The organism is Polynucleobacter sp. es-GGE-1 (assembly GCF_018882005.1).
Lineage (GTDB): Bacteria > Pseudomonadota > Gammaproteobacteria > Burkholderiales > Burkholderiaceae > Polynucleobacter.
This window is the reverse complement of the sequence record NZ_JACVPE010000007.1, coordinates 115,343-173,013: the sequence shown is the minus strand read 5'-3', so window position 1 is coordinate 173,013 and position 57,671 is coordinate 115,343. Positions and strand designations below refer to the sequence as shown.

At 45.9% G+C, this 57,671-nt stretch carries 55 protein-coding genes (2 of these 55 running past the window's edge); 21 read left to right on the top strand and 34 right to left on the bottom strand.

Annotation, left to right across the window (positions count from 1 at the left end):
- From sdhA to ICN35_RS07235, 4 genes are all read right to left on the bottom strand, one after another.
- A protein-coding gene (gene sdhA / locus ICN35_RS07250; protein ID WP_216125827.1) for a succinate dehydrogenase flavoprotein subunit crosses the window boundary here: on the bottom strand, positions 1 to 1,211 show its 5' portion. 568 nt of this gene lie to the left of the window's left edge; only the first 1,211 of its 1,779 coding nucleotides appear in the window; its start codon is at positions 1,209 to 1,211; its stop codon lies off the left edge, out of view.
- 4 nt (positions 1,212 to 1,215) lie between these two features.
- A complete protein-coding gene (gene sdhD, locus ICN35_RS07245; RefSeq protein WP_216125824.1) occupies positions 1,216 to 1,581 on the bottom strand; it encodes a succinate dehydrogenase, hydrophobic membrane anchor protein in 366 nt (121 codons plus the stop codon).
- 24 nt (positions 1,582 to 1,605) lie between these two features.
- Positions 1,606 to 2,025 (bottom strand): succinate dehydrogenase, cytochrome b556 subunit, encoded by a 420-nt coding sequence (sdhC, locus tag ICN35_RS07240; protein ID WP_215294833.1) that lies wholly within the window; start codon positions 2,023 to 2,025, stop codon positions 1,606 to 1,608.
- A 132-nt stretch (positions 2,026 to 2,157) separates the two neighbouring features.
- Positions 2,158 to 2,895 (bottom strand): GntR family transcriptional regulator, encoded by a 738-nt coding sequence (locus ICN35_RS07235; RefSeq protein ID WP_215318106.1) that lies wholly within the window; start codon positions 2,893 to 2,895, stop codon positions 2,158 to 2,160.
- 156 nt (positions 2,896 to 3,051) lie between these two features.
- On the opposite strand from ICN35_RS07235, the gene ICN35_RS07230 reads away from it, so the two are divergent.
- Together ICN35_RS07230 and ICN35_RS07225 are read left to right on the top strand one after the other, a co-directional pair.
- Entirely contained in the window at positions 3,052 to 4,041 is a 990-nt protein-coding gene (locus ICN35_RS07230) for a malate dehydrogenase (RefSeq protein WP_216125821.1), read from the top strand.
- A 17-nt stretch (positions 4,042 to 4,058) separates the two neighbouring features.
- Entirely contained in the window at positions 4,059 to 4,433 is a 375-nt protein-coding gene (locus ICN35_RS07225) for a hypothetical protein (RefSeq protein WP_215294839.1), read from the top strand.
- Between the two features lie 84 nt (positions 4,434 to 4,517).
- Here ICN35_RS07225 and ICN35_RS07220 read toward each other — a convergent pair whose 3' ends face one another.
- Both ICN35_RS07220 and yaaA read right to left on the bottom strand, forming a co-directional pair.
- Entirely contained in the window at positions 4,518 to 5,729 is a 1,212-nt protein-coding gene (locus ICN35_RS07220) for a DUF2863 family protein (RefSeq protein ID WP_216125818.1), read from the bottom strand.
- Entirely contained in the window at positions 5,729 to 6,505 is a 777-nt protein-coding gene (yaaA, locus tag ICN35_RS07215) for a peroxide stress protein YaaA (protein ID WP_216125815.1), read from the bottom strand. The genes ICN35_RS07220 and yaaA overlap by 1 nt, the downstream gene beginning before the upstream one ends.
- Positions 6,506 to 6,603: 98 nt before the next feature.
- On the opposite strand from yaaA, the gene ICN35_RS07210 reads away from it, so the two are divergent.
- The 13 genes from ICN35_RS07210 to ICN35_RS07150 all read left to right on the top strand — a co-directional run bounded on the left by ICN35_RS07210 (position 6,604) and on the right by ICN35_RS07150 (position 18,460).
- Positions 6,604 to 7,812 carry a pyridoxal phosphate-dependent aminotransferase gene (locus ICN35_RS07210; RefSeq protein ID WP_216125812.1) on the top strand — a complete coding sequence of 403 codons (1,209 nt, stop codon included), beginning with the start codon at positions 6,604 to 6,606 and terminating at the stop codon, positions 7,810 to 7,812.
- A gap of 17 nt (positions 7,813 to 7,829) precedes the next feature.
- On the top strand, positions 7,830 to 8,570 hold the full coding sequence (locus tag ICN35_RS07205; protein WP_216125809.1) for a glutathione binding-like protein: 741 nt from the start codon (positions 7,830 to 7,832) through the stop codon (positions 8,568 to 8,570).
- 1 nt (position 8,571) lies between these two features.
- Entirely contained in the window at positions 8,572 to 9,426 is an 855-nt protein-coding gene (locus ICN35_RS07200; protein ID WP_216125807.1) for a 3-hydroxybutyryl-CoA dehydrogenase, read from the top strand.
- 54 nt (positions 9,427 to 9,480) lie between these two features.
- Positions 9,481 to 9,972: a DUF3429 domain-containing protein gene (locus tag ICN35_RS07195; RefSeq protein ID WP_323482114.1), complete on the top strand. Its 492-nt coding sequence runs from the start codon at positions 9,481 to 9,483 to the stop codon at positions 9,970 to 9,972.
- Between the two features lie 4 nt (positions 9,973 to 9,976).
- Entirely contained in the window at positions 9,977 to 11,290 is a 1,314-nt protein-coding gene (locus ICN35_RS07190; RefSeq protein WP_216125804.1) for a replication-associated recombination protein A, read from the top strand.
- A 21-nt stretch (positions 11,291 to 11,311) separates the two neighbouring features.
- Entirely contained in the window at positions 11,312 to 11,941 is a 630-nt protein-coding gene (locus ICN35_RS07185) for a 2-hydroxychromene-2-carboxylate isomerase (RefSeq protein ID WP_216125802.1), read from the top strand.
- Positions 11,942 to 12,013: 72 nt separating this feature from the next.
- Positions 12,014 to 12,589, top strand: a complete 576-nt coding sequence (locus ICN35_RS07180; RefSeq protein ID WP_216125800.1) for a peptidylprolyl isomerase — start codon at positions 12,014 to 12,016, stop codon at positions 12,587 to 12,589.
- Positions 12,590 to 12,603: 14 nt separating this feature from the next.
- The gene (locus ICN35_RS07175; RefSeq protein WP_216125798.1) at positions 12,604 to 14,427 is read left to right on the top strand and encodes a bifunctional chorismate-binding protein/class IV aminotransferase; all 1,824 of its coding nucleotides are present in this window, start codon (positions 12,604 to 12,606) and stop codon (positions 14,425 to 14,427) included.
- A 9-nt stretch (positions 14,428 to 14,436) separates the two neighbouring features.
- Positions 14,437 to 14,991 carry an NUDIX hydrolase gene (locus ICN35_RS07170; protein WP_215294852.1) on the top strand — a complete coding sequence of 185 codons (555 nt, stop codon included), beginning with the start codon at positions 14,437 to 14,439 and terminating at the stop codon, positions 14,989 to 14,991.
- Between the two features lie 9 nt (positions 14,992 to 15,000).
- Complete coding sequence (aat, locus tag ICN35_RS07165) at positions 15,001 to 15,738, top strand: leucyl/phenylalanyl-tRNA--protein transferase (protein ID WP_216125796.1); 738 nt, start codon at positions 15,001 to 15,003, stop codon at positions 15,736 to 15,738.
- On the top strand, positions 15,735 to 16,481 hold the full coding sequence (locus tag ICN35_RS07160; protein WP_216125780.1) for an arginyltransferase: 747 nt from the start codon (positions 15,735 to 15,737) through the stop codon (positions 16,479 to 16,481). The genes aat and ICN35_RS07160 overlap by 4 nt, the downstream gene beginning before the upstream one ends.
- A gap of 9 nt (positions 16,482 to 16,490) precedes the next feature.
- Positions 16,491 to 17,525: a quinone-dependent dihydroorotate dehydrogenase gene (locus tag ICN35_RS07155; protein WP_216125771.1), complete on the top strand. Its 1,035-nt coding sequence runs from the start codon at positions 16,491 to 16,493 to the stop codon at positions 17,523 to 17,525.
- 110 nt (positions 17,526 to 17,635) lie between these two features.
- Entirely contained in the window at positions 17,636 to 18,460 is an 825-nt protein-coding gene (locus ICN35_RS07150; RefSeq protein WP_215294857.1) for an IclR family transcriptional regulator, read from the top strand.
- A gap of 10 nt (positions 18,461 to 18,470) precedes the next feature.
- Here ICN35_RS07150 and ICN35_RS07145 read toward each other — a convergent pair whose 3' ends face one another.
- Together ICN35_RS07145 and ICN35_RS07140 are read right to left on the bottom strand one after the other, a co-directional pair.
- On the bottom strand, positions 18,471 to 19,517 hold the full coding sequence (locus ICN35_RS07145) for a serine hydrolase (RefSeq protein WP_255535747.1): 1,047 nt from the start codon (positions 19,515 to 19,517) through the stop codon (positions 18,471 to 18,473).
- 84 nt (positions 19,518 to 19,601) lie between these two features.
- Positions 19,602 to 20,489 carry a DMT family transporter gene (locus tag ICN35_RS07140; RefSeq protein WP_216125768.1) on the bottom strand — a complete coding sequence of 296 codons (888 nt, stop codon included), beginning with the start codon at positions 20,487 to 20,489 and terminating at the stop codon, positions 19,602 to 19,604.
- 208 nt (positions 20,490 to 20,697) lie between these two features.
- Between ICN35_RS07140 and ICN35_RS07135 the strand changes: the two genes are divergently transcribed.
- On the top strand, positions 20,698 to 21,252 hold the full coding sequence (locus ICN35_RS07135; protein WP_216125766.1) for a phasin family protein: 555 nt from the start codon (positions 20,698 to 20,700) through the stop codon (positions 21,250 to 21,252).
- Between the two features lie 38 nt (positions 21,253 to 21,290).
- Here ICN35_RS07135 and ICN35_RS07130 read toward each other — a convergent pair whose 3' ends face one another.
- The 19 genes from ICN35_RS07130 to ICN35_RS07040 all read right to left on the bottom strand — a co-directional run bounded on the left by ICN35_RS07130 (position 21,291) and on the right by ICN35_RS07040 (position 40,574).
- Positions 21,291 to 22,001: an ABC transporter ATP-binding protein gene (locus ICN35_RS07130; RefSeq protein WP_216125763.1), complete on the bottom strand. Its 711-nt coding sequence runs from the start codon at positions 21,999 to 22,001 to the stop codon at positions 21,291 to 21,293.
- The gene (locus ICN35_RS07125; RefSeq protein WP_216125748.1) at positions 21,998 to 22,753 is read right to left on the bottom strand and encodes an ABC transporter ATP-binding protein; all 756 of its coding nucleotides are present in this window, start codon (positions 22,751 to 22,753) and stop codon (positions 21,998 to 22,000) included. The genes ICN35_RS07130 and ICN35_RS07125 overlap by 4 nt, the downstream gene beginning before the upstream one ends.
- A complete protein-coding gene (locus ICN35_RS07120; protein WP_216125745.1) occupies positions 22,746 to 23,720 on the bottom strand; it encodes a branched-chain amino acid ABC transporter permease in 975 nt (324 codons plus the stop codon). Before ICN35_RS07120 ends, ICN35_RS07125 begins: the two co-directional genes overlap by 8 nt.
- Positions 23,713 to 24,597 carry a branched-chain amino acid ABC transporter permease gene (locus ICN35_RS07115; protein WP_215320870.1) on the bottom strand — a complete coding sequence of 295 codons (885 nt, stop codon included), beginning with the start codon at positions 24,595 to 24,597 and terminating at the stop codon, positions 23,713 to 23,715. Before ICN35_RS07115 ends, ICN35_RS07120 begins: the two co-directional genes overlap by 8 nt.
- A gap of 83 nt (positions 24,598 to 24,680) precedes the next feature.
- On the bottom strand, positions 24,681 to 25,865 hold the full coding sequence (locus tag ICN35_RS07110) for an ABC transporter substrate-binding protein (RefSeq protein WP_255535746.1): 1,185 nt from the start codon (positions 25,863 to 25,865) through the stop codon (positions 24,681 to 24,683).
- Between the two features lie 19 nt (positions 25,866 to 25,884).
- Positions 25,885 to 26,694 carry an enoyl-CoA hydratase/isomerase family protein gene (locus ICN35_RS07105; protein ID WP_216125742.1) on the bottom strand — a complete coding sequence of 270 codons (810 nt, stop codon included), beginning with the start codon at positions 26,692 to 26,694 and terminating at the stop codon, positions 25,885 to 25,887.
- 21 nt (positions 26,695 to 26,715) lie between these two features.
- Complete coding sequence (locus ICN35_RS07100; protein WP_216125739.1) at positions 26,716 to 28,251, bottom strand: AMP-binding protein; 1,536 nt, start codon at positions 28,249 to 28,251, stop codon at positions 26,716 to 26,718.
- Positions 28,252 to 28,267: 16 nt separating this feature from the next.
- Positions 28,268 to 28,738 (bottom strand): (2Fe-2S)-binding protein, encoded by a 471-nt coding sequence (locus ICN35_RS07095; RefSeq protein ID WP_216125735.1) that lies wholly within the window; start codon positions 28,736 to 28,738, stop codon positions 28,268 to 28,270.
- Positions 28,735 to 29,574 carry a xanthine dehydrogenase family protein subunit M gene (locus ICN35_RS07090; protein ID WP_216125732.1) on the bottom strand — a complete coding sequence of 280 codons (840 nt, stop codon included), beginning with the start codon at positions 29,572 to 29,574 and terminating at the stop codon, positions 28,735 to 28,737. The genes ICN35_RS07095 and ICN35_RS07090 overlap by 4 nt, the downstream gene beginning before the upstream one ends.
- A complete protein-coding gene (locus tag ICN35_RS07085) occupies positions 29,571 to 32,555 on the bottom strand; it encodes a molybdopterin cofactor-binding domain-containing protein (protein ID WP_216860831.1) in 2,985 nt (994 codons plus the stop codon). Before ICN35_RS07085 ends, ICN35_RS07090 begins: the two co-directional genes overlap by 4 nt.
- Before the next feature lie 126 nt (positions 32,556 to 32,681).
- The gene (locus ICN35_RS07080; RefSeq protein ID WP_216125729.1) at positions 32,682 to 33,542 is read right to left on the bottom strand and encodes an AraC family transcriptional regulator; all 861 of its coding nucleotides are present in this window, start codon (positions 33,540 to 33,542) and stop codon (positions 32,682 to 32,684) included.
- A gap of 83 nt (positions 33,543 to 33,625) precedes the next feature.
- Positions 33,626 to 34,609 carry a tripartite tricarboxylate transporter substrate binding protein gene (locus tag ICN35_RS07075; protein ID WP_216125726.1) on the bottom strand — a complete coding sequence of 328 codons (984 nt, stop codon included), beginning with the start codon at positions 34,607 to 34,609 and terminating at the stop codon, positions 33,626 to 33,628.
- A gap of 1 nt (position 34,610) precedes the next feature.
- Positions 34,611 to 35,291 (bottom strand): RraA family protein, encoded by a 681-nt coding sequence (locus ICN35_RS07070; protein ID WP_216125723.1) that lies wholly within the window; start codon positions 35,289 to 35,291, stop codon positions 34,611 to 34,613.
- A gap of 8 nt (positions 35,292 to 35,299) precedes the next feature.
- Positions 35,300 to 36,319, bottom strand: a complete 1,020-nt coding sequence (locus ICN35_RS07065; protein ID WP_216125719.1) for an amidohydrolase family protein — start codon at positions 36,317 to 36,319, stop codon at positions 35,300 to 35,302.
- Between the two features lie 31 nt (positions 36,320 to 36,350).
- Positions 36,351 to 37,019, bottom strand: coding sequence for a transporter substrate-binding domain-containing protein (locus ICN35_RS07060; protein WP_216125716.1), 669 nt, complete (start codon positions 37,017 to 37,019; stop codon positions 36,351 to 36,353).
- Between the two features lie 125 nt (positions 37,020 to 37,144).
- Positions 37,145 to 38,110: a tripartite tricarboxylate transporter substrate binding protein gene (locus ICN35_RS07055; RefSeq protein ID WP_255535745.1), complete on the bottom strand. Its 966-nt coding sequence runs from the start codon at positions 38,108 to 38,110 to the stop codon at positions 37,145 to 37,147.
- A gap of 5 nt (positions 38,111 to 38,115) precedes the next feature.
- Positions 38,116 to 39,066 carry a tripartite tricarboxylate transporter substrate binding protein gene (locus ICN35_RS07050; protein ID WP_216125711.1) on the bottom strand — a complete coding sequence of 317 codons (951 nt, stop codon included), beginning with the start codon at positions 39,064 to 39,066 and terminating at the stop codon, positions 38,116 to 38,118.
- The gene (locus ICN35_RS07045) at positions 39,063 to 39,728 is read right to left on the bottom strand and encodes an RraA family protein (protein WP_216125708.1); all 666 of its coding nucleotides are present in this window, start codon (positions 39,726 to 39,728) and stop codon (positions 39,063 to 39,065) included. The genes ICN35_RS07050 and ICN35_RS07045 overlap by 4 nt, the downstream gene beginning before the upstream one ends.
- A gap of 21 nt (positions 39,729 to 39,749) precedes the next feature.
- Positions 39,750 to 40,574 carry a tripartite tricarboxylate transporter substrate binding protein gene (locus ICN35_RS07040; protein WP_255535758.1) on the bottom strand — a complete coding sequence of 275 codons (825 nt, stop codon included), beginning with the start codon at positions 40,572 to 40,574 and terminating at the stop codon, positions 39,750 to 39,752.
- 264 nt (positions 40,575 to 40,838) lie between these two features.
- Between ICN35_RS07040 and ICN35_RS07035 the strand changes: the two genes are divergently transcribed.
- A complete protein-coding gene (locus tag ICN35_RS07035) occupies positions 40,839 to 41,213 on the top strand; it encodes a hypothetical protein (RefSeq protein ID WP_216860830.1) in 375 nt (124 codons plus the stop codon).
- 84 nt (positions 41,214 to 41,297) lie between these two features.
- On the opposite strand, the gene lpdA is transcribed toward ICN35_RS07035, so the two are convergent.
- From lpdA to aceE, 3 genes are read right to left on the bottom strand one after another with little or no spacing between them, the layout of a single operon-like run.
- Positions 41,298 to 43,082: a dihydrolipoyl dehydrogenase gene (gene lpdA / locus ICN35_RS07030; RefSeq protein ID WP_216125705.1), complete on the bottom strand. Its 1,785-nt coding sequence runs from the start codon at positions 43,080 to 43,082 to the stop codon at positions 41,298 to 41,300.
- Positions 43,083 to 43,091: 9 nt separating this feature from the next.
- The gene (gene aceF / locus ICN35_RS07025; RefSeq protein ID WP_216125703.1) at positions 43,092 to 44,717 is read right to left on the bottom strand and encodes a dihydrolipoyllysine-residue acetyltransferase; all 1,626 of its coding nucleotides are present in this window, start codon (positions 44,715 to 44,717) and stop codon (positions 43,092 to 43,094) included.
- A 14-nt stretch (positions 44,718 to 44,731) separates the two neighbouring features.
- On the bottom strand, positions 44,732 to 47,428 hold the full coding sequence (gene aceE, locus ICN35_RS07020; RefSeq protein WP_216125701.1) for a pyruvate dehydrogenase (acetyl-transferring), homodimeric type: 2,697 nt from the start codon (positions 47,426 to 47,428) through the stop codon (positions 44,732 to 44,734).
- 223 nt (positions 47,429 to 47,651) lie between these two features.
- Here aceE and ICN35_RS07015 point away from each other — a divergent pair, with 223 nt between their 5' ends.
- The 4 genes from ICN35_RS07015 to ICN35_RS07000 are packed head-to-tail and all read left to right on the top strand — an operon-like array spanning position 47,652 to position 53,884.
- Positions 47,652 to 50,168: a PAS domain-containing sensor histidine kinase gene (locus tag ICN35_RS07015; protein ID WP_216125688.1), complete on the top strand. Its 2,517-nt coding sequence runs from the start codon at positions 47,652 to 47,654 to the stop codon at positions 50,166 to 50,168.
- 36 nt (positions 50,169 to 50,204) lie between these two features.
- Positions 50,205 to 50,852, top strand: a complete 648-nt coding sequence (locus ICN35_RS07010; protein ID WP_215294883.1) for a response regulator transcription factor — start codon at positions 50,205 to 50,207, stop codon at positions 50,850 to 50,852.
- Positions 50,853 to 50,884: 32 nt separating this feature from the next.
- Positions 50,885 to 51,739, top strand: coding sequence for a bifunctional methylenetetrahydrofolate dehydrogenase/methenyltetrahydrofolate cyclohydrolase FolD (folD, locus tag ICN35_RS07005; protein ID WP_216125679.1), 855 nt, complete (start codon positions 50,885 to 50,887; stop codon positions 51,737 to 51,739).
- An 18-nt stretch (positions 51,740 to 51,757) separates the two neighbouring features.
- Complete coding sequence (locus ICN35_RS07000) at positions 51,758 to 53,884, top strand: M3 family metallopeptidase (protein WP_216125677.1); 2,127 nt, start codon at positions 51,758 to 51,760, stop codon at positions 53,882 to 53,884.
- A 76-nt stretch (positions 53,885 to 53,960) separates the two neighbouring features.
- On the opposite strand, the gene ICN35_RS06995 is transcribed toward ICN35_RS07000, so the two are convergent.
- The 4 genes from ICN35_RS06995 to ntrC form a co-directional block, all read right to left on the bottom strand.
- Positions 53,961 to 55,268 carry an alpha/beta fold hydrolase gene (locus tag ICN35_RS06995; RefSeq protein ID WP_216125674.1) on the bottom strand — a complete coding sequence of 436 codons (1,308 nt, stop codon included), beginning with the start codon at positions 55,266 to 55,268 and terminating at the stop codon, positions 53,961 to 53,963.
- Between the two features lie 75 nt (positions 55,269 to 55,343).
- Positions 55,344 to 55,973 (bottom strand): glutathione S-transferase, encoded by a 630-nt coding sequence (locus ICN35_RS06990; protein ID WP_255535757.1) that lies wholly within the window; start codon positions 55,971 to 55,973, stop codon positions 55,344 to 55,346.
- A 49-nt stretch (positions 55,974 to 56,022) separates the two neighbouring features.
- Positions 56,023 to 56,871, bottom strand: a complete 849-nt coding sequence (xth, locus tag ICN35_RS06985) for an exodeoxyribonuclease III (protein ID WP_216860829.1) — start codon at positions 56,869 to 56,871, stop codon at positions 56,023 to 56,025.
- Positions 56,864 to 57,671: the 3' portion of a nitrogen regulation protein NR(I) gene (ntrC, locus tag ICN35_RS06980; RefSeq protein ID WP_215294892.1), read on the bottom strand. Its footprint extends 644 nt past the window's final position; 808 of the gene's 1,452 nt are visible here — the last part of the coding sequence; its start codon lies beyond the right edge, outside the window; the stop codon is at positions 56,864 to 56,866. Before ntrC ends, xth begins: the two co-directional genes overlap by 8 nt.

Below are 57,671 nucleotides of genomic sequence, written 5' to 3'. Positions count from 1 at the left end.
AAGCGGTTTGCGCCGTGCACAGAAACGCATGAACACTCGCCAATGGCATACAAACCATGAACGACTTCATTGTGTTTGCCATTTGCTGGAACAACCACTTGACCATTGATATTGGTTGGAATGCCACCCATCTGGTAATGAATCGTTGGCACAACAGGGATTGGCTCTTTAGTGACGTCAACGTTTGCGAAGTTCATACCGATTTCATAAACCGAAGGTAAACGCTTCATGATGGTCTCGGCACCAATGTGCGTCAAATCCAGCACAACATAGTCACCATTAGGACCGCAACCGCGCCCCTCTTTGATTTCTTGATCCATACACCGAGATACGAAATCGCGCGGAGCCAAATCCTTATAGGTTGGCGCATAACGTTCCATGAAACGCTCGCCATCTTTATTACGCAAGATGCCACCTTCACCGCGGCAACCTTCAGTTAACAATACACCTGCCCCAGCTACACCTGTTGGGTGGAATTGCCAGAACTCCATATCTTCCAATGGGATACCTGCGCGAGCTGCAAGTCCCATACCGTCACCGGTATTAATAAAGGCATTAGTCGATGCATCCCAGATACGACCTGCACCACCAGTAGCCAACATCACAATCTTGGCTTCCAAGATGTATACCTGACCTGTTTCCATTTCAAGGGCAGTAACACCAACCACATCACCCTCGTCATCACGGATCAAGTCGAGCGCCAACCACTCTACGAAGAAGTTCGTTTTAGCGCGGACGTTACGTTGATACAAGGTATGCAACATGGCGTGACCAGTGCGGTCAGCGGCAGCACAAGCACGTTGTACTGGTTTCTCGCCGTAGTTTGCGGTGTGACCGCCGAATGGACGCTGATAAATCGTGCCATCTGGATTGCGATCGAAAGGCATACCGAAATGCTCTAACTCATAAACCACTTTTGGCGCTTCACGGCACATGAACTCGATCACGTCCTGGTCACCTAACCAGTCAGATCCTTTGATGGTGTCATAAAAGTGATAGTGCCAATTGTCTTCACTCATGTTACCCAATGAAGCACCAATACCACCTTGCGCAGCTACTGTATGTGAACGGGTTGGGAAGACTTTAGTTAATACCGCCACATTGAGGCCGGCTTCCGCTAACTGTAATGAAGCACGCATACCCGAGCCACCCGCCCCAATAATGACCGCATCAAAACGGCGGTGTGGCAATGATTTTTGAATCGCAGTCATCGAATTACACTTTCCACAAAATTTGAACGGCATAAGCCGCACAGGCTACGAGATACAGAACGGTCAACACTTGCAGTGTCAAACGAATACTGACGGGCTTGATGTAATCCATCCAGATGTCACGCACGCCAATCCAAGCGTGATAGAACAAGCTAAAGAAAGCCAAAAAAGTCAGCAACTTCATGAACTGATTACTAAACAGACCAGCCCAACCCTCGTAGCTAGCACTACCAGTTACGCAGTAGTCGACTAGCAAGACAACTGTAAATACCACCATCACAATCGCAGTAACGCGTTGGATGATCCATTCTTTAAGTCCGTAATGAGCACCAACTACTAAGCGCTTTGGTCCAATTTGATAAATAGGCATGAAATTTCCTTAAATAATGAGCGCTTAGTACAAGTCAAATAATTTGAGACCCACTACAGCAGTGAGAGCGATACCAAGCACCAACACGATGATGGCGGAACGATTGGACTCAGACTTCTCTACGCCGATTTCTAAATCGAGCAAGAGGTAGCGAATACCAGCACAGAAATGATGTAAGAAAGACCAGATCAAACCGAGGCAAATGATTTTTACCAAGATGTTGCTGGTGAATGCTTGAAATTTCTGATAGCTCACCTCAGAAGCCAGACTTTGGTCGAAGAGGTACAAAATGAATGGCAACAAGAGGAATAAGGCTGCCCCACTAATACGGTGAAGGATGGAGACTTTTCCGGCCCAAGGCAGGCGATATTTAATCAACTGGGCCAGACCAATATTGCGATAAACCTGTCGATCTTTTTTTACATTTTGCTGTGCTTCAACCATGGGTAATCTCTATCTTTAGGTGGAGGTTCAGTTTGATTTTGTTGTGTCGCAACATATTCTATTGGAAACCTTGAGGCTATTGGGGGTTTTTAAGGGTTTATAGGGGTTTAAAGGGGGGGTTTACGGATAAGTTCAGTTCAATTTGTTTTCGTAATGTTGCTCAGCGGTGTCGTATCTTGCGTGTCGAATTTCTACTGGTTTACTGCCATATGTGAACGCCACCCGCTCTACCGAAAGCAATGGGGCGCCTACTGCCAATTGGAGGTGCTTAGCCAGAGTCTCATCGGCCGCAATTGCTTTGATTTTTTCCTCAGCACGCACCATGTGAGTAGCGTACTGGCTCTCATATAGAGCGTAAACTGGCCCATGCCATTCATTCAGAGTATCCAGATTTAAATCTTTAAAGCGCGCTCCAGGCAGCCAAATCTCTTCATAAACAATGGCTTGCCCAGCAAAACTCTGAACACGATCAATGTAAATGACGGTGTCACCTGCCTTTAATTTCAGCAAACTGGCGACGTAGGCGCTTGCCTTAGTCTGCTGGCAAACCAAGAATCGGCTAGTGAGATGAAATTTCTCACCAGAATCAGGTGCCAAGCGTAAGAATCGGTATTGCCAATCGTCTTCTTGGTGGGTGGCTACATAGGTGCCCTTACCCTGGCGTCGCACCAATAAATTTTGTGCAGCCAGCTCATCTATCGCCTTGCGAACCGTGCCCTGACTAACGGCATAGCGGGCCGCTAACTCCATTTCACTGGGAATAGCCTCCCCTGGCAGCCACTCAGAGGCTTGCAAGCTAGCCAAAATCATTGCCTTAATCTGTTCGTACAGAGGGCTAAAAGAGGCAATCGGCAAATTTACTTCTGACAAATCGGCTCCAGCGGAAAGCAATTGGATAAAATTAAGTGTAATTCTAGTCTTGTATAAGACATCTTTGACAGTGTAAAGCGAAAGTTCCTACACTTGAATGGATAATAGAAAAGTTTCCTTAATTAACCTCTTAACCATCCTCTGGAGTTATTAGTAATGGCAAAAGCCCCAATGCGTGTCGCCGTAACCGGTGCAGCCGGTCAAATCGGATATTCCCTTTTATTCCGCATCGCCAATGGCGACCTTTTGGGCAAGGATCAGCCCGTCATTCTGCAATTACTTGAAATTCCGGACGAAAAAGCGCAAAAAGCATTGGGTGGCGTGATCATGGAGCTCGAAGATTGTGCATTCCCACTCTTGGCTGGCGTTACCGCTCACTCTGACCCCTTGACCGCATTTAAAGAGATTGATGTCGCCCTATTAGTTGGGGCACGTCCCCGTGGTCCCGGCATGGAGCGCAAAGATCTGCTCTCCGCTAACGCACAGATCTTCACTGCCCAAGGTAAAGCACTCAATGCAGTTGCCAAAAAGACTGTCAAGGTATTGGTGGTTGGCAACCCAGCAAACACGAACGCTTACATCGCCATGAAATCTGCACCAGATATTCCTGCGAAAAACTTTACCGCGATGTTGCGCCTTGATCACAACCGCGCGCTCTCGCAATTGGCTACTAAATTAAATAAACCCGTTGCTGGCATTGAGAAGCTAGTCGTTTGGGGTAATCACAGCCCAACCATGTACCCTGACTATCGCTTTGCAACGGTTGACGGCAAGTCAGTAAAGGACTCAATTAACGATACAGCATGGAATAAGGATGTCTTTATTCCTACTGTTGGTAAGCGTGGTGCAGCAATTATTGATGCGCGCGGCCTCTCTTCTGCAGCTTCCGCAGCCAATGCAGCAATTGACCACGTTCATGATTGGGTTCTAGGAACCAATGGCAAATGGGTCACCATGGGAATTGCCTCTAAAGGCGAATACGGTATCCCAGCTGAAGTGATTTATGGTTTCCCAGTGACATGTGAAAACGGCGAGTACAAAATGGTCGAAGGTTTAGAGATCGATGAGTTCTCACGCGAGCGCATGAATCACACCTTAAATGAATTGCTTGAAGAGCAAGCAGGCGTTAAGCACTTGCTTTCTTAATCCTCTTAGGAAAATACATGAACAAATCTCTTCTGTCCTTAAGCTTTGTATTTGCCGCCCTCATTGGCGTTACAAATGTGAGCGCTAGTGAAGAAGTATTTACGTGGACTTGCAGCGAGAGTAAGCAATTCAAAACAACTGGCACTCTCGAGAAAGTTCGTCTGACTTGGGAAGCCAAGACTTACGACTTGAATCGTCAAACCTCATTGCCAGGTAGCTTGCGTTACAAGAACACTGACACTGGGCATGACCTGGTAGTGCTTGGCAATAAAGCCATGTTATTTAATATCAAGACGGGTAATCGCTTAGCTGATTTCTGCCAAACAGCAGAAATGAAATCTGGCAAATTGCCCCATTTGTTTGCTGGTGCAGAGCCTTTTGTTCAGAACTAAGTTTTAATAGCATCAAATAAAAAAGCCGAGAGATCCTCGGCTTTTTTATTACTCGGTTAATATTTTCGAGTTTGTTATGACTACTTAATGAAAGAGTGGTTGCTGTGTTGGCGTATCTTCCGGCATTTCTGCATGCACGGCTTCACCAGATCGATCTGGAAAAAGAGGCGCGCCGCAATCATCGCAGAGCTCTGGGTCAAATAGCATCGCATGACGAAATACATCTTCTACTCCTGCATCATGCAAGGCATCACAGATTTTTTTAATCGGGCTCTCGTCATCCGATAAATCATTTAAGGCATCACTCGCCACGCTCTCACGATCATATAAAGGCCAAATCACACCATACATAATTTCGGAGGAACCCTTGACGCTAAAGGAGATGCGGTATTCATCGGCCTGCTCTTCACCAAAGGCACCAACCACGCAAGATAAGCCAGCAGGCAAGATGCCTAGCGTGCTTTCGAGGAAATTAACGCCTGCACGAATACTTAATGGCCGCACATGCTTATCTGCCAAACGGCAGTTAGTAAAGTAGGCCTCCGGTAACAAGAGCTCAAACTCGCATCCAGGCAGCATTGCTGCGAGTGGCTCTTGCATCGCGTTTTGCCAGCCAATGAGACTGACACCACGTTCCTGTCTTGCCGGCGATTCTTCTTGCCATTTAAAAATGGGTGATCCGCTAGGGGCGCTCAGTGCGGCAATAATGAAACGCGGATCAGCCAGAACTGCAATCGTCTCCGACATATCGCGCAACTCGAGTTTGACATCCTTGCCAGAGATGGCCGCAGTCGCCAATACTTCAGTTAACACACGTGTTTGGCAATGAGAATGCGGCATTTGATCAATGCTGTAGAGCCAAGGAACAATCGCTAAACGCGTATCGGTAGCAGCGATTGAGACATTTAATGCGCCAGCAGTCGCTTCAATAATGCTCGATGGCAAAGGACCCGAAGGAATTTGATAGCGGGTATGCGCAACGATAGGCATAGCCAATAACAACACATCCCACTCCTGGCCTTCGTGCTCCATCTTGAGGGACTCAGCAAGCGTTTCAGCGATATCCGCTAGGACTTCAAACGCTACGGTATTGATACGAAAGGTTTGATCCAAGGCGGCATCAATCACATTTTGGTTATGACTTTTAAGCAAACGCATCAAGCGCACATTCAAGCGCTCTTCCCAAAAACGATCTTCAATCTGACTGCCTGAAGCGGCTAGAGAAATAGCATCGGCCACCAGCTTTTCTACTTCTGGTGAACTGCGTTGAGAAGGTTTAGTGCGATGTACGGCCATTATTTTTTCTCTGCCCGTCTAAAAATGGGTTTATATAGCTTAGATTCTGCAGCATAGTATTTATAACCATCCAAATTGAAACCTTTTAAATCTGCCGGATCGGTAATACGATTCTCCACCACATACCTAGCCATTAAGCCGCGAGCACGCTTCGCATAAAAAGAAATAATCTTGTACTTACCGTCTTTGCCATCCTGAAAGACGGGGGCTATCACCTGGCAACCCAACTCTTTGGGCTGCAAGACCTTGAAGTACTCTTCAGAAGCCAAGTTCAGTAAAACGGGCTTCTTTTGCTGATCCAAAATCTGCTTTAGGGAATCTGTCACCCTGCTGCCCCAAAAGGCATACAGATCTTTTCCCCTGGCATTCTTAAAAGCGGTGCCCATTTCCAGGCGGTAGGCTTGCATCAAGTCAAGCGGCCTTAAGGCGCCATACAAGCCAGACAAAATACGAATGTGGTCTTGGGCAAAATCGACCGCCTTGGCGTTCAGCGTTTTGACATCAAAACCATCATAAACATCGCCATCGAATGCATAGATCGCTGGCTTGCTATTTTCAGCCGTGAATTTTTTAGACCAATCTCGATAGCGCCCCACATTTAAGGTAGCCAGTTGGTCAGACAAACCCATCAGTTTGGCGACGTCCTGAGGGGCTAACTTCTGGAGTTCGGCAATCAACTTAGCAGATTCTGAGACAAACTCAGGCAAGGTGGGCGCCTTGACCTTGACAGGAGTCTTGTAATCTAAGGATTTAGCGGGAGAAAGTACGATCAACATGGCACAATTTGTATATGTATTTCTTCCATTCTAGCGATTACCGGATTTATGCGCACAAAAGCGCTTTCGCGATCATCTAACCACTCTCTATTGACTTTATGAGCTCGCAAGACATTACCCCTTCCACCCCATCGTTTCCAAGCCGACTTCCGAATGTTGGTACAACGATTTTTACGGTGATGTCTGCGCTTGCCACCAAACATCAGGCTATTAATTTAGGTCAAGGCTTTCCGGACTTTCCCTGCGATCGCAATTTAATTGCCAAAGTGAATGGGGCGATGCTGGCTGATCACAATCAATATCCACCCATGATTGGGATTCCCGATTTACGCAATGGTATTCAACAGAAGATTCAAAACTTATATGGCCATCAATATGATGTTGAATCTGAAATCACTATCACTGCTGGTGGCACACAAGGAATTCTGACAAGCATTCTGGCTTGCGTGAGCCCTGGTGATGAAGTTGTCATCATCGAGCCTGCTTACGATAGCTATAGGCCTTCGATTGAATTAGCCGTTGGCAAAACGATTGCGGTTTCTCTAGAGGCAGTACGTGATGCTAATGGACAGGTTGCTTCATACAACATCCCATGGGATGCACTGCAAAAAGCAATCAGTCCTCAGACTCGACTGCTGATGATCAACTCGCCGCATAACCCCACTGGCATGGTGTGGCAGAAGGCTGATTTAGATCGTTTAGCAAGCTTGTTAAAGAACACCTCAACTCTTGTCTTGAGTGATGAAGTCTATGAACACATGGTCTACGATGGCGCTCACCATCATAGTGTTGCCTCCCATCCTGAATTAGCTGCACGAAGTTTTTTAATCTCCAGTTTTGGTAAGACCTATCACGTCACTGGCTGGAAGGTAGGCTATGTCGCAGCACCCGCCCCACTGACAGCAGAGTTTCGCAAGGTTCATCAGTTCAATGTCTTCACTGTGAACACACCCATGCAATACGGTTTAGCTTCATACCTCTCCGAGGCATCGCACTACTTAAACCTCCCTGCTTTTTATCAAGCCAAGCGAGATTTTTTCAAAGCAGGACTAGAGAAAACAAAATTCAAGTTACTACCAACACCGGGGACTTACTTTCAATGCGTTGATTACACGGCGCTGAATATTCCTGAAGCTAAATTACCAGAAGCTGAATTTTGCAAATGGTTAACTACTGAAGTTGGTGTTGCTGCCATTCCAGTTTCAGCATTTTATGAACAGCCTACGGAGTCAGGCGTCATTCGTTTTTGCTTTGCTAAGCAAGAGCAAACCTTATCTACTGCCTTAGAACGTTTACAAGCCTTATAAAAATCAAGGGAAGATCCATGACAATCAAGAAATCAAACGCCGCAAAAAAGGTAATTGATGTATACAGTTGGCCAACTCCCAATGGCCATAAAGTGCACATCATGCTGGAGGAATGTGGCTATCGCTTAGGTCGTGATTGGATTGCGCACCCAATTGATATTGGCGCTGGCGATCAATTTGCCCCTGACTTTTTAAAAATCAGCCCTAACAATAAGATCCCTGCATTAGTTGATCCTCATGGACCTGATAGCAAGCCCATCAGCATCTTTGAGTCCGGTGCCATCTTGCTTTACCTAGCCAGTAAAACTGGCAAGTTCTTACCCAAGAACATTCGTGGCAAATACGATGTCTTGCAATGGCTCATGTTCCAGATGGGTGGTCTTGGCCCCATGCTTGGCCAAAACCACCATTTTCGCTTGTATGCCCCTCAGAAAATTGAATATGCCATCAATCGCTATACCAATGAGGCAAAGCGTCTTTATGGGGTGCTGGATACTCAACTGAAAGATAATCCCTATATTACCGGTAAAACGTATTCAATCGCTGATATGGCAATTTACCCTTGGACACGGAATTGGAAAAATCAGGGGATCGAGATCAACGATTACCCCAATTTCAAACGCTGGTTTGAGATGATTGGTAAACGGCCTGCTGTACAGCGCGGGTGTGAAGTACTCACTGCATTACGCAAACCTTTGCATGATGACAAGGCGAGAGAGCAGCTCTTTGGATCAACCCAGTATCAAAGAAGGAAATAAGATGAAGATTCAGTCGGTTGGTGTAATTGGTGCAGGGACCATGGGCAATGGCATTGCGCAAGTTTGCGCTGTTGCTGGTCTAGAGGTCGTCATGGTAGACATCAATGATGCTGCTGTTCAACGTGGCCTAGATCACATCAGTAAAAGTTTAGATCGGCTCATTAAAAAAGAAATGCTGACTGCAGATGCCAAAGTGGCTGCAGTCAAACGGATTCAAGGCAGCACCTCTTACGCTGACTTCAAAGGTCTTAGTCTCGTGATTGAAGCTGCTACTGAGAATCAAGCGATTAAAGAAAAAATTCTCAAGCAAGTCGACGAGATAGTGAGCAAGGACACCATCATTGCCACCAACACTTCATCGCTCTCTATCACTAAGCTGGCAGCCTTAGATTCCAACCCAACACGCTTTATCGGCATGCACTTCTTTAACCCGCCACCTTTGATGGCGTTAGTTGAGGTAATTCGTGGGCTGCAAACTAGCGACCAAACTCATGCCGCCATTATTGAAATGGCAAAACGCATTGGCAAAGAGCCCATAACCGTTAAGAACTCACCCGGCTTTGTCGTCAATCGCATCTTATTGCCAATGATTAACGAAGCGTTCTTCGTACTGTCAGAGGGTTTAGCGAGTCCTGAAGATATAGATGCCGGCATGAAACTGGGCTGCAACCAACCGATAGGCCCACTGGCTTTAGCAGACTTAATTGGTTTGGATACTTGCCTCGCAGTCATGGAGGTGTATTTTGAAAACTTTAGTGATTCTAAATATCGCCCTTGCCCACTACTACGTGAGATGGTTGCAGCTGGCTATCTTGGTCGCAAAACCGGTCGCGGCGTTTACACCTACGATCAATAATTTTGATTGATTTATTTTTCATATCTTCATTTCTCTTAGCCTAAGCAAACTCCCGTGAACCCATCTGCCAATCCTATTCCACCACTCGTACTCAAACTTGGCTACGCGGGCTTGATTCCTTTTGTGGGTCTTGCACTATTAGTACAGCTGGCTCCAACTCCTTTGAATTATTTGAGTGCAGAGTCGCTAGCGGGTTATGGCGCAGTCATTACTTCCTTTATGGGTGCATTACATTGGGGCGCTAGTTTGCATACCCTGGGCAAGGCGCCTTCTGGTGACCGCTGGATAGACCGTAACGCTTGGGTTTGGGGTGTGATCCCTGCATTAGTAGCTTGGGTAGCCTTACATATTTATATTCCGGTTGGCTTATTGATCATGGCATCAACCTTGATCATTCAACGTAATATTGATCAGAATACTTACAACTACTATTTTTCAGATGAAGCAGCTCGTATGGCGTTCATGGCGATGCGCAATCGCTTAACGTATGTTGCTGCTGCTTGCCTAACTTGGGCGGCTATTGTGATTCTTTTCATCCAAGCCTAATGGAATGAGCGGTCTTTTTGATAGCACGCCACCTCCTCCTTTAGCGGAAGCACTCCGTCCAAAATCGATTGATGAGGTCATTGGACAGACTCATTTATTAACTGCGGGCAAACCACTTAACTTAGCCTTTGCCTCTGGTAAACCTCACTCCATGATTCTATGGGGGCCGCCTGGTGTTGGTAAAACAACGCTGGCCCGTTTATCTGCAAAAGCATTTGACCGGGAGTTCATTGCCATCTCCGCTGTATTGGCTGGCGTGAAGGAGATTCGTGAAGCAATTGAGCAAGCTCAACACAGTATGGCGCAATACGGCAAGCAAACGATTCTGTTCGTCGATGAGATTCATCGCTTTAATAAGAGCCAACAAGATGCGCTTTTGCCTCATATTGAATCTGGTTTATTCACCTTCATTGGCGCCACTACCGAGAACCCCTCCTTTGAAGTGAACTCAGCACTGCTCTCTAGAGCGCAGGTTTATGTTCTGCAATCCTTAAGTGCTGATGAGCTAAAGAAACTATTTGAGCGCGCACATCAACATGCAATGCCTGATATTGAGTTTGCTGCCACAGCAATTGATGCACTTATTCATAACGCCGATGGCGATGCCCGTCGCCTACTCAACTTAGTCGAGCAAGTCCGTAATGCCGTGCTGACACCAAATTCTGATGTGAAGCTAGTTGATCAAGTCTTTATTGAAAATGCCTTAACTATGCAAGCGCGTCGCTTTGATAAGGGTGGCGATCAGTTTTACGACCAGATCTCCGCTCTGCATAAATCTGTCAGAGGCTCCGACCCTGATGCTGCGCTATATTGGTTTTGCCGCATGCTCGATGGTGGTGCTGATCCACGATATTTAGCGCGGCGCATTATTCGCATGGCTTGGGAAGATATTGGCTTGGCTGATCCTCGTGCGATGCAACTGGCCAATGATGCTGCTCTCACCTTTGAAAGGCTAGGATCGCCAGAGGGTGAACTCGCCCTAGGCCAAGCCGTGGTGTATTTGGCGGTAGCCTCTAAAAGTAATGCAAGCTATAAAGCATTTAATGCTGCGCGCGCCTACGTTGCTAATGACCAATCCAAATCCGTGCCTAATCATTTACGCAACGCACCCACCAAGCTGATGAAAGAACTCGGCCATGGTAAAGAGTACCGCTATGCGCATGATGAGCCACATGGCTATGCTGCCGGTGAATCCTACTTGCCCCAAGGCATGGCACAACCCCATTGGTATGAACCGGTTGAGCGTGGCTTGGAAAGTCAAATTAAAGAAAAGCTGGCTTTTTTACGTCAACTCGATGCTGAGCATCAAAAGAAGTAACTCTCGAGAGCGAAGAAACAAATGAGCACCAAGATCCCCGCAACTTTTTACTATGACATTATTTCTCCATTTGCCTATTTGTATGTCAAACAACGGCATCGTCTCGAGGATCAGCTCAATATCACCCCAGTACCCGTTTTACTCGGCGGCCTACTAAGAGCAACTGAGAACATAGGTCCAGGAGAAGTTGCTGCTAAGCGACCTCACACATATCAGTTTTGTATCTGGCAAGCAGGGCGACTCGGCATTCCTTTGCGCTTTCCAGAGCACCACCCTTTTCTGACTGTGGCACCGCAGCGCCTACTTTTACAAAAGCAAGCCGATTGGCAGATGGTAGAGCGGGCATTTGATTATGTTTGGATTGAAGGCAAAGATCCCAACCTTTCTTGGTCGGAATTTTGCCTTTACCTAGGCTTACCAGCAGATACTGAAAAACCCAACAGCCCTGAAATCAAAGCGCAATTAATGAGTAATGGTCTGCAAGCAAAAGCAGATGGTGCTTTTGGAGTTCCTACCTTAGTTGTGAATCAACATTGTTTTTGGGGTGTTGATACGATTGACTGGGTACTTGACTACCTGAAAAGACCCGGCATGTTTGAGGAAGCCTCTTACGCCTATGCTGGAACCATCCCTAATGGCTTGCTTTCCTAGTGCAATCCCGCTGTAGCATTTGATTGCACAATACAATCAGCTTTATCAATCTGAACGAATTAAGGAGTTAATATGCGTCAATTATTTGCCAGTCTCATTCTCATCGCCAGTTGTTTTGCAAGTCAAGCGGCAATTGCTGGGCCAAAGGTTGAATTTAAAACTACGCTAGGAAATTTTGTGGTGGAACTGAATGATGCCAAGGCGCCTAAGACTACCGCTAACTTTTTAAATTATGTGAAGAGTGGTTTTTATAACGGCACCATTTTTCATCGAGTCATTGATAGCTTCATGATTCAAGGTGGCGGCTTTACTCCTGACCTTGTGCAAAAGCCAACCGATGCGCCAGTAGTATCAGAGGCAAATAATGGTCTGAAAAATAATACTTACACCATTGCCATGGCTCGCACTTCAGATCCAGATTCTGCTACTGCACAGTTTTTCATTAATGTGAAAGATAATGAAAGCCTCAACTTCCCGAATGCGATGGGTAATGGTTATACCGTCTTTGGCAAGGTGATTTCTGGAACACAAACCATTGATGCCATTCGTAAAGTGCCAACCATGGTTGCGCCTGCACCACGCATGGGCAGAATGGCTGATGTCCCGACCAAAACAGTCGTGATTGAATCTGCCACCATTCTGAAATAAACAAATCAGTCGCCATGATTTTGCTCGATGATGCGCAAAGCACGGCGACTAATCCCACTAGTCGGTTTTATGAGGCTGCATCGCAATACTGGTGCGTATTACCTAGTGAGAATCAAGCCGATGATCACAAGGCTATTGAAAATTGTTTAAGTGAAATATCCCATGCACTTAGCAAAGGAGAGTATGTGGTTGCTGCCTTTGCTTATGAGATGGGCAGGCTGATCCACAAATTACCCCATCGAAAGACTGCGGGTGACCCTCACCCCCTGATTGAAGCTTGGTCTTTTCAAGATTTCAAAAAACTGTCTAAAGAGCAAATTGATCAAGTCATTTCTCAAAAATTAAGTCAGCTGCAAGAGTCTGCAAGAATGGCTGGAGTCTTAGATACTCAGGAATCCATCACTGAAAAACAATTTTCTACGGATCTTGCCAAGATTCAGGAATACATCCGTGATGGCGATACCTATCAAATTAATCATACCTACCGCATTAGCGGGAAAACTTATGGGGCACCGCTAGCGCTCTACAGTCGCTTACGTGAGCGCCAGCCTGGGAGATTTGGTGCCTATATTGAACAAGGCTTACATTACCTTTTGTCACAGTCACCTGAGCTCTTTATTGAGCGCAAAGGTGACATACTCAAAGCGATGCCCATGAAAGGGACTGCAAGCGCACTATCGCAAGCTGCTAGTGCTTTGTCAGATGATCCTAAAAATCAGGCAGAGAATGTGATGATTGTTGATCTTTTGCGCAATGATCTCAGTCGCCTCTCTCTACCAAACACAGTGACAGTTCCCAACTTATTTGTAGTAGCAAGGCACGGCGATGTATTGCAGATGACCTCTACTGTGCAAGGTCAAGTAAAGCCCGCTATCGGGCTGAGCGATATATTGCATGCCATCTTTCCGTGTGGATCAGTCACAGGCGCACCTAAAAAACGCAGCATGGAAATTATTCAAGAGCTTGAGCCCGAAGATCGTGGTTATTACTGTGGCGCCTTAGGCTGGCTAGATCCAAGTGGTGACTTTGCCTTTAGTGTGCCTATTAGAACTGTAGAGATTGAAGAAGATCATCTATCTCATGCCGCTACTTTTACTTTGGGAGTGGGCGCGGGCATCACGATTGATTCTGAAGCTCAACAAGAATGGCAAGAATGCCGGATCAAGTCTGCTTTCTTAATGAATCTTCCAAGCGCTACGGGATTATTTGAAACGATTGCTGTAGCACAGGGTAAGCCAAAACGATTAGAACAACATTTAGATCGTATACAAGCCTCAGCTTCTGCTTTGGGCATTCCCTTCAAGAGAGGCAATGCAACAGAAACTGTTTTAAATGCCTGCGCATCTCTTGATCAGCATTCTCTTTTGAGATTACGACTCGATCTTGCTGCTAATGGCGCACTCTCTATTACTTCTGCTGCGCTTGATGCACTTGAAGTGCCAGTCAAAATTTTCTGGGCTCAAGATATCCTATCCTCAGAATGCACTATGTTCTCTGGGGATACCTTATTACGTCACAAGATCAGCCATCGCATTCTTTACGATGCTGCTTGGCAAACGGCAGTCAAACTCGGTGGCTTTGATGCCTTATTTGTAAATGAACAGGGCTTTGTTACTGAAGGTGGCAGAACGAGCATTTTTATTAAACCCAAAGATCATTCAGAGTGGCTCACTCCTCCAGTATCTGCAGGACTATTGCCCGGTGTGATGCGTGCCGCCCTGCTAGACGATCCCCAAATTAATGCCCGTGAAGCCAACCTGACTATTAAAGATGTTTCAATGGCTGATGAGATTATGCTTAGCAATGCCCTGCGAGGCATTCTCAAGGCCCACTTTTAGAAAGTCTGCATGAAGTATTGTTCCAACTGCGCTGCGACCCTGACGGTCAAAATTCCGGCGGATGATTCTCGTGAGCGTCATGTATGCGAAGCCTGCGGGAGCATACATTATCAGAACCCCAGAAATGTCGTGGGCAGCATTCCGGTTTATGGCAAGCAAGTATTGCTATGCCGTCGTGCGATTGAACCACGCCATGGCTTCTGGACCCTTCCCGCTGGCTTTATGGAATTAGGCGAAAGCACGAGCCATGGCGCCATCAGGGAAACGCTTGAAGAGGCTGGCGCTGTGGTTGAAGTGGGCCCACTGTATTCATTACTCAATGTGCCACATGCCGAACAAGTCCATTTGTTTTATCTTGCCACCATGACTTCACCAGAATTTTCTGCTGGCGAAGAAAGTCTTGAAGTGGCACTCTTTCATGAACATGAAATTCCGTGGAGTGAGTTAGCCTTCCCAACAGTGAAACAAACCTTAGAGTGGTTTTTTGCTGATCGCGCTGCTGGCATATTGAATGGTGAGTTTCATGTGCGCAGTCGTGATGTGTTGCCTTCAGAGAGAATTTGATTACGCCACATGAGTCAAATTATTTGGCTAGGACCACACTACTCCTTTCCAAACCCGCTACTAACGCCAGATCCTGACCCGAGCGTTCCAGGGCTCATTGCAGTGAGTGAGCGTATTTATCCAGAACAATTACTGCAAGCTTATCAACTCGGTATTTTTCCTTGGTACTCCGATGAGCAACCCGTCTTATGGTGGTCACCTGATCCGCGGATGGTTTTAAAGCCTGGCCATTTCAAGTGCAGCGAGTCTTTAAGAAAAAGTATTCGCCTATTTTGTCAGGATACGCATAGTCAATTATTGGTGGATGCCGATTTTGGTGCTGTGATTCGGGCTTGTGCCACTAGCTCTCGAAAAGACCAGGATGGCACTTGGATCACCCATGAAATCATGGATGCATACACCACCATTCATGAGCAAGGTCATGCCCATAGCATTGCCCTAGTCGAACAAGGCGAGTTGGTTGGCGGCTTGTATTGCGTAGCTTTAGGTGGCATGGTGTTTGGCGAGTCGATGTTTAGTCGTAAACCCAACGCCTCCAAAATAGCATTGGCTGCCTTAAGCGCTTGGTGCCTCCAAAATGAAGTAGCCATGATTGACTGCCAACAAGAAACCACCCACCTAAGCTCTTTGGGGGCTGCGCCAATATCCAGGGATGTATTCTTAGAGCAACTGCAAATATCTTTAAATCAAACTAATATTGATAAACCCTGGACCTTTGATAAAAACATCCTAACCCACTGGCTATGACCCGGCTCAAAGAACTTCCCCTCACCGCCCTCCAGTTTTATGCAACTGCACCTTATCCATGCAGCTATCTGCCTAATAAAACTGCGCGTTCCCAAGTAGCCACGCCCTCACACCTGATTCATGCAGATGTCTATAACGAACTATTAAATGCAGGCTTTCGTCGCAGCGGCTTACATACCTATCGCCCTTATTGCGATGAATGCAAAGCCTGTATCGCCACCCGTATCTTAGTGAATCCATTTACGCCAACACGCAGTCAACGACGCGCCTGGAAAAAGCATGCAGGGCTACAAGCGTTTGTTTTGAACTTAGGCTATCAAGAGGAGCATTACCAACTCTATCAACGCTATCAAAATGAACGCCATGCTGGTGGTGATATGGATAACGATGATCAAGATCAATACATGCAATTTTTATTGCAAAGTCGAGTCAACTCTCGCATCGTTGAATTTAGAGATGGCCCTCACGATCCACACCCCGGACGTCTGCGCATGGTGAGCATGATTGACATCTTGGAACAAGGCATCTCCTCGGTATATACCTTCTACGATACTGCCGATAGCTCTGCTAGCTTTGGTAATTACAGCATTCTGTGGCAAATCGAACAGGCTCGGATACTCAACCTACCTTATCTTTATCTTGGCTACTACATTCACGATAGTGAGAAGATGTCCTATAAGGCGAAGTACCAACCCATGGAAGGCTTAATTGACGATCATTGGCAAGAACTGACTGGTTCATAATATCTATTCATGATCGATCGCTATTTATTCTTGCGCCCCTGGCTCTTTTGCCTTGACCCAGAACAAGCCCACAATCTCACGCTGACGAATTTAGACCGTGCTCAACGCTGGGGTCTGCTAGAAAAGTTTCTAACTCAACCGCTTGCAGATCCACGTACATTGTGCGGTATTACCTTTCCCAATCCAGTGGGACTTGCTGCAGGCTTAGATAAAGATGGCAAGCATATTGATGCACTCGCTGCCCTGGGTTTTGGTTTTCTGGAGATCGGCACAGTGACTCCCCGCCCTCAGCCAGGAAATCCAAAACCGCGCATGTTTCGCTTGACGCAAGCTCAGGCCATTATTAATCGTATGGGCTTTAACAATGATGGTGTTGAGGCTTGCGTAGCAAGAGTTCGTCGCTCACGCTTTTGGCAAAGCGGTGGCGTTTTAGGTTTGAACATTGGCAAGAATGCCATTACACCGATTGAAGATGCAGCTAGCGACTACGTATTAGCGATGGATGCCGTTTATGAAATTGCTACCTACATCACCGTGAATATCTCTTCGCCAAACACGCAAAATCTGCGTGCCCTGCAAGGCGAAGAAATGTTACGCGCCTTACTTGGCAGCCTGGATGAGGCTCGCAAGCGCTTGAGTGATCGCTTTGGTGTGCGTAAGCCACTCTTTTTGAAAATCGCACCTGATCTGGATCATGGCGATATCAATCTCATTGCTGACCTCTTAATGGAGTTTGGTGTAGATGCCGTTATTGCTACCAACACCACCATTGCTCGCGATGCTGTGCAAGGGATGGAGCATAGTCAAGAAATGGGTGGCTTATCCGGTGCACCAGTTCGCATGGCATCCAACATCGTCATCAAAGCACTCAAGGCAAGACTGGGCAATCAAGTGCCCATCATTGGCGTTGGCGGCATTTTGAGTGGTGCCGATGCTAAGGAAAAGATAGCTGCTGGGGCTAGTTTGGTTCAGGTCTATAGCGGCTTGATTTATCGTGGCCCGGACCTCGTCAATGAGTGCGCTAAAGCTTTAAGAAACCACTAAGCAGTCTTAGATGAATGATGGCTACCCTATATAGGGGTTATCGCCTTGATCCTTCATATAATCTCATTTCATAATATGCAATATGGCATGAAATCGCTACAATCATTCCTATGAGCACAAGTAAAACTGTCAAAACCTCTAAAAATACCGGGGAAGTTGCTAAAACAGCGATCCAGGTGGTGGAGCGCATGATGAATTTGCTCGATGCCCTAGCGGTTCATGAAGAATCTAGCAGCCTTAAAAACTTGGCTGCGGAAACGGGCTTACACCCCTCCACAGCCCACCGCATCTTAAATGACATGGTTGCCTGCCGATTGGTTGAGCGTGGCGATGGTGGCACCTATCGCCTTGGCTTAAAGCTCTTGGAGCTGGGGAATCTAGTGAAAGCAAGATTATCGGTTCGTGAAGCTGCTCAAGTACCGATGCGCACCCTACACAAACTCACCGGCGAAACAGTCAATCTCTCAGTTCGCCAAGGCGATGAGATTGTTTATATTGATCGCGCCTACAGCGAGCGTTCAGGCATGCAGGTGGTTCGTGCCATTGGTGGACGCGCCCCTCTCCATCTCACCTCTGTTGGCAAACTATTCCTAGCCAGTGATGACGCCAATCAAGTACGGGCCTACGTTACTCGCACGGGTCTCTCAGGTCACACTCGCAACAGCATTACGGATTTAGCTAAACTCGAGTCAGAACTCAATCACGTTCGCAGAGTGGGCAGCGCAAGGGATGATGAAGAATTAGAGCTTGGCGTGAGCTGTCTTGCTGCCGCCATTCTGGATGACACTGGTAAATTGGTTGCCGGTTTATCACTCAGCGCCCCAACCGATCGCATTCAAGCAGATTGGCTCAGATCATTACAAGATACTGCTCTGCAAATCTCCAAGGGCATGGGCTTTAAGCCTAAGTCTGCCGAACCAGGCTCCTCCGCCTAGTCGGCCCAACTTACATTAAGCGACGAATGGGTTGCGTGCCAGAAGGCATGCGCTCATACCAGTCACGCACACGCACTGCATCAGCAAAACGGGATTGTGTTCCTACAGAATCGAGGAACACCAATAATAGCGGGGTGTTGTTCACTCGCGCTTGCATCACTAAACATTTTCCAGCGGCATTAATGAAACCTGTTTTTTGCAAACCAATATCCATGTCGCCAGAACGCACTAGTCGATTGGTATTCAAGAACTTTTGGGGGCGCTTTGCGATCACCATGGTTAAATCTGGCCAAGTGGAATATTCACGAATTAACTTATATTGATATGCTGCATTGAGCATGCGAGTTAAATCTTCAGCAGTCGCCACGTTCTCACTAAGTAAGCCTGTGGGATCGGCAAAATAAGAATGCTCCATGCCCAGCTCTCTAGACTTTCGATTCATGGCATCCACAAAGGCTGTGATACCGCCTGGGTAATTTCTACCCAAGGTATAGGCAGCGCGGTTTTCAGAGGACATCAACGCTAACAACAAGGCTTCTTGACGTGTCAAAACGGTGCCTACAGCTAGACGTGAAGTGCGATAGATATGCACATCATCTGCATTAATCACCAGGGTTTCATCAAGAGGCAACTTAGAATCGAGCACCACCATGGCGGTCATCAACTTCGTGATGGATGCAATTGGCAAGCTCACGGTAGGATTCTTTTCGAAGTAAACCTCTTTGGTATCTTGATTGACTACCATAGCTACGCTGGACTTCAGACTGAGATCATCATGCTGACCACGCAAACCTAGTGCGGTAGCCAGTGATGGGGGTCCAGCAACTGCTGGTGCAGTAGAACGCGTCACAGTAACGCGAACAGTCTTAGGCCTCTTAGGAGACTTCACCACTACTTTAGTAGTTTTGGTTTGGGCTTGAGTTTGCTTTTCTTTATCTTTACTGGCGGCAATAGCTGGCGCAACACCGAGTGCCCCATAGCCGAAAATCAAGGCTAAGACAAAGAGCCAAAAACGATTTAAATGCATCCCAAAAATACCTTCCAAAACTTTCAACATACGGAATGATAATTAATTTCCAAAAGGGAGTCGGATTTCTGTGCCCCATCTTGGTTAACCCCCCAATCTACCCCTCTTGAGCCCCTACTCTGCAATAGTCGCTACCGTGTTCGCCTGACGCTGATTCACCAGTACTACGCCAGTCATTGTCAAACAGAGGCCCAGAGCCATCAGGAGTGTGAATGGCTCATCAAACAAGAACCACGCCATCAATGCAGTTGTCGGGGGGGTTAGATAGAGCAAACTCGTGACTTTGGTTGCCGCCCCTTTACGGATCATCATGAATAACAAGCTAATGGAGCCAATCGACACAGGAAAGATAGCCCATAACAAAGCGCCCACTACAGAGGCATTCCAAACCATGACGCCTGTTTCAAAGAAATACATGCAAAAGAAACACAGCACGGCTGAAACACCAAACTGAATAGAAGACCCAGCGCGAAGATCAAATACTGGGCAGTATTTTTTCTGATAAAGAGTTCCAAAGGTGATCGAGAGTAATGCTGTAAACGCTAGCAGATAGCTTGCCAAAGGGATATGGGCAAAGCCAATCTTTTCAGCCACGACCAAGGCAACGCCTGCAAAACCAAAGCAGAGACCAATCCATTGGCGTGGCGTCACCGTCTCCGAAATCCAGGCAGCAAACCAGGCGGTCAAAATCGGTTGCAGACCAACGATGATTGCCGCCAAACCTGCAGTCATTCCAAGGCGGACTGCAAACCAGACACCTAATAGATAGCCGAACTGTAAAAGTATTCCTGCGATAGCGATATGCTTGATTTGCGACCAGCTAGGCCAAGAGATGCGCCACACAAGGCTCAAAGCAGCCATTGCGGCAATCACACCCACAAAGCGCCAAAATAGGAAGGTGGCAGGCTCTACATAAGGCATAGCCAAACGTGCAATCACAAACCCCGTACTCCAAATTAATACAAAAATGGGTGCAATGACGTTGTCTAAACCGAGCTTCATGGATAACTTACTGAAAATATTGAGATTTTTGTCTAATCCACGATTTTAGGCTTTTTCTAAAAGCCATCAGCGGTTCTCAAGGAGGCTAAAACCTTGGGTTATGATTCTTTTCACTATTTAAGCCATGTAATTGCGCAAAAATCAGCTATTGACCCTTCAGGTCAGCAAGATCATAGTAGTAAGAGTGCACCCAAAGAAAGAGGCAAAGATGAACTTAACGCCAGAACAAATCGCAGCGGCACAAAAAGCCAATTTAGAAACCTTGACTGGCCTCACAAATCAAGCCCTCCAAAGTATCGAGAAATTAGTTGAGCTCAATTTAGCCATTGCTAAACAAAGCTTGAGTGATAGCGTGAACAATGCCAAGAAAGCATTAGAAGTAAAAGATATTCAGCAACTGCTTGCCCATCAAGCTGAAACCGTTCAGCCGATCGCAGAAAAAATTATTTCTTATAGTCACCATTTATATAAGTTAGCTCATGAAACTCAAGATAACTTTACCAAGTCCGCGGAAAAAGAATTTTCTGCTGGCCAAAAGAGAATGGATGCCTTAGTTGAAGAGTGGGCTAAAAATATACCCGCAGGTTCTGATACTGCCGTTCAAACAATCAAACAAGCCATTGCTTCTGCAAATCAGGTTTTTGAAACTAGTCATAAAGCGGTAAAGCATGCTGTTGATGTTGCACAAGCGAATCTCAATACTGCTGCCGATACCGTAACAAAAACTGTAAGTTCTGCTGGTAAGACATCGAAGAAAAAATAATTACTGTTTGTACTCTTGTAATACGTCCTCTTAATTTATCAGACACTAACACGCTTCATCAACTCTGCTCGATCTTCAGGTTTCTGGGAATTACCTTCCAAAACTACTTTTCCTCGCTCGACAACATAGTGTCTATTGCACAAGTGAATAGCCTTATGGATATTTTGCTCAATCAACAGAATGGCAACTCCTTGGGCTTTGAGTTCCTCCATCAATCTAAAGATTTCAGTAACAATCATGGGTGCCAGCCCCTCTGTTGGTTCATCAATCAGTAATAATTTGGGTTTACCCACTAGTACCCTTCCCATTGCTAGCATTTGTTGCTCACCACCAGATAAAGTATTCCCAGGTTGAGATCGCCTCTCCCCTAATCGCGGAAATCTTTTTAAAACTAATTCAAGTCGCTCTTCAGCTTTCTGTCGTTCAGATGGTGGAACTTGCATGAGTCCAAGCTGCAGATTACCCTCCACACTTAAACCAGGAAATATCCTACGATCCTCAGGAACCAAGCCAATCCCAAGTCGAGTAATTTCGTTGGGTGGAAGACTGTTGATAGATTGATTTTCGAAGTAGATCTCGCCCAATGAAGGCTTATACCACCCAGCGATGGTCTTCACTATCGTAGTCTTACCGACGCCATTTCTTCCGAATAGGCCCACAGTCTCTCCGGGTTGAATAGAAAGATTGACTCCTTGTAAGACATGCGACAACCCAAGACTGACATTAACATCATGGATTTTTAGAATCATGCTGTCTCCTCACCAAAGTATGCGGCTTGTACAAGCAGATTAGAGCGAACCTCCTGAGGGCTCCCTTCTGCTAATTTTTTCCCCTGTGCCATCACAATTACCGTCTTCGATAAATCCATCACCAAATCAACATCATGTTCAATTAAGAGGACGGTAATTTTTGATCCCAATTGCTTGATAAGCTCAGCTGTTTCTTGGGTATCCCCTTGAGACATCCCTTGAGTAGGCTCATCTAATAGCAACAGTTTCGGTCTAGTAGCGAGCGTTACCGCAATTTCTAATCGTCTTTGTTGACCATGCGAGAGAGCTCCCGCTAATTGATTACGGGAATCTAGCAAACCAAACTCTACTAACAACTCATCGGCCCTTGCCAATGCAAGCTCGCATTTACTCAAAGGTAAATATAAATAGGATCGCGGATGCAATGTTTGGCTAGCAAGGCGTAGATTATCTATAACTGTGAGATCAAAAAAGAGATTGGTGATCTGAAAAGATCTGGCCATGCCTGAAAATAATCTCTCTACTGAATTCATGCGAGTCACGTTTTGATCATTCAGAAGTACTGAGCCAGAATCTGGCCTAAAAGTACCACTGAGCAGATTAAATAAGGTGCTCTTACCAGCACCATTTGGGCCAATGATTGAAGTAACCCCAAAAGGCACCACTTGAAAACTGATGTTATCAACAGCAGCAAGACCTCCAAATCGTTTACTTAAATTGTTGGCTTTAAGAATAGCTTCAGACTTATTCATCAGACGCCCTTTTGCCAAAATATTTTGTGAATAGACCGGCTAGCCCCTTGGGTGCCGCAATCACAATGACAACAAAGATGAATCCGATCACGATGTGATGATGTGCAGTCCAAGTACCTATAACGGACTTAAATGAAGTGAGCAGAACACTGCCCATGATTGGGCCAATTAAAGTACCGACACCCCCTAGAACAACCGTCACTACAGCATTTCCGGAAACACTAAAGAACATCAATTCAGGAGAAACGAAGCCCCTCAGCATTGGATAAAGTGCACCCGAGACTGCAGCAACCACCGTAGCCAACACAAAGGCAACTTGTTTTGGACCTTTCGATTCATAACCGACGTATGCCAAACGATCCTCGTTCGAACGAATAGCGTGCCAAAGAGATCCCATTGGCGTCGTTAAGAAATACTTCAAGATCACATAGAGGGCGCCAATGGTCAGAAAGGTAATCACAAAAAATGTTCCTGGATCAGCGGCATCCAGAGATCCAAATGGAGTCCAAATACTTAAAATGGGCACTCCCATCATGCCGTCTGAGGCCCCAAGGCTTCGAGTGTTGTAGACCACTTTGGCTGCTACCTGAGCTAGTCCAAAAGTAATTAAGGCGAAGTAGACTCCCTTTGACCTTAATGCAATGAAACTAGCAATCCACCCAAGTAAAGTAGAGCACAAAATCACAACGCAAATTGCCAATGAGAAAGATGGAGAAATTTCTTTCAGAACCAATGCAGATAAATAAGCGCCAAAACCAAAATAGAGAGCTTGACCAAGCGATAACAATCCAACGATTCCAAGCAAGAGGTCCACAGACATTGCTAATCCACCAAAAATTAATGCTTCTGTTGCCAATCTGAGAAAAAAAGTATCGCCTAACAGGGTGCCAACTACAAACAAAATGAGGGATGAGGTTAGTAAAAGCCACTCAATGCAACGAATTGCCCTTGCTTGCGGATTAAGCATTTTTCATGCCTCCGTATAAACCACTTGGCTTAAACATTAAAACCAAAACCATCACCGTAAATACCAATGGGTCAGACCAAACAGGTGATATAAACAGGGAAGAAAGCGATTGCAATTGGGTCAGCAAAAGACCGGCAATCACAGCACCTTTAATACTACCAAGCCCACCAACAATCACAACACTGAATGCCAACAAGATGAAATCTCGGCCCATTGTCGGAAATACCGAGTAAATTGGGGCAAGCAATACACCTGCCAAGCCTGCTAGAGCAACTCCGAATGCAAATGTCAGTGCATAAACTCGCATAACAGGTATACCTAATGATGAGCTCATATCCTTGTCATAGGCGGCTGCCCTCACGATTGCACCTATCTGAGTTTTATAGATGAGCATCCAAACGGAGAAAATAAGCACCGCCCCAAATGCCATCAAAAATAGACGATAGTTTGGAAACATCACCCCTAATAATTCGCTTGCACCTGATATTGGCGCACTAGGCTTGATCGGGTTTGCCCCCCAAATGATCTTGTATCCATCCTCTAGAACCATAGCGACGCCAAACGTCAGCAGTAGGGTCAGAATGTGGCGATCTTTGTAATGAAATACTTTTTGAATCAGCAGTCTTTCCATGGCAAAACCAATAGGCACCAAGAGTATCGGGACGATTACTAAACATAGCCAAAATGAAACACCGATTGCCATCAGACTTACGCTGATAAATGCGCCAGCTGCATAAAACTCACCATGGGACATATTAATGACATCGAGTAAGCCGAAAATAATCGTCAAACCCAAAGCCATCAAGATCACAGCGACACCAATTGACAGTCCATTGACTATCTGAGGCGCATAAATATATTGCAAGCTTTCTAACATGAGAAAAGCATTCCTTAAATTAAAATCAGAATTCATTACAACCCTGCACCCCTTTTAAGGGTGCAGGGTTATTCGTTGATTCATTAAAAACGTGTACAAACATCAGGGCCAATAGCCTGATCAGAGGGAACACGTCCAACGATATTGAACTCACCATTTTCTACGCGTACTGCAAACATATCCTGCATAGCCTGATGATCGCCCGCACGCATCTTTTTTGTACCTTGAGGGGTCTGCCAACTGAGATCGTTCATTGCCGCCCGCACTTTATCGGTCTCAGTAGACTTGGCCTTCTCTACAGCAGTCTTATAGAAATATAAGAGGCCATAGGAATCTGCACCATAAAGATCCGGGAGCTTGTTATAGGCCTTTTGGAAATCTGCTACAAACTTTTTATTTGCTGGATTATCTAATTTAGGGGAATAACCAACGCCGGTTACAAATCCATTTGCAGACTTACCAATGGCGCCCATATTTTGTGAGGTCACAGTACCTGATGCGCCCACAATCGTCACGCCCTTGTTAACTCCATACTCATCCATCTGAGTAAATAAGCGAACAGTGTCATTGCCAGCTACTGAGGTATAAATCACATTGGGCTTTGCAGATCTTAGTTGGCCAAAATAAGGTGAGTAGTCCTTATTATCCAATGGAGCAAACACTTCGCCAACATCTTTAGCACCTTTTTCAGTAGAAGCCTTTTTAAAGGCAGAAACCGTGCTACGTCCCATTTCATAGTCAGGGCCAATGAAGAAAATATTGGCTTTTGGAATCTCTTTATCGACCCATGCAGCCAAAGCAGCAGATTGCATACCTGCACGAGCATTCACACGAAATACATTTGGTGAGCACTTATCACCAGTAATAGAATCAGCAAATGAAACAGTAGTAGCTATCAGCTTATTATTTCGCTCGGCTAACTGTCCAACTGCCAAAGTTGATCCCGAATTAACCGTTCCCGTTAAAAACTCAACCTTTTCTACCTGAAAAAGTTTCTCCGCCTTTTGGGTCGCAACTGCTGGATTCGCTTCCTCGTCTTCATAAATTAGATCAATCTTGCGTCCATTTATGCCGCCTCCAGCATTAATTTCCTTAGCTGCTAAATCTAAACCCATTTTTACTTGCTCACCAATTGGGGTGTATGTTCCCGAGAGAGGCGTGACTACACCGATTTTAATTGGACCGGATTGCGCTAAAGCTAATGAAGCACCTAAGCTCAATGCGACTGCAATAGCGATTTGCTTTGTTTTAAATTGCTTTTTCATCATTTACGTCTCCTGTAAAAAATTAACGCCCAACAAAATTAGGTTGGCGCTTTCCATGAAAAGCCTCAACCCCTTCTTTAAAATCTTCTGAATTGCGTAAACGGCTATAACAATGACCCTCTACCTCAATCGCAGTAGTTAACAAACAATCTTCAGTTTCGTTGAGCATTTTCTTTGCAGTTCTCTGTGCCATTGGTGAAAATGCCCGTAATTCCTCGACTAACTTGGCAACCGCGTTTGCAAGCTCTGCATTTGGTACGCACTCCGTAGCCACTCCCCATTCATACGCCTGCTGACCCTTAATGCGCCTAGATCGCATCACTATGTCTTTGGTTCTTGTAATGCCGACCATTTTCTGTAAACGAGCTGAGCCGCCTGAACCGGGAATCTGGCCTAATTTTTGCTCTGGTAATGCATATAAAGTGGATTCGGCAGCTATCCGAAAATCGCATGCAAGTGATATTTCAAAGCCGACACCAAAACAATAGCCATGATTAGCAGCAATCACTGGCTTTGTACATCTAGCTGGAGCTGCAATATTCCAAGCCAATTTAGAAACATGCTCAGGTGTAGCCTCTAAAAAGCCCTTAATGTCGCCACCGCTTGAAAAATGCTCCCCTTCTGCTCGTAACACAATGATGCGAACGCGATCATCAGCGTCAAGCGCTTCAAATGCAGCTCGCAATTGATCGCGCTGAGGCATTTGAATGACATTAAATGGTGGTCTTTTAAGGACTATATCGGCCCTTTGATGAGTTTCATCAATCTCGATATAGAAACCATCTAGATTATCTAGAATATTACTAAAAGGATGTTTCAGAATAGTTGCCATACAGTCTTTCTAGTTAAAAAATTACGCTCTTTCATATTCACCTGCTACTAACATGCGCCGCAATACTTTCCCTACTGGTGACTTGGGAATCTCTTTTACAAAAACATATTCACGTGGACGTTTGAAGTTGATTAAATCCGAGCCACGGCAATATTGATCCAATGCATTTGAATCTACCGAACCAGAGGCTCTAATAAACGCCACTACTTTTTGACCGAGACGCTCGTCTTTTAGGCCGGCAACTGCCACCTCTCCAACCGATGGATGCAGCGACAATATAGATTCAATCTCAACTGGAGAAATATTTTCTCCCCCTGAAATAATCATGTCATCCACCCGTCCAGTAACAAATAAATCACCAGCATCATCGTAGTAACCCGTATCGCCAGTAAAATACCAGCCATCGCGAATCGTCTTTTGATCAGCATCTGGACGCTTCCAGTACCCTTCAAATGCCTCATCGCCAGAAAGGTCGCAAATGATTTGCCCCTCTTCGCCATTTGCTGCTAACTCTGTTGGTTTCGTTTGTTGATTGCCTTGATCTAATTTGGCAACCCTAATACGGGCATTTAAACCGGCTTTACCAGCACACCCTGGTTTCTTTACAGCATCCTGATTGATGGTGTAGGTATAGATCTCACTAGACCCATAGTGATTTACAAATAGTTGCGGGTTAAAAGCTTCATTTAATTTCAATAGAAGCGCATCATGCATCGGTGCCCCTGCAAATCCTAGCTTTCTGACTGACCTTACTCGATGGGAGTTAAACTTTGAAGACTGGAGCATGTCATGGTAGAGCGTGGGAACGAGGTATAGATGTGTTACCCCTTCAGACTCAATAAAATCCAACGCCTTTTCTACCTCCCAACGAGGTACAGCAACATAGGTTCCATTCACAATACATAATGATAGTAAGGTGCGCACTCCCATCGTGTGATAGAGCGGCATTACACCAAGCGTTACTTCGCCCATCGCGTATTGGTTTTGTGCCACATGGGCTATTCCTGCTGCTCTTTCTGCGCGCTGCTTTCTTGGTACCCCTTTAGGCTTGCCAGTAGTACCGGATGTAAACAGCATGACCGAAATATCTTCTATATGTCCATTTGCAATAGGATCTGTTTTATTTTGAACAATTTGGTCAAAATAAATATGTTGAGATGAAGACGATTGATCAGCACATAAGATTACTGAGACTGATTTACTAGTCTCAGAATCTAGATAATTTTGAAGCGATATCTCTTCTACAAATGCTAACTTCACGTCAGCATTTTGAGCGCAATAATCAATCTCCTCAGACTTCGATCTCCAGTTCAAGGGAACTATAGCAATTCCCGCCATCTGACAAGCCCAATGAATGGTTGCTGCCTCATAGCGATTTTGCAAAATTGTCAGAATTCGATCGCCTCGACTTAAGCCTTGCTCATAAAAAAACTGTTGGATAGCACCAATATGACGTGACCACTCCTGGTAGGAATATCGCTTTTGACCATCAACAATTGCTAGCCTTGATGGCTCGCGCTCAACTGCCTGCAAAAATGTTCTGCCTAGATCAAGCATGCTGACCCCCGTTTGCTTACGCCCTGAACGAAGCAACTTCTAAAACTGCCTCAACAATTCCTACGTATCCAGTACAACGACATAAATTACCAGACAAACCTTCGCGTACCTCCTGCTCCGTGGGGTGCGGATTCTTCCTTAATAAATCTTCTGCAGACATCAAAAATCCTGGGGTACAAAAGCCACACTGCAATGCATGATGCTTTCTAAAAGCAATTTGCAAATCAGACATGCTCTCGTTATTAGCAATGCCTTCAACTGTTTTAATAGTTGCACCCTCTGCTTGGCATGCAAACATGAGACAAGAGCGCACAATTTGACCATTAAGCTCCACAGTACATGCGCCGCAGACTCCATGCTCACATCCCGAATGTGTCCCTGTGGCCCCAAGGTCATGGCGAATGAAATCCAATAATGTCGTCCGTGAGTCACAGCTAGCCTCACGAGTCATTCCATTTAAGGTTAATTTGATTAAATGATCTTTCATATCATCACATCATTTCTAAATTCAAAAGCTTGTTGACATGAACTTCTACCTAAAGTCCTCATGAGATGCCGGCGCAAACCCGACGTTGCAGTTGGATCCTCCCTAACCTCAAGAGTCGAAGCAAGTTGATCGATTGCCTGGCATGCATCATCTAATGAATCAGCAGAAAAACGATGAACCTTAACCGTGTCATCTATGCCACCAAATCCGACAGTCCAATGAATTCCCTCTTTGATCGAGGCTACGGCTACAACGGCAAAGTCCCCATGACGATAGCCAAACTCAGAGAATCCATAGCCAACCCTATTGGTCTTGATTGGAAACTGAACTGATGTAATCAATTCATCAGAATGGCGATTCGTCTGAAGAGCGCCCAAGAAAAAATCATTTGCTTTTACGGTTCGCTTTCTTTGCTTACTTGCTAGCTGCACCGAACCACCCAGGGTGGCTAGAGCCAATACCAATTCAGCGCTAGGATCGGCATGAGCTATCGATCCACAAATAGTCCCACGATTACGGATCGGAGTGTGTGCAATCCATGGAAACATCATTTTCAATAAGGGTTGAACCGCTGAAAGATCACGCCAATCTTCTAGCTCCGACTGTCTCACGCCAGCACCCACATGAAGAGCTTCGTTAATGACGTGATAACGCTTAAACTCTTCAATTTGATTGATGTCAATTAGGTGTTTTGGATTGGCAACTCGCATTGCCAATACTGGCACCAAGGTTTGTCCACCAGCCAGAATCCGGGCGTCCTCTCCGTGCAGATCTAGAAGCTTGAGAACTTCATCTTGCGATTGTGCAAAGTGCATTTGAAATGGAGCCGGCTTCATTTACGAGCTCCAAATAAACTTCTAAAGAAATTTTGTATGTATGTCAGAAGCCCCTTCGGTTTGGCGCCTGCTTCTTTTGCAAGCGCTCGAAATAGCTGATCTAATACCAAGCGAATTGCTCCCTCAAGCAAACGACTGCCGATGGCGGCCAACTTACCTGAAACTTGAGCTTGATAGTCATATTTCAATACCGTCATACCAGCTTCGCTTCTTAGCACAACTTCGCCGATACCAAGAGCCATTCCTAGTGGACCCCGACCCTCCCCACCAAGCGAAAAGCTAGCAGGTCTTTTGATATTCGTTAAATTAACAACTGCATTAAATTTTGCTTTTGCTACCCCAATGCGGACTACTGCAATGCAATCAAAACGAATTCCGTCTGGAATAGCAGATTCAGTAATAGATTCGCAACCAGGTATTACCTTTTGTAAACGAGCACGATTTAACAAGACATTAAAAATTTCTTCTGGGGCAACATTTAGCTTCACCTCACCTTGAGCTTTAAGTGGGTAATCCGAGTTCGACTCGAGTGAAGATGTTGTATGCGCTACATTGTCTTTTGGAAGATCGCCCTTAGATACTAGTAGCGCATGAATTCGGCTAGGAGTTGCAGGCAATACGATATCTTCAATATTCAAGGCGTCTGAGATAGCATTAGCTATACAAACTGGGGTGCTCATACTGTTTCCCTCGCCGATGCCTTTAGAGCCCAATGGCGTAAACGGACTTGGCGATTCTTGGTGGTAAATTTTTGGAGCAACAACGTCACTGGCAGTTGGTAAACGATAGTCAGCAAATGTACCTGATAAGAAATTACCATCACTGCTATAAACAAACTCTTCTAAAAGTGCGGCCCCAACAGCCTGAGCAAAAGCTCCATACACCTGCCCATCCGCCAACGCGGGATTAAGAATTTTCCCAGCATCATGGACTGAAATATATCCATCAATCTTAGGTGAGCAACTCACTGGATTAATCTCTATACCGCAGGCGTCTAAAGCAAAGCCATAGGCAGCAGAAGTATTAATTCGATCGTTTTCATCTGGCGCCTGCAATACATCAGCACTCCAAAATTGGGTTTCTTGAAGCGCTAAAAGCACATCCTTACCAAGCGCCTCTTGGACCAGACCCGGGGACCAATGAAAGTTTCCACAGATTCTGGCAAATGGAATTGCATCATTTTCTCGACCAATGACTGAGATATGGCCATTGGCAAATATCAATTGATTAGGCTTGACCTTGAGAACGTGTGCAGCGTAAGCCGCAATCCGTACTTTCAGTTTTTCTGCCGCCAAAAAAACGGTTCCCGCAACTGCCCCAGCAAACCGACTCGAATAATTACCAGCTGCAATAGACCAGGCATCTTTTGCAGTATCAAAATCAACATTGACTTGGATTTGGGATGGAGAGGCTCCAAATACATCAGCCAATAATTGACCTATCACCGTTTGATGCCCCTGCCCGGCTGGGGCTGAGGCGATATTTGCAGAGATATTACCAGATGGATCAACACTTACAGTTGCTGAAGTGATTGCGCCATTTTTTGGGCCTGCTTTTGCTCTTTGCTCAGGCGTTAACACTGTAGTGATGTACCCCATATTGGATACCGATGGCTCTACGATAGACGCAATGCCAATACCATACATACGCCCTTCTTTGCGAGCCTGTTCCCTGCGACTTAGAAGCCTTTTGAATTCTGGCGAAGCTTGAAGAGTGTCGAGAGCTTTTTGATAATCTCCGGAATCCAATAGCGCACCAGCTGCTGCTCGATATGGAAATTGATCTTTTTGCACATAATTTAATGAAGCGATTTCTTGATGGGTTTTTCCCAACTGCTTTGCAATCTTATGTATCAAGCGCTCAAGCGCAAAATATACTTGTGGACCACCAAAACCTCGAACTAAGCCAGTCGGTGTCTTATTGATCAGAACGACGCGATTACGAATTTTCAAATTGCTAATCTGATATGGACCAGTGACGCAACCATGCATACGATAAAGAGTTGCTGGTTCGGGTGCACGTAAATAGGCGCCACAGTCTTCAATCTGGTCATAGTCTAAGGCTAGAATTTTTCCATTTGCATCTACAGCAGCACGCAAATGAGTATGTCTCGAAGTTGCAGAGGTTGCAGCTTGTAAGTGCTCTAGTCGATCTTCAATAAATTTCACTGGCGCACATACCTTGCGGGATGCTAAGCAGCAAAGAATGACGTACGGAAGAACTGATTGCTTAACCCCAAAGCTTCCACCGGAGTCAGGCGGGACATGATGGCGTAATTTTGTTCCCGGCACCTTCAGAGCGGCTGCCATCACTACGTGGAGTGAAAAGGGTCCCATAAAATTTGAAGTTACCTCATAACTTCCATCTGCTGGACGCCACTGAGCCACCACACCACCAGTCTCTAGTGGAGTGCAAGAGTTGCGAGGGTAACGAATATCAACCTCTACAACCTTTGCTGCCGCTTGAAATGCACCATCGGGATCGCCATAAGAAAACGAACGGTCAGATACACAATTATTAGCAATATCTTGGTGCAGAATGACAGCATCACTTTTTAGCGCCTCATCTACATCAACGACTGCTGGCAATGGTCGTACGTTAAGGACAATACTTTCTACACCATCTTCTGCAAGAGCTCTAGATTCTGCAATCACTATTGCAATTGGCTCACCTACATATCGCACAAACTCACTTGCCAAAACCCAGGGACGCATTGGTGATTTGACGGCAACCCCTAATGGGTTTGACCAAGCCTGCACATCCTCAATCGTTAGAACACCCCGCACCCCTTTAATCTTCAATGCTGGCGATACATCGATAGATAAAATCTTTCCATGAGCGATGGGAGATCGAACTACAGCGGCATATAGGGTGCCGACTGGCAAAGGAAGGTCATCCAGAAAGCGGCCACCGCCCGTTAGCAGTGCAGAATCCTCTACACGCTGGCTGGCTTTTCCTAAATGATGTGTTGTTTGTTCCAAGGGTTTCTTTTCAGCAAAATATGAAGCAACAAAAGCTGAAAGAAGCTTAATAAGGCCTTACCTAGAACGCTTATCTGAGAGTCCAGCGACTTACCTTAGAGTCTGATTATGTGCATCAGGTAAACCCTAGGAGTCTAGTTTTGGGGCCTTCTCAACCTGCTGACGATAAAGACTTGGAGTTACCCCTTGATGCTGCTTAAAGAAACGTGTGAAGTGACCTTGAGCAGAAAATCCTAATTCATCCCCAATGTGAATCAAGCTCTCGTCTTTATCGGCGAGAGCATCAAATGCGAATTCCATTCTCAGTACATTGGCAAATACTACTGGTGACAAGCCAGTACAACGCCGAAACAGCTCGAAAAAATGTGATCTTGATAGATTAACGCTCTGGGCAACGGTTGAAATATCGGTAAAGCCTTGCGGGGACGTTCGCATGAGGTGAATCGCCTTACGAATGCGAGGATCCATAAAGGCCAGGGCATTACCAGCATTTCTTAAGTCGCCAGATGTGAGCACATCAGCGCTTTCCATAAAGCCAAGCGTTAACTCTAGCAGCATGGACTCAAGCTGTTCATGTGTGATCTGATCCGACCACCACAATTCCATTGATATCTTTTCTAAAGCCTGCTTTTGATGCGCACCCAATGTAGATAGATTGTTCATGAAAAAACAGGGGTGACTACTAGCCAAGAATTTTTTACTAAATGAAGCTAGCCACTTTGGCTCTAGATATAGGGCCAGTAAAACAGGATTGCTACCGCCTACTGGCAAATGGAGATACGAATGCTCTTCCCAGGCATTGATCAGTACCGCATTGTCGTTAGTCAAAGGGCAATTTTTGCCTCTGACCTGAAAAGCGGTATCTGGACCACCTACCTTACACAGAATATGGCAATGATGATGGGCATGCGTGACTAAAGGCGCATCCATTTCTAGAAGCGCGACGCGACCAAACTCACCGTGTAGAAGTCGAATTACCTTAGACATATCTCAAATCATCTCACAGACCAGAAATTTGAGAGAGGCAGCTTATATTGCAGCGCAAAAGAAATTCGCTTATGCCCGAAAGCCTATTCTGCAGTCGCACCAGACTGCTTAACCAGAAGCTCCCAGTAAGGAATTTCCTTCTTAATGAATGCGGCAAATTGCTCGGGAGTTTGCTCACCGTTCAAAGAGCCCATTTTAGAAAGGCTTTCCGCCACCTCCGCTGAAGCTAATACTTTATTGATTTCTTTATTCAGGGTATTGACTAAAGGGGTTGGCGTTTTTGCTGGGACAAAGATGCCGTACCAATTCTCAACAACAAATTTAGGGTACCCAAGCTCCTTCATTGTAGGTACGTCTGGTAAGTTTTTTGCCCTAACCGCTCCAGTCGTTGCAAGCGCCCTAACCTTGCCACTATTAAGATGAGGAACCATGGCTCCCGTTGACTCAAATGCCATTGGCACTTGTCCAGCCAAGACGTCGGCAATGGCTGGCCCAGATCCTCTATAGGGAATGTGCGTCATATCCAGCTTTTGCTCAAGCTTAAGTAACTCACCTAAGAGATGGTGAGTACTCCCACTACCAGGAGATGCAAAGCTGTATTTACCCGGTTCCTTTTTAATCAAAGCAATCAGCTCAGAAACTGAATTAGCAGGCACAGAAGAATTGACATACAAAACCATAGGCACGGCAGCTACCTCGGCTACAGGTCTTAAGCTCACAATCGGGTCATTACGCAGTTTATATAAATTCCGATTAATGACAACACCAGTGCTATTTCCCAGCAATAAAGTACAGCCATCGCCAGTAGCACTACTCACAAACTCAGTGCCAATGTTGCCGCTAGCACCAGTTTTATTTTCCACAATCACACTGACGTTTAATTGTTTAGATAGTCCAGGAACTAACATTCTTGCGAGAACGTCACTGGCTCCTCCTGGCGGATAAGGAGAAATAATTTTGATCACAGGGCATGGATACTGGGCATAGGCTAAAGGGGCGCTGAATCCAAAGCAGATCAAGCCAACAATTTGTATTAAGTTTCTTTTAGCAATATATATAGTGTTCATATCAAGTCTCACTTTTTAACATCTGCTCATAATTAAATTGCTGATCAACTTCAATAATCGACTGCCCTGATCTTAGTGCTTCGACCATTGCCAACTCTTTCATAGCAATAGCATCCGCCTCATCTAATACCGTATTGAGCTTAGCTGCAGGGATTGCTACGAGGCCATTAACATCCGCCACAATCACGTCACCAGGTAAAACAGATATGCTTCCAACTCTAATGGGGATATTCCAAGCCTCTTGAACAATGCGACCTCGGGCAGTAATCGGAACTGTACCTCGGGCATGAACCGGAAAGCCAAATTCTTCACACGTATCGACATCACGGACTGCGCCATCCACTACTACACCAGAGATCTTTTTTTGCAGCGCTCCCATTGAGAGAATCTCACCCCAGCAGTTGTTGTTCAGATCCCCACGGTTGTCAATCACAATGACATCCCCAGGCGATGCCGAAAAGATGGCATCAACCCCGAGATGCGCCTTACTTTGTGCAGCACCTGCAGAAATCATACGGATCGTAATTGCCCTACCGATTACTTTGGTCTTACCCCATTGAGGAACAATGCCAATTACCGCAGCTGCAATTCCCAACTTATCCATTGCATCACTTAAATTTGAGGTTGCTAATTTTTCTAGCCGTCCCCTGTATAGTCGATCAAACTCCTCGGATGTCATCATATCCTCACTTATTTTGAAATTCTGTTATTGATTCTGGAAAATACCTGACGTGCATTACCTTCAAAAATCATTTCCTTCTCTTGATTGCTCAAGCCATCAACCGCATTGAGGTAACGACGGGTATCGTCAAAATAAAATCCGGTATCTGGATCAATATCTTTCACAGCTCCAAATGTTTCGGATGCAAATAGAATATTTTTGACTGGGATGACTTCAGTCAGAAGGTTGATCCCTGGCTGGTGATACACACAAGTATCAAAATAAATATTATTTAGCAGTTTTTGATTGATGTCAGGGATATCCATATCTTTCGCCAGCCCTCGAAAGCGTCCCCAGTGATAGGGAACCGCTCCGCCTCCATGGGGAATTAAGAAACGCAACTGTGGAAACTGTGTAAACAAATCTGAAGTCAGGCATTGCATAAAAGCGGTTGTATCAGCATTCAAGTAATGTGCACCAGTGGTATGAAAGCAATCGTTACAACTGGTGCTGACATGAATCATTGCTGGTACATCTAAGGCAATCATTTCTTGATAGATTGGATGCCAATAGGGGTGACTTAATGGCGGATCTCGCCAATGACCACCAGAAGGATCGGGATTGAGATTAATACCCACAAATCCATATTCATTAACGCACTTGCGCATCTCCGGTAAGCAAGTACTGATATCCACTCCTGGCGACTGCGGCAACATTGCCGCACCTACAAAGTGCTTCGGAAAAAGCTGCGTCACTCGATAACAAAGTTCATTGCAAAGGGCTGCCCATGTTGCCGAGGTATTAAAGTCGCCAATATGGTGAGTCATAAAGCTCGCTTGGGGCGAGAAGATCGTGACATCAATGCCCCGCTCTCGCATTCGAGCGAGTTGATTTTCTTCGATAGACTCCCTAATTTCATCATCACTTATTCTTAAATCAGATACCTTGGGGCCTAAATGCGGTGTACTTAAATTAGCGACTTGGGCATCTCGCCAAGCCTTTAATACTTTTGGTGCCGTAGTGTAGTGGCCATGACAATCAATAATCATTTATTGCTTCCCTTTGTAGAGTAACGGGTCGTTAGTTCGGAGCCAGGCCTTGAATGCCTGACTGTTGAATGAATAAATTAAGCCTACCAGTAGAGATCATTTGATCTATAAAGTGATTCAAGTATTGAGCAGTTTCTTGACGTGCCAATGGTGTGCCCAAGGCCAGGTTTTCATATCCGATGACATCGGGCAATACTCTTGACCCCGGAACAGAGGAAGCCATTTCAAATAGAATTGCTTTATTGGTAGAGAAACCATCAATCTTCCCGCTTTTTAACCATTCAATTACCTGTGTAGTTGAGCTTGTCTGCACCAAACTGGCATTAGGAATCAGCGATGGGAGCTCCGCTTGAGAATTGCTTCCCACACTGAAGCCAATGTTGATGTTCGAGCGATTGATATCTGCTAGAGATCGAATGCTACTGTGGGGACTCACCAAATACCCTTTCTCAATCCGAATGACTGTTTTGGAAAACTGAATATATTTGGCACGATCTTGACTAGCATTCGTGAAGACCAAATCTAACTCATTATTTTTTACAGCCAAAAGAACATCCGCATTCTTCTCAAACACCACCGGAGTGTAATTGACACCTAATTGAGTAGCGAGACTCTGCCCCAATTCATAGCCAATACCTCGGACCTGATTCGAACTATTGGCTTGCAGAAACGAGGTTGGCGAGCCTTTATATAAGCCCATTCGCAGACTTCCCTGCGGCGCAAGAATGTCCTTGGGCGATGTAGCGCAAGCAAGTAGCACCAAGCAAAACAGTGTTGAGAGAATCAGCCTGCAACTTCGCCCAAATTTCATTATTTGACCCTGAATTAATCTGGCTGAATATTAGCTTCACGTACCAATTTTTCGTAACGCTTTCTTTCTGAATTTAAATAAGCAGTCAACTGAGCAGTGGTTCCTGGGCTGACCTCTCCTCCAACAGAACCCAATCGCTCTGTCATCTCTTTAGATTGCAATGCTTTTTCCACTTGGCTATGGAGCATCTTCACAATACTGGCTGGAGTCTTAGCGGGCGCAATTAAGCTGTACCAAACGGAAGCTTCAAAACCTGGGAAACCCGATTCTGCCACCGTAGGTATCTCCGGAAATAATGGGGAACGCTTTGCGCTCATGACAGCAACAATCTTGAGTTTGCCACTTTTCACATGAGGAGCCACTTCCAACATATTGACTGCAACCAAATCCAATTGACCTCCAATCAAATCAGTAATCGCAGGAGCGCCGCCTTTATAGGGCACGTGCTTTAAAGAAATCCCAGCGGCTTGCTCGAAAAATTTCATGGCCATATGAGGTGTTGCGCCATTACCTGGTGTTCCGTACGTAATGAAATCTGGATTCGCTTTTGCAGCCTTAATCAAATCAGATATTTTTTGATACTTACTATCAGCAGAAGTGGCAATGACTACGGGCACACGTCCGATCATGGCAATCGGCGTAATGTCTTTATCGATATCAAAGGGTTGTGGCTTATACAAGGACATATTGGCTGCCAAAGCATTGGCAGCAACCATCAAGGTATAGCCATCAGCTGGACTATCAATCAATTGCTTAACAGCGATATTAGTGCCAGCACCAGGTTTATTTTCGATAACGATCGATTGCCCCATGGAAGCTGACAAATTTTGTCCTAGAGTTCTAGCAACTAAATCAACGGCACCTCCAGGAGCATATCCAACTAAAACCTTGATGGGCTTATTGGGGTAGTCCTGAGCCAGCAGATTACTAGCAAACAGCAGATTGCTTACAGCGAAAAAGCTGAGAATGATTTTTCTCATAGACATTACTCTTTAGGAGCCCCCGACATTTTCACAATTCCTTCGTAACGCTTAATCTCAGACTGTGAGAACTTTGTAAATTCTGCTACTGAGCCACCATCTACCTGGGCACCAATTCCTTGAAGACTTTTCCGTACTTCAGGATCTTTTAAGACTTTATTAAATGCTGCATTGAGTTTTTCTGTAACATCTTTTGGCGCGCCAGCCGGCAGCATCACGCCATACCAAGCATTGGCAACCATCGGTACCCCAGCCTCTTTCATGGTGGGTACATTCGGCAATTCAGGGATGCGTTTATCAGCAGCAACACCAAGGGCTTTTAACTTGCCAGCTTTGATGTTATTCAATGAACCTGTATCAAGCATCATATCGATATGTCCAGCCATCAAATCTATCGCAGCTGGACCGCTACCTTTATAGGGGACATGGCGTATATCTAAACCAGTGACCGTTTTAAATTGTGCACCCGCTAAATGTTGAGACGCGCCAATACCGGCAGAGCCATAAGTAAACTTCCCCGGGTTTTGCTTAGCATCAGAGATGAGGTCTTTCATGCTATTCCAAGGAGATGCTTCAGGTACAACCATGATATTGGGAATAGTGCATACCAATACTACTGGAGCGAAGTCTTTAGCAGCGTCAAATCCTTGATTAGAAAATAAGTGAGGGCCTGCAGCATTCGTTGAGCTTGTTGCCATCAACATTGAGTAGCCATCAGCTTTATCTTGTAGAAAAGCTTGAGTTCCTATATTGCCACCTGCCCCACCTTTATTCTCAACAAATACTGAAACACCGAGCTCCTTGGTCAGAGGTAATGCAAGAATGCGCGCAACTTGATCAGTTGCACCACCCGGCGGCCAAGGCACGAGAAATTTAATCGATTTATCGGGATATGCGGCTAGCGAATTGAGCGCCACTGCAGTTAATAGACTTGCAAAAATAAACCGAAGCTTCATAAGACGCCTTTTTGTTTTAAGCTGGCATCCACCCAAGCATCATCATATTTGCCATCATGAATCGATTGGATTGTTTTACGCTCGGTAGTCTCTTTTTCCTTACCCAAGCGAGCGGCCTCAAGCACCAACTCAGGAGCTAAGGCAATAATTCCATCGCCATCACCCAAAATCACATCACCAGGATGAACGACCATCCCCCCGATCGACACTGGGACGTTGATACTGCCGGGGCCATCCTTGTAAGGACCCCGCATATTGACCCCACGTGCCCAACATGGAAAACGATGTTTCTCAAAGGCTTCCACATCCCGAATCGCAGCATCAAAGACTACGCCAATAGCCCCTCTGGATTTGGCAACCGTCATCATGATTTCACCAAACAAAGCGCGGGAGACATCGCCACCCCCATCAACCACCAATACATCACCAGGTTGAAGTATTTGTAAGGCTTTGTGAATCATCAAGTTATCACCAGACCGCACACTTACTGTGACAGCATTGCCACATACAGAAACTGGCGACTTGTTTACAGGCAATATATTGACTGCGCCAATCGTCCTACCCAATACATCACTAACAACAGAAGTTGCCAATCCTGTTAGGGCTACGATCCCCTCTTTAAAGGCTTCTTTTCTAGGGCGAATTTCATAACCATTATTCATGTTGCATTCCTTGTAAAGTGTTTAATCGACTGTTGCGCCTGTGCGCTTCACCAAAGACTCCCAGTAAGGAATCTCTCTGTTAATAAATTGTGTAAATTGTTCTGGCGTACCCGCCACATCACTAGAACCCATCTTATTAAGACTGGCTGCTACTTCCGGCTCTTTCATTGTCGCGTTAATTGCTTTATTCAATCTTGAAATTAAAACGGATGGCGTTTTAGCTGCCACAAACACACCGTACCAATTTTCAATCACAAAGCTGCTGTAGCCAAGCTCTTTCATGGTGGGTACGTTAGGAAAGTTCTTTGGCCTAACAGCTCCCGTTGTTGCCAATACCCGGATGCGACCGGATGATATCTGTGCAGCAATCGTGGTGGTTGTCTCAAAGGCAATCGGCACTTGTCCAGCAAGTACATCAGCCATTGCTGGCCCCTGCCCTCTGTAGGGTATGTGCGTCAGATCCAATTGTTTTTCAAGTTTCAGCATTTCTGCCATCAAATGTTGTGGACTACCGCTCCCACCAGATGCATAGCTGTATTTACCTGGATTATTTTTAATCAGCTCCACCAGTTCACCAAGAGTATTTGCAGGTACCGAAGCATTCACATAGAGAACCAAAGGTACTGATGCTACTTCTACAACTGCTGCCAAATCCTTGGAAGGATTGATCCTTAACTTATATAAATTCTGATTAATGACTACCCCAGTATTATTTCCAAGCAATAAAGTACAACCATCTGAGGCTGAATTCGCCACATACTCTGTTCCAATATTGCTACTAGCTCCACCTTTGTTTTCGACTATGACATTTGTCCCGAGCTGTTTAGCAATTCCTGGCGCAAGCATTCTTGCCAAGATGTCAGTTGTCCCCCCGGGTGGATATGGCGAGACAAATTTAATGGTTGGGCATGGATATGAACTCTGAGCTTTTACATTGAGCACTGATAGCAATAAGCAAAGGCTAATCCCCAGAAATAACTGTCTCTTCATTTTTTTATATTCCCTCTTTCTTTGCCTAGCTAAATAAGGCATAGGCTAAGATCTATTCTTTAGTAAAAATATACCTTACATACCCCTCACTCAGCGCATTTCTATATAAAAAGCCTTGAAATGACCAAAAGCCTCAATCGAGAAGAATTATTATTCATTGCCCAGAGTTTTGATCCTGAGGATAAATGTTCTGACTGTCAGTCGCTCAACTGCCAAGGCTGGGAAAGCATCCCGGGTGGATTCATCACTAATTCTCTAGAGTGCATAGGAACCCTGAGGATCGAGAATGCGCCAGAGTGCTGGGAGGAAGATCATCCCAAAGGAACCACGATCTGGTCTAAGGATGCCCCCATCTCCATCACCTTTCATCCTTACAACAAGTCTGACGTGTACGAATGTAAGCATTGTCGATCTAAATACCTTCGATATACGGAATGTGGTGGCTACTATGTGGATGAGCGCATTCGAGAGCTTAGAGCAGAATTCATTTCATAAGATTCCTGTTCACTGGTGTCACAAATGTAAAAGCCCCGATCTCTCAGGGCTTTTTTGGATACTGCTACAGAGTAGCTACTATTTTTAAGCCTTCTTCTTCACTGGGGGTAGGTCCGTGCAATGACCATGCGCCGCCTCGGCAGCCAAGCCGACTGACTCGCCCAGGGTTGGGTGTGGATGAATGGTTTTACCAATATCTACAGCATCAGCGCCCATCTCAATGGCAAGACAAACTTCACCAATCAAATCACCAGCATGAGTGCCTACAATACCGCCACCAATAATGCGATGCGTATTAGCGTCAAAGATGAGCTTCGTAAAACCTTCATCACGACCGTTAGCAATCGCACGGCCACTAGCTGCCCATGGGAATAAACCTTTCTCATAGGCGATGCCCTGTGCCTTGCATTGTTCTTCAGTCAAACCAGCCCAAGCTACTTCAGGATCGGTGTAAGCAACCGATGGAATTTGTTTAGCATCAAAGTAAGACTTCTCACCTGCTGCAGCTTCTGCGGCAACGTGACCTTCATGCACTGCCTTGTGAGCCAACATCGGCTGACCCACTAAGTCACCAATCGCAAAAATATTGGCAACATTGGTGCGCATTTGTTTATCGACCGGAATAAAGCCTCGCTCATCCACTTGAACGCCTGCCTTATCTGCAGCAATCTTCTTACCGTTTGGCGTACGTCCCACGGCAACGAGCACTAAGTCGTAAGTCTGAGGCTGCGCAGGTGCATTCTCACCCTCGAAGCTCACTTGAATTCCATCGGGCTTCACTTCAGCTTTAGCAGCGCGCGTCTTGAGCATGATCTTTTCAAAACGTCCGGCATTGAACTTCTCCCAGACCTTCTCCAAATCACGGTCAGCTCCAGCCATCAGGCCATCCATCATTTCTGCAATATCGATGCGTGAGCCCAGAGTACTATAAACAGTCGCCATCTCTAAACCGATAATGCCACCACCAATTACCAACATTCTTTTTGGAATACTAGTCAGTAACAGCGCACCCGTACTATCGACAATGCGCGGATCCTCTGGCAAGAAAGGCAACTTCACTGGCTGACTACCTGCAGCGATGATCGCCTTCTGAAAACGCACAACTTCCTTTTGACCAGTGAGGTCTTGGCCAGCACCATTTGTTAACTCCACTTCAACATGGTTTGCATCCAAAAAACGGCCTAAACCACGCACTACTTTTACTTTGCGGGCCTTAGCCATACCAGCTAATCCACCAGTCAACTTTGCGATGACAGATTCTTTATAACCACGCAATTGATCAATCTCAATCTTAGGCGCACCAAATGTGATGCCATGCTTTGCCATGGTTTTTACTTCATCCATCACGGAGGTTGTATGGAGTAATGCTTTAGATGGAATACAGCCTACGTTTAAGCACACACCACCTAAAGTAGCGTAACGCTCAACCAATAGAGTGCTCATGCCTAGATCTGCACTTCGAAATGCCGCACTGTAACCACCAGGCCCGGCACCGAGCACTAGCACCTCACATTCGTGATCAACCTTGCCGTTGTATTGACCCGCTTTTGGGGCGGGAGCAATGGCTGCTGTTGCCGCAGCTGGTGCTAATGCTGAAGGAGCTGTTTTTGCAGCAGGCACTGCTGTTGCAGCACTTGCTTCAATCTCAGCAATTACAGTACCTTTGCTCACTTTATCGCCCAGCTTCACTGAGATACTAGTCACTGTACCAGCAGCGTCTGCAGGCACTTCCATAGTTGCTTTATCGGATTCAAGTACAAGCAATGGCTGCTCTTTCTCAATCACATCACCCACTTTTACCAATACTTCAATCACCGGCACATCTGAGTAATCACCAATATCCGGAACGAGGATCATTTGCTTAGTCATAGATCCTCCTTACAGCGTAGCGCGACGGAAGTCGGCTAGTAGTTGAGCGATATAGACAGTAAAGCGCGTTGCCAATGCTCCATCGATCACGCGATGATCTGCAGAAAGTGACAAGGGGCAAATAAGACGTGGCACAAACTGCTTACCATCCCATACTGGTTTCATTGCTGCTTTACTCACGCCCAAAATCGCCACTTCAGGAGCATTCACAATAGGTGAGAAAGAAGTTCCGCCGATGCCGCCTAACGAGGAGATCGTAAAACTCGCTCCTTGCATTTGATCTGGCTTCAACTTCCCTTCACGGGCAAGTGCTGCTAATTCAGAAGTTTCTTTGGCAAGCTCAAAGATTCCTTTCTTATCAGCGTCTTTGATGACTGGCACCACCAAACCCGTTGGAGTATCTGCAGCAAAACCAATATTGAAATACTTTTTGAGGATCAAATCATCGCCATCGAGCGAGCTATTGAACTCAGGATGTTTTTTCAACGCAGCGACCGCAGCCTTCATTAAGAAAGCTAGCATGGTGATCTTGACGCCCTTCTTCTCGTTGTCTTTATTGGTCATGACGCGGAAGGCCTCTAGATCAGTGATATCTGCGTCCTCGTGATAAGTCACAGCAGGAATCATGACCCAGTTACGTGCCAAATTAGCTGCAGTGAGTTTCTTAATACGATTGAGTGGTTGACGTTCAATCTCACCAAATTTTGTGAAATCCACTTTCGGCCATGGAATCAAATTCAGACCACCCAAGCTTCCACCACTTGAGGCTGCAGCTGCACTAGAACTTCCAGCACCACCGCTCATTGCCGCTTTGACAAAAGCTTGAACATCTTCTTGAGTGATGCGTCCTTTGGGGCCGGAACCTTTTACCTGGGTAATCGTTACGCCAAGCTCACGTGCAAACTTACGCACTGAAGGGCTAGCGTGACTCATGACTCCATCCACAGGAGGCGGCGGATTGCTCTTCGGAGGAGGCGCTGGCGCTCTTGCAATCGGTGGTTCAACCGCTTTTATAGCTGGTGCTGCTGGTGCAGATACTGCAGCTACAGGTGCCGTAACAGCTCCTGATCCACCTTCCAGAATAAGCACCACTGAGCCTTCAGAGAGGTTATCGCCTATCTTGATCTTCACTTCTTTAACAATGCCGGCTTGTGATGATGGCACATCCATCGTCGCTTTATCAGACTCGAGCACAACAATAGATTGTTCCTTCTCAATCTGATCGCCTGCCTTCACTAACACTTCGATGACAGGCACGTCTTTATAGTCACCAATGTCAGGCACTTTGATTTCAATTGGAGCACTACTTCCACTGCTACTTGCGCTTACTGGTGCAGACGCAGTTTTACTAGCTGCTGCAGGAGCAGGAGTAGAAGCGGGTACCGAGACCGCTGCACCCTCTTCCAAGGTCATGACGATTGCGCCCTCAGAGAGGCTATCACCCACTTTGACCTTCACCTCTTTCACTACACCAGAGTGAGACGATGGCACATCCATCGTGGCTTTATCAGACTCAAGCACAACAATAGATTGTTCTTTCTCAACCTTGTCACCTTCTTTAACCAGGACCTCGATGACCGGCACATCCTTGTAATCACCAATGTCCGGCACTTTGATTTCAATAATTTGACTCATGAATTAATCTCGTATTAAACCGTCATTGGGTTTGGTTTAGCAGTGTCAATGCCGTATTTTTTGATGGCCTCAGCTAATTTTTGACGATCAAGCTGACCAGCATCAACCAAAGAACGTAAAGCAGTGATGACCACCCAGCGACGATCGACCTCAAAGAAGTCACGGAGTTTTTCACGGGTATCGGAGCGACCAAAACCGTCCGTACCCAATACTTCATAACGGCGATCCATATGCTGAATGGCCGGACGAATTTGCTCAGCAAACATACGCACATAGTCTGTAGCAGCAATGACGGGCCCCGTGGTATCTTTTAGACACTTCTCAACGTGTGAGAGTGCTGGTGCCGCGGTCGGGTTCAAGAGATTGGCACGGTGAACCGTATTCCAATCGCGACCTAATTCCGTAAAGCTTGGGCAACCCCACAAGTCAGATGATACTCCCCAATCTTTGTGCAAGATTTCAGCTGCTTCAATCACTTCACGGAAGATGGTTCCTGAACCGAGCAGTTGCACACGTAATTTTGCCTTAGCGTCACCAACCGACTTGAGCTTATACATGCCCTTAATAATGTCTTTTTCTGCACCTTTTGGCATTGCTGGATGAGTGTAGTTCTCATTCATCAAGGTGACGTAGTAATAGACGTCCTCCTGCACTTCGAGCATACGACGCATACCATCTTGAATCACTACTGCTAACTCAAACGCAAAAGTTGGGTCATAGCTAATGCAGTTTGGAACTGCAGCACTCCACAGATGACTATGACCATCTTCGTGTTGCAAGCCTTCGCCATTCAAGGTGGTTCTCCCTGCAGTGCCACCGAGCAAGAAGCCACGGCTGCGCATATCACCTGCAGCCCATGCTAAGTCGCCAATCCGCTGGAAACCAAACATGGAATAGAAAATATAAAACGGCAACATGGGAACGCCATGGGTAGAGTAAGAAGTTGCGGCGGCAATCCAATCGCACATACCGCCCGCCTCATTAATACCCTCTTGCAAGATCTGACCAGTCTTATCCTCTTTGTAGAACATCAATTGATCATAATCTTCTGGCGTATATAGCTGACCCAGTTGATTCCAAATACCCAATTGACGGAACATACCTTCCATACCAAAAGTCCGTGACTCATCGGGAACGATAGGCACAACGCGCTTACCAATTGTCTTATCCCGCACCACCGTATTGAGCATCCGAACAAAAGCCATCGTGGTAGAAATCTCGCGACCTTCAGCGGTTGCTTCTAGTAAGGGTGTAAATGCATCCAATTTAGGTACCGGCAAGCTTTCGGCTTTCGCACGACGTTGCGGCAAATAACCACCCAACTCTTGGCGACGGGCTTTCATATACTCAAGCTCAGGGCTACCTTCAGCAAACTTGACCAAGGGCATCTCGTCGAGTTGCTCATCCTTCACCGGGATCTCAAAGCGATCACGGAAGCGACGCACATCGTCATCGTTCATTTTCTTGGCTTGGTGTGCAATGTTCATCGCCTCACCGGAGCCGCCCATACCGTAGCCTTTAATAGTGTGAGCCAAAATGACCGTTGGCTGATCTTTATGATTTACCGCTGCATGAAATGCTGCATACACTTTATGGGGATCATGGCCGCCACGATTCAGTTGCCAAATCTCATCATCACTCCAGTCGCTGACTAGCGCTTTGAGTTCTGGGGTATTAAATACGATCTCACGGACATAAGCACCATTCTTAGCCTTCATCGTCTGATATTGGCCGTCAACGATCTCGCCGAGACGTTGCATCAAAATACCCTTCTTATCGCGGGCAAACAAAGCATCCCACTGACCACCCCACACGACTTTGATGACATTCCAGCCAGAGCCGCGGAATTCACTCTCGAGTTCTTGAATAATTTTTCCGTTACCACGCACTGGTCCATCTAAGCGCTGCAAGTTACAGTTCACTACAAAAATCAAGTTATCTAACTTCTCACGACCAGCCATACCGATGGCGCCTAAAGATTCTGGTTCATCCGTTTCACCATCACCTAAGAAAGCCCAAACCTTACGACCTTGCTCTTGAATAAAGCCACGGTCTCTTAAATATTTCATGAAGCGTGCTTGATATATCGCCATGATTGGACCAAGACCCATCGACACCGTTGGGAACTGCCAAAAGTCTGGCATCAACCATGGGTGCGGGTAACTAGAGATCCCTTTACCGCCAACCTCTTGACGGAAGTTATCCAGTTGACCGTCTGATAAACGACCCAACATATAAGCGCGGGCATAAACGCCAGGGGCGGAGTGTCCCTGGACAAAGATCAGATCGCCACCATGCTCTGGTGATGGGGCATGCCAGAAATGGTTGTAACCAACATCATACAAAGTAGCAGCTGACTGGAAGGAAGAAATATGTCCACCGACATTGGTGTCTTTATTTGCGCGCAGCACCATGGCCATCGCATTCCAACGGGTATAGGAACGAATCCGGTGTTCAACATTTTGATCACCAGGCAAGCGGGCTTGATTCTCAACGGGAATCGTATTGATGTAAGGCGTCTCTGCATGGAAGGGTTGATCTACACCATTGACTCGTGCATGAGAAATTTGTTGATCGATGAGATAAGCAGCACGCTGCGGACCTTCGTTATGGATGACACCATCTAAGGCCTGCAACCATTCTTGTGTCTCGCCAGGATCAGCATCCTGAAGATTTTGTTTGCCTAACACTTGCTCAGGAACTGCAGCCATAACTTATCTCCAATAGTTATTTCGTTTAATTCATTCAAATCAACAACAGTTATTTACTTTATAGATAACATTTTAGGAAGGTATATGGGTGTAAACAAGCAATTTTCCACATAATGATAATATTTCTCATAATATGAGATTTTATTGCATCGCAAATAGAATCACATAGGATCGGCTAAATTCCTGTTTAGGCATCCTCATAGGGCAAAATGGATTAATTCCTATGAAATATCCTGCTTTTCTAAGATTGCTCCTCGCCCCTGTTAACTGGTTACGCAAAATCCGGGGATTTAGGCTCGTTTACACCCCCCTGCTAGCAATCGTGCTGTTTACCGCAGTAATGGGCATTATTTTGGGTACGCTCCATTTGCAGGAAAAAGGACAACAAGAATCTGCCCTATTTAGAGAGCTCTCTTTTGCCAAACAACGTATTCAATTACGCTTTGTAAACAATGCTGACTCTTTAAATACGATTAATCGTGAAATTGCTGCGAGTAGCGAAGATGCAAAGTTAAAACAACTAGTGCGCGAGCAATCCGATGATTTAGTGCTCAATAATCATGAGATTATCAAAATCATTTGGCTTAATGCTGATAACTCTTATCAATGGACCGCCCCAGCAAACAACCCTAAAACTGACTGGATTAGCAAAACACAAAATGAGCGGGCAGTAAATGAGGGCCTCACAAATGCAATAGAGCTTAGCCGAGTGACGAGCAGGACTGCTTTTAGTCAGTTCATTTCACTTAACTTACCGAGCGAGGAATCTCTCGCCAAGGATAGAAGAACCGTCTTCTGGCAAGTGGCTCCTAATATTGTTGGTGGTCAAGCCATCGGTTTCTTAGCCGCACTGTATACCACCCAGGGCATTTTAGATGTCATCCCCAATGAGCTCAAAGCACACTATCGCTTCACCTTGCTGACAGATAACGACAGGGTCTTATCCATATCCTCCGATCGAGATACACCCAAAAGAGCTTTTAGCAATCAAACGAGTTTAGACATCGGCGTATTAAGTCCAAACCTAGTCTTACGAATTGACACCTATCCTCCACCGACCAATCTGACTTTCCGAATGTTAATTGGTGTGGTCTTAGGTCTTTCTGCTTTCGTTATTTGGAGTTTGTGGTCTGTCCTTAAGCAGATGCAAGTGCGTCAAGAAGCTGAGGCTAATTTACGGACTGAAACCAGCTTTCGTAATGCCATGGAAAATTCCACACCAGTCGGTATCCGTGCGCACGATATGGAAAAGCGCATTACCTATGTGAACCGAGCCTTTTGTGAGATGACTGGCTGGTCGTCAAAAGAACTGATTGGCCTGATGCCGCCCTTCCCCTTCTGGCCCGACTCTAGACGCGATGAGCTCGTAGAAAAAATGAATCGCGCCCTGAAAATGGAATCGGGGATGAAAACTGGTATTGAGGGAGTCGTTTTGCACCGTGATGGCTCTCTGATTGAGACTCGCACTTTTATTGCTCCCCTCATTAATGAAAAAGGAACGCAAACGGGTTGGGTTACTTCCTTAATTGATATTTCCGAACCGAAGAAGATCCGAGAAGAGTTGGCTGCATCACAGGAACGCTTTGTTACTGTGCTTGAGGGTTTGGATGCTGCCGTTTCTGTGCTTGACCTTGAAAACGATCATCTCTTATTTGCCAATCGCTTCTACCGAGAAAATTTTGGGGATGACTCAAAGGGTCACTTTCAGTTAGCAGGTAATGCGAATAACCTGGAGACCTTGCACGATGTCGCGGAAGATTTACAAGACTCCCCTCCAGGCATTCCGACCTCATTTTTATATCAAGAGTCTGAGTCGGAAGAAATTCAATTAAGTGACGGCAGTAATAAATGGTACGAAGTCAGAAGGCGCTTTATTCCCTGGGTTGATGGGCGCCTTGCGCAACTCTTGATTGCTACCGATATTACGATGCGTAAAGAGGCAGATGATTTAGCACGCCAGCAAGAAGAGCGTATGCAGTTTACGAGCCGCTTAACTACGATGGGTGAGATGGCATCCTCTCTCGCGCATGAGTTAAACCAACCACTCTCAGCGATCTCCAACTATTGCATGGGGGTCGCTAAACGTTTAGAAGGTAATCTAGATCCCGCACTCACCAAAGATATCCTGCCAGCGCTTGAGAAAGCATCAGAACAGGCTCATCGCGCAGGCACCATCATTCAGCGTATTCGAGGATTTGTAAAACGCAGCGAGCCGCAAAGTAAATTGACTGCCATTAGCGAAATTATTAACGATGCTGTTGGGCTAGTCGAAATTGAGGCGCATCGCCATCGCCTAACCATTATTTCTCAAATCAGTGAAAACCTTCCTGCGGTAGATGTTGATCCCGTCTTAATCCTGCAGGTTTTAGTCAACCTACTGAAAAATGGCCTTGATAGCACGAGGGAGGCTTATCCCCTTTCTTCTCGTTGGTCCGCTGCTCCCGTCAAAATCAGCGCTGATCTGGATACCAGTATTTTTCCAGCCATGCTGCGTATTCAGGTGAGTGATGGCGGGGCTGGAATCCCAGAATCAGTCTCCCAACGCATGTTTGAGCCCTTTTTTAGCACTAAATCCGATGGCATGGGCATGGGTCTCAATATTTGCCGCTCTATTATTGAATCCCACCATGGCCGACTTTGGGCGGTCAATATCATGGATGCGGAACATACCAAGCTGGCTGGCTGCACCTTTACAATACTTCTACCCCTGGAATCTCCTGAAACTTCGGGTAATGTTTAATCATTGCACCAATTGAATCACCTTGCGAGACCCGATATGAACCTTAGTACCAGCACCAAACCAACCCAGGCAGAAGTTGTCTACGTTGTCGACGATGACGAAGCAGTGCGTGATTCTCTGACCTGGCTTCTGGAAAGCAATGGTTATATAGTGCGTTGTCATGCCAGTGCTGAACGTTTCTTGCAATCGTTACAGAGTACTGATAAGTCCACTATCTCCTGCGCTATTTTGGATGTGCGCATGCCCGGTATGTCTGGCCTCGAATTACAAGAGCGTCTCATTAGTGAAAATTTACCAATGCCAGTTGCCTTCATCACAGGTCATGGCGATGTCTCTATGGCGGTCTCCACTATGAAACGTGGTGCAGTAGATTTTATTGAAAAGCCATTTAAAGAAAATGATCTCTGCAGCTTAGTCGATCGCATGCTCGCTAAGGCACGCGTGGATTACTCACAAGCAAGTCAGCGCAAGATTACCCAAAGTTTACTTAGCAAGCTGACTGGGCGTGAGCGTCAAGTGTTAGAGCGTATTGTTGCTGGACGCCTGAATAAGCAGATTGCAGATGACCTTGGCATCTCCATTAAAACTGTTGAAGCACACCGCGCCAACATTATGGAAAAGCTGAACGTCAATACAGTTGCCGACCTATTGCGCCTTGCCTTGTCCGACCCACAACCGAATTAATGTATTCATCCTTACTTTAATATTCACCTGTAATGCCTGCTCAATTACTCGACGGAAACGCCCTCTCTAAAAAACTGCGCGCAGAAATTGCTGCCCGTGGTGCGATCGTTACTGCTAAAGGTGTTCGCCCTGGTTTAGCCGTGATCGTTGTGGGTGACAATCCAGCTAGCCAAGTCTATGTCCGCAATAAAGTGAAGGCCTGTGAAGATGTAGGTTTTCATTCTGTATTAGAGCGCTACTCCGCCGAATTAGGCGAAGAAGAATTACTGGCTCGTATTGCTACCTTAAATGCTGACCCTGCGATTCATGGCATCTTGGTGCAACTACCACTACCGGAACAGATTGCCTCTGAGCGTGTACTAGAAGCTATTGCTCCAGAAAAAGATGTGGACGGCTTCCATGTAGCCAATGCTGGCGCTTTAATGGTTGGCCAACCTGCATTCAAACCCTGCACTCCTTATGGTTGCATGAAGATTCTGGAGAGTATTGATTACCCTATTCGGGGGGCACGGGCAGTGATCGTTGGCGCCTCCAATATCGTCGGCAAACCCATGGCGATGTTGTTATTACAAGCCGGTGCAACCGTGACTATTTGTAATAGCAAAACACGGGATTTGGCTCATCACACTAAAGATGCCGACATCCTGGTAGTAGCTACCGGAAAATCCAAAATGGTTTCTGGAGATATGGTCAAAACCGGTGCCGTAGTAATTGACGTTGGCATCAATCGCCTGCCCGATGGGAAGCTTTGCGGCGACGTGGATTTCGATGCGGCCAAATATATCGCCGGCTGGATTACCCCCGTTCCTGGTGGCGTTGGCCCTATGACAATCACCATGCTCTTAATGAACACTTTAGAGGCGGCTGAAAAAGCAGCCAAGCCCTAGATCCATTAAGCTAGAGGGATGAATACATCCCTCTCTGCACCTCTGCCCCCTGCATTACAAAATAATCCGCTCCTGACTTTTGGTCGGGGTATTGCCGCTTACTCTGAAATTAAGCCTGAACACATCACGCCAGCGATTGAGTTTCTACTCAAACATGCTCAAGATGCAGTGGATCTTGCCACTAATCCCAATACACTTGCAACTTGGGATGATCTTGCTGAACCATTAGAGGATGCAACAGAATCCTTAGGAAGATCCTGGAGCGTGATCTCTCACCTCAATAGTGTGGCGGATACTCCTGAGTTAAGAGCCGCCTACGGAGCAATGCTTCCAGACGTGACTGCATTTTTTTCTAGCCTCGGACAGAACTTGGCGCTGTATCAAAAATTTAAAGAGCTCAGCAAAGGTCCTGAGTTTACTAAACTCAATCGCGCGCAAAAGAAAGTGATTGAGAACTCTTTAAGAGACTTTCGGCTTGGTGGCGCCGAACTCAATGATGCCGATAAACCCCGCTTTGCTCAAATCCAAGACGAGCAGGCTATTTTAGGCAAAGCGTTTTCAGATCACGTCTTAGATGCAACCGATGGTTTCGTTCATCTTGTCAGCAATGAATCTGATCTCATCGGTTTACCAGAAGATGTTAAAGCAGCAGCAGCCGATACCGCCCAACAAAAGGGCTTAAAGGGTTGGGCTTTTACCCTGCACTTCCCATCCTATTACCCAATCATGCAGTACTCCGAAAATCGTGAACTACGCCGCCTAATGTATGAAGCTTATGTCACCCGCTCTTCTGAGCTTGGTCCGCAATACGCCACGGGCAATATTGCTTGGGACAATACTCAGAATATGCTTGATCAATTGCGCTTGCGTGATGAAGAAGCGCGCATGCTCGGCTTTGCTAATTTCGCCGCGCTGAGCTTAGCGCCCAAAATGGCTAATACCGTGGATGAAGTAGATCTCTTCTTAACAAACTTTGCCAATAAATCAAAACCGTATGCCCAACGGGATTGGGATGAGCTTTGTGCATTTGCGAAAACTGAACTGGGTCTCATTGATGGTGTTCAGCCTTGGGATACGGCCTTTGCAGCTGAACGCTTGAAACAAGAGCGCTATTCATTTTCTGAAAATGAGCTTAAACAATACTTCCCACTGCCTAAAGTATTGGATGGCTTATTTGGCGTGATTCAAACGCTCTTCGGTGTCAAGATTGAGGCGGCTGACTTACCAACCTGGCATGCAGATGTCCAGTCATTCTCCGTGAAGAATGCCAAAGGCAATATCGTGGCTTATTTCTATCTTGATCCTTATGCACGCTCTGGTAAACGTGGTGGCGCCTGGATGGATGATGCCCGCGGCCGCAGAGAACTACCCAATGGTGAAATTCAAATACCGGTTGCGTATTTAGTGTGCAACTTTGCACCGCCAGTGAAGGTCGATGGCATATTGCGTCAACCCACGATTACCCATGATGATGTGATTACCCTATTCCACGAGAGTGGTCATGGTCTACACCATCTGTTAACTCAAGTGAGCGCTCTAGGCGTCTCAGGAATCAATGGCGTTGAATGGGATGCTGTGGAATTGCCTAGTCAATTTATGGAGAACTTCTGCTGGGAATGGGAAGTCCTGGAGAAAATGACTGCGCATGTTGAAACAGGTAAACCATTGCCCCGTGAATTATTTGAAAAGATTTTAGCTGCCAAGAATTTTCAAAATGGCTTAATGACCTTACGTCAAATTGTGATGTCATTAACCGATTGGCGCTTACATTCTCACTTTGATACAAAGAGTGTGCAGGGACAGGCGGTGCTTGAACTCTCTCGCAAGATTGCCGCTGACTTTAATGTGATTCCACAGCCTGAGATCTCTCGGTGGATTAATACTTTCAGCCATATCTTTGCCGGTGGCTATGCAGCTGGCTACTACAGCTATAAATGGGCTGAGGTTCTATCTGCTGATGCCTACTCCGCTTTTGAAGAGGCGGCCAAACTCACGGGCTCCGTACTGGATCCTAAGACGGGGTCACGTTATCGCGAAGAAATTTTAGAAGTCGGCGGCAGCCGTCCTGCAGCTGAATCCTTCAAAGCCTTTCGCGGACGTGAGCCAAGTATCGATGCCTTATTACGTCATGGTGGTTTAGCTTAATGACAAGGCAAGCACTGGATAAATGAAAAACACCTAAGGGTGGTTTTAAGAGGTAAGCTTATAGGAGCTGAAATTATTACTTTGGACTTAGTTGCGGGCATGCATTTTCTAATGGCTTACCTGCAATGCGGTCCTTCACCCAAGCAAGATACATTGGCGCTGAAACACCGGGAGTTGTAAAGTGAGATTGCTCGCCGGGTAACTGGTTTCTTCCTACATTTGCACCCATGGCGCACATCTGCTTTTGATAGAGCTCATGCATGATAGGTGGAACAGCGGTATCTTTTGTGCCCCAATAAATCACCACTGGTGCTACCGGCTTCACGGGCTTCACACTTCCATCAATAAATGCTTTTATCCATGCCAAGGAGTTACTAGCCGTAGGCTTCAAGAGGGACTTGTATTGATCTCCATAAGCAAAGTTGAAGGTATCAGCCATCACATGAACACATTTATTGCTGGCCAACCGATTAACTACTTTTGCACCTTCATCAGTCAAAATATCTGTTAATTTCAGATTAGGATTGGCGGCTTGGGCACCCCACAAGCCCATTACATAATGCGCAAATAAAAACACATTCGGAATATTGGCCTGAGTAAATTCATTCATCAGCTTATTAGCACTCGACTCATCAGCCGGCAATTTTGGAAGCATTGCTGCTATATCATCTGGCGCCAATGCAACAAACCCAAGGTATTGCAAATTATCTGCAGCAGTACCCTTCAGAGCCTGATAGTCCGGCAGACTTGCAGCCGCAATTGTTGCTCCACCGCCTTGTGACCAGCCATAAATAATCGTCTTCTTACCAGCGCCAACTTCTTTCATAGAGCTAGCCGCTCTTGCAGAGTTGATGGCATCTCTACCATTAGTTCCAGCAACAGCATACTGGTGTTTACCGCCACCACCTTGACCTTGATAGTCGGTAGCAACTATGACGTAGCCTTCTTTAATAAATTCCTCTACGTTTGGAATACCATAATCAGTCCATGAGTTCCCATCCATTAAGAAATACTCGTTCAAGGGAGAGGCGGGATTGGTAATTTGTGATGGGCCACAATTTTGAGCTGACCCTGTTGTGCCGTGAGCCCACGCCAAGATCGGCCTTCCCTCTTTGGGAGCTTGACCAATAGGGGCTACTATCAAACCCGTTGCGATCGTCTTACGTTCTGCAATATCAGAGGAAATATAGGCAAACCTCCAAGCCTGCGCACCCTTCACCGATGTTTTGATCTTTTCCTTCTTCAGGATTTGTCCCAGCTTGCCCTGAGGACTCATTTTGATCACTTCCTCATAAAACGGGGGAACTGGAGGATCGGCGTATACGGTTAAAGAAAGTAATCCCAACAAGGTAGCAAGGACTAAAGAGGTGATTGATGTTTTCATAAATACCTTATCACTACATTTTTTTATTAATAGGATGAATGCCTGTAACTATACTAAAACCTTCGCTTGATTAAGCTAAGTCTTCTTGACCTCTGGATCTGAATCAATCCAAGCTGGATGCTTGTCCATCACAGCATTAAATAAGTCTGATTGAGTGTGATCGTGTAACCATTTTTTAGTATTGGGAAATGGCATTTCCTCAAAGCTTTTTGGGTTGACCATAGAAAACTGTCTGATAAACGGAAAAATAGCTATATCCACCCAAGTCATTCGGTTGCCTAACAAGTATTGATCTGACTGTAGTGCATCCTCCATAGGTTTTAACATTAAGTCTAATGCTTCACTAAGAACTTCTCCTTGATCAAGCTCAGGATATCGATTCGGATATTTATATTGGTCCAATCGTTTTTTAAAGGGGCCATCATTTTTCTCAATCCAAGATTGCGCAGCCTGCTCATCCACAGTCTTCCAGCCATCTGGATCTGACTGATCCAAGGCCCATCGCATGATATCCAAGCTTTGATCAATCACTAAGTCATCCACACAAAAAACGGGTACGGTAGCTTTAGGCGATAACAGTAGCATTGATTTGGGCTTATCTCTTAAAACAATCTCTCTGTGCTCAAACTGAATGCCAGAGTATTTCAAGGCCATACGTGCCCTCATAGCATAAGGACATCGTCGATAAGAATACAAAATAGGCATCATGGGTTCATCACCATTCAACTTGCTTTGGATACGATGAATTCAGCTCTTACGCTTTTTTGATCTCAGCAATCACTGGGGCATGGTCTGAAGGCTGCTCCCAGGTTCTAGGCTCTTTATCAACGACGCTGGCACTACACTTTTCTTTGAGACCATCGCTTAGCAAAATATGATCGATACGCATGCCAGCATTTCTTCTAAAGCCCATCATGCGATAGTCCCACCAACTGAATGTTTTAGGTGCTTGTTCAAACATTCTGAAGGAGTCGCTCATGCCAAGCTTCAAGAGCTCCTGAAAAGCATTACGCTCTGGAGGGGACACCAGATTTTGCCCTTCCCATGCTTTAGGGTCATGCACATCTTCATCTGCTGGAGCGATATTGAAGTCACCTAAGAGAGCCAAACGCGTATTCTGTTGCAGCTCCTGAGTAAGCCAGGTCTGTAATGAGTGCAGCCAACTCAATTTGTAGGCAAACTTATCGCTATCTGGCGACTGTCCGTTTGGAAAGTAAGCTGAGACCAGTCTGATTGGCTGCATTCCTGCAAATGGAATGGTTGCAGCTAAGATGCGCTGTTGCTCATCTTCGTAATTGGGAATATTTCTGGTGGGCTTTAAAAATGTAGTGACTGCATCAGAAGCAATCGAGGCCAAAGCAGCCTTGCGCACAATAATGGCAACACCGTTGTAAGTCTTTTGACCCGCAACGAGACTCAGATAGCCCGCTGCCGCTAGCTCTTGATGGGGATACTTATCATCCGTGAGTTTGAGCTCTTGCAAACACAAGCCATCTATCGGCTGTTTCTTTTTTTCCTGATCTTGTAACCAACGAAGTACGTGTGGCAGGCGAACTTTTAAGGAATTCACATTCCACGCCGCAATTCGGATTGAATCAGTCATCTATCCCCAGTTCCTGCAATTTTCTGGTAATGGTATTACGTCCAATGCCCAGACGCTGTGCGGCTTCAACCCGACGACCCCGCGTGACCTCCAAGGCAGCCATCAACACCGCTTTCTCAAAACGTGAGCATAGTGCATCGTAAACCTCTTTATCACCATCCTGTAGCATTTTGACCGCCAAGCGACCAAGAGCACTCTCCCAATCACCAGAACTAGATTTAGCTGTTGCAGGACTGCTTGGCGACGATTCACCATGCAAGACCAGAGGCTGCTCGCTAGCCTGGGCAACAATATCTGCAGGAAGATCACCTACACCAATGACGCTGGCTGGGGTCATCACAGTTAACCAGTGACAGAGATTCTCAAGCTGACGCACATTGCCTGGAAAAGGCATCGCACTCATTTCTTTCAGAACTTCATCTGACAGTTTTTTAGGCTCGACTCCTAAAGACTTTGCACAAGTGAGCATGAAGTGTCTTGCCAAAATCGGAATATCTTCACTACGCTCACGTAAGGATGGCATACGCAAACGAATGACATTAAGACGATGCATCAAATCTTCGCGAAAGAATCCTGCGGCAACTCGCTGCTCAAGATTCTGATGGGTAGATGCAATGATGCGAACATTCGCTTTAATCGGATCTTGGCCACCGAGGCGATAGAAATGACCATCGGTCAAAACACGCAAGAGTCTGGTTTGTAAGTCGAATGGTAGATCTCCAATCTCGCCTAAGAACAATGTGCCACCGTCTGCTTGCTCGAAGCGGCCCCGACGCAAGGTCTGCGCCCCTGGGAAAGCG

What these genes read in the sequence shown, in the direction of transcription:
- sdhD (WP_216125824.1), bottom strand. Translation starts at nt 1,581, where the DNA reads ATGCCTATTTATCAAATTGGACCAAAGCGCTTAGTAGTTGGTGCTCAT.
- sdhC (WP_215294833.1), bottom strand. Translation starts at nt 2,025, where the DNA reads ATGGTTGAAGCACAGCAAAATGTAAAAAAAGATCGACAGGTTTATCGC.
- ICN35_RS07230 (WP_216125821.1), top strand. Translation starts at nt 3,052, where the DNA reads ATGGCAAAAGCCCCAATGCGTGTCGCCGTAACCGGTGCAGCCGGTCAA.
- ICN35_RS07225 (WP_215294839.1), top strand. Translation starts at nt 4,059, where the DNA reads ATGAACAAATCTCTTCTGTCCTTAAGCTTTGTATTTGCCGCCCTCATT.
- ICN35_RS07220 (WP_216125818.1), bottom strand. Translation starts at nt 5,729, where the DNA reads ATGGCCGTACATCGCACTAAACCTTCTCAACGCAGTTCACCAGAAGTA.
- yaaA (WP_216125815.1), bottom strand. Translation starts at nt 6,505, where the DNA reads ATGTTGATCGTACTTTCTCCCGCTAAATCCTTAGATTACAAGACTCCT.
- ICN35_RS07210 (WP_216125812.1), top strand. Translation starts at nt 6,604, where the DNA reads ATGAGCTCGCAAGACATTACCCCTTCCACCCCATCGTTTCCAAGCCGA.
- ICN35_RS07205 (WP_216125809.1), top strand. Translation starts at nt 7,830, where the DNA reads ATGACAATCAAGAAATCAAACGCCGCAAAAAAGGTAATTGATGTATAC.
- ICN35_RS07200 (WP_216125807.1), top strand. Translation starts at nt 8,572, where the DNA reads ATGAAGATTCAGTCGGTTGGTGTAATTGGTGCAGGGACCATGGGCAAT.
- ICN35_RS07190 (WP_216125804.1), top strand. Translation starts at nt 9,977, where the DNA reads ATGAGCGGTCTTTTTGATAGCACGCCACCTCCTCCTTTAGCGGAAGCA.
- ICN35_RS07185 (WP_216125802.1), top strand. Translation starts at nt 11,312, where the DNA reads ATGAGCACCAAGATCCCCGCAACTTTTTACTATGACATTATTTCTCCA.
- ICN35_RS07180 (WP_216125800.1), top strand. Translation starts at nt 12,014, where the DNA reads ATGCGTCAATTATTTGCCAGTCTCATTCTCATCGCCAGTTGTTTTGCA.
- ICN35_RS07175 (WP_216125798.1), top strand. Translation starts at nt 12,604, where the DNA reads ATGATTTTGCTCGATGATGCGCAAAGCACGGCGACTAATCCCACTAGT.
- ICN35_RS07170 (WP_215294852.1), top strand. Translation starts at nt 14,437, where the DNA reads ATGAAGTATTGTTCCAACTGCGCTGCGACCCTGACGGTCAAAATTCCG.
- aat (WP_216125796.1), top strand. Translation starts at nt 15,001, where the DNA reads ATGAGTCAAATTATTTGGCTAGGACCACACTACTCCTTTCCAAACCCG.
- ICN35_RS07160 (WP_216125780.1), top strand. Translation starts at nt 15,735, where the DNA reads ATGACCCGGCTCAAAGAACTTCCCCTCACCGCCCTCCAGTTTTATGCA.
- ICN35_RS07155 (WP_216125771.1), top strand. Translation starts at nt 16,491, where the DNA reads ATGATCGATCGCTATTTATTCTTGCGCCCCTGGCTCTTTTGCCTTGAC.
- ICN35_RS07150 (WP_215294857.1), top strand. Translation starts at nt 17,636, where the DNA reads ATGAGCACAAGTAAAACTGTCAAAACCTCTAAAAATACCGGGGAAGTT.
- ICN35_RS07145 (WP_255535747.1), bottom strand. Translation starts at nt 19,517, where the DNA reads ATGTTGAAAGTTTTGGAAGGTATTTTTGGGATGCATTTAAATCGTTTT.
- ICN35_RS07140 (WP_216125768.1), bottom strand. Translation starts at nt 20,489, where the DNA reads ATGAAGCTCGGTTTAGACAACGTCATTGCACCCATTTTTGTATTAATT.
- ICN35_RS07135 (WP_216125766.1), top strand. Translation starts at nt 20,698, where the DNA reads ATGAACTTAACGCCAGAACAAATCGCAGCGGCACAAAAAGCCAATTTA.
- ICN35_RS07130 (WP_216125763.1), bottom strand. Translation starts at nt 22,001, where the DNA reads ATGATTCTAAAAATCCATGATGTTAATGTCAGTCTTGGGTTGTCGCAT.
- ICN35_RS07125 (WP_216125748.1), bottom strand. Translation starts at nt 22,753, where the DNA reads ATGAATAAGTCTGAAGCTATTCTTAAAGCCAACAATTTAAGTAAACGA.
- ICN35_RS07120 (WP_216125745.1), bottom strand. Translation starts at nt 23,720, where the DNA reads ATGCTTAATCCGCAAGCAAGGGCAATTCGTTGCATTGAGTGGCTTTTA.
- ICN35_RS07115 (WP_215320870.1), bottom strand. Translation starts at nt 24,597, where the DNA reads ATGTTAGAAAGCTTGCAATATATTTATGCGCCTCAGATAGTCAATGGA.
- ICN35_RS07110 (WP_255535746.1), bottom strand. Translation starts at nt 25,865, where the DNA reads ATGATGAAAAAGCAATTTAAAACAAAGCAAATCGCTATTGCAGTCGCA.
- ICN35_RS07105 (WP_216125742.1), bottom strand. Translation starts at nt 26,694, where the DNA reads ATGGCAACTATTCTGAAACATCCTTTTAGTAATATTCTAGATAATCTA.
- ICN35_RS07100 (WP_216125739.1), bottom strand. Translation starts at nt 28,251, where the DNA reads ATGCTTGATCTAGGCAGAACATTTTTGCAGGCAGTTGAGCGCGAGCCA.
- ICN35_RS07095 (WP_216125735.1), bottom strand. Translation starts at nt 28,738, where the DNA reads ATGAAAGATCATTTAATCAAATTAACCTTAAATGGAATGACTCGTGAG.
- ICN35_RS07090 (WP_216125732.1), bottom strand. Translation starts at nt 29,574, where the DNA reads ATGAAGCCGGCTCCATTTCAAATGCACTTTGCACAATCGCAAGATGAA.
- ICN35_RS07080 (WP_216125729.1), bottom strand. Translation starts at nt 33,542, where the DNA reads ATGTCTAAGGTAATTCGACTTCTACACGGTGAGTTTGGTCGCGTCGCG.
- ICN35_RS07075 (WP_216125726.1), bottom strand. Translation starts at nt 34,609, where the DNA reads ATGAACACTATATATATTGCTAAAAGAAACTTAATACAAATTGTTGGC.
- ICN35_RS07070 (WP_216125723.1), bottom strand. Translation starts at nt 35,291, where the DNA reads ATGATGACATCCGAGGAGTTTGATCGACTATACAGGGGACGGCTAGAA.
- ICN35_RS07065 (WP_216125719.1), bottom strand. Translation starts at nt 36,319, where the DNA reads ATGATTATTGATTGTCATGGCCACTACACTACGGCACCAAAAGTATTA.
- ICN35_RS07060 (WP_216125716.1), bottom strand. Translation starts at nt 37,019, where the DNA reads ATGGGCTTATATAAAGGCTCGCCAACCTCGTTTCTGCAAGCCAATAGT.
- ICN35_RS07055 (WP_255535745.1), bottom strand. Translation starts at nt 38,110, where the DNA reads ATGAGAAAAATCATTCTCAGCTTTTTCGCTGTAAGCAATCTGCTGTTT.
- ICN35_RS07050 (WP_216125711.1), bottom strand. Translation starts at nt 39,066, where the DNA reads ATGAAGCTTCGGTTTATTTTTGCAAGTCTATTAACTGCAGTGGCGCTC.
- ICN35_RS07045 (WP_216125708.1), bottom strand. Translation starts at nt 39,728, where the DNA reads ATGAATAATGGTTATGAAATTCGCCCTAGAAAAGAAGCCTTTAAAGAG.
- ICN35_RS07040 (WP_255535758.1), bottom strand. Translation starts at nt 40,574, where the DNA reads ATGCTTGCGCCAGGAATTGCTAAACAGCTCGGGACAAATGTCATAGTC.
- ICN35_RS07035 (WP_216860830.1), top strand. Translation starts at nt 40,839, where the DNA reads ATGACCAAAAGCCTCAATCGAGAAGAATTATTATTCATTGCCCAGAGT.
- lpdA (WP_216125705.1), bottom strand. Translation starts at nt 43,082, where the DNA reads ATGACTAAGCAAATGATCCTCGTTCCGGATATTGGTGATTACTCAGAT.
- aceF (WP_216125703.1), bottom strand. Translation starts at nt 44,717, where the DNA reads ATGAGTCAAATTATTGAAATCAAAGTGCCGGACATTGGTGATTACAAG.
- aceE (WP_216125701.1), bottom strand. Translation starts at nt 47,428, where the DNA reads ATGGCTGCAGTTCCTGAGCAAGTGTTAGGCAAACAAAATCTTCAGGAT.
- ICN35_RS07015 (WP_216125688.1), top strand. Translation starts at nt 47,652, where the DNA reads ATGAAATATCCTGCTTTTCTAAGATTGCTCCTCGCCCCTGTTAACTGG.
- ICN35_RS07010 (WP_215294883.1), top strand. Translation starts at nt 50,205, where the DNA reads ATGAACCTTAGTACCAGCACCAAACCAACCCAGGCAGAAGTTGTCTAC.
- folD (WP_216125679.1), top strand. Translation starts at nt 50,885, where the DNA reads ATGCCTGCTCAATTACTCGACGGAAACGCCCTCTCTAAAAAACTGCGC.
- ICN35_RS07000 (WP_216125677.1), top strand. Translation starts at nt 51,758, where the DNA reads ATGAATACATCCCTCTCTGCACCTCTGCCCCCTGCATTACAAAATAAT.
- ICN35_RS06995 (WP_216125674.1), bottom strand. Translation starts at nt 55,268, where the DNA reads ATGAAAACATCAATCACCTCTTTAGTCCTTGCTACCTTGTTGGGATTA.
- ICN35_RS06990 (WP_255535757.1), bottom strand. Translation starts at nt 55,973, where the DNA reads ATGCCTATTTTGTATTCTTATCGACGATGTCCTTATGCTATGAGGGCA.
- xth (WP_216860829.1), bottom strand. Translation starts at nt 56,871, where the DNA reads ATGACTGATTCAATCCGAATTGCGGCGTGGAATGTGAATTCCTTAAAA.